Raw genomic sequence first — 57671 nt, 5'->3', positions numbered from 1 at the left:
CTGCTTGCTTCTCTAGGTAGCGCCACTCATTCATTCCGTCTTGTTTGATCATGGTTAGATATTGGAAGACAGCTTGAATGATGTCATCTACGTGGTCTAACCCTTCTGGTGTGAGTGTACAACTGACCGTAAAATCACGATAGTTGCTGCCACTTGCCCCGCCGCCGGCTGATAGGGAAGTGATCCAGCCTTTGCTTTTCAGTTGAAGCATCAAGCTCCCTTCGCCTTCGTAACCTAATAAATGAGCGAAATAAGAGAGAGGCTTCACGCCGTAGTGTTTATCCATTCCCGGCATAGGGAAGGTGAGAATGAGTTTGCGAAACTCTTTGATGGGCTCAATTTGAACCAAAATTCCGGTGCTGTCTTCAGTCCCAATCGGTACGTTAATCGATTTACCACTTAATTGATGATTAGGGATGTCAGCGAACATGGCTTCTACCCAAGCTTGCTGCTCATCAAGAGATTGAGGCCCAAACAACGTCAGCGTCATAAGATCGGCTGAATATTGAGAATGATGAAACTCGACAATTTCATCACGAATAGACTGACCATCTCGGTCGCCAAGCGTATCTAAATTGCCGACAGAGAATTTTGAAAATGGATGTTCTGGATTGATGACTTCTTTGTTGACTTGATACAAGCGACGCGAGTCGTCATTCAATTTCAGCTTGTACTCAGAGTCGACCGCTTGGCGCTCTTTATCTAATGCTTCTTCGTTAAACAGTGGCGCGGTAAAGAATTGGCTAAAGCGATCCAGTGCGTTTTCAAATGCACTTGGAGTGACATCAAAAAAGAAGCAGGTGTGCTCCGTTCCTGTCCACGCGTTATTCGTTCCACCATGTTGGCTAATATAACTTTGAAACTCGCCCACTTTAGGGTATTTTTCCGTACCCAAAAAAAGCATGTGTTCTAGATAGTGAGCCAGACCTTGACGATCAACTGGGTCGTCGAAGTGTCCAACGTTCACAGCTAGGGCGGCTGCCGACTGTTGAGCTGTATCAGAATGAATCAGCAATACGCGCAAGCCATTACTCAAAGTAAGGTAGCGGTATTGGTTTGAATCGTTTGGACTTAGGTGCACGATGCGTCTCCAGATTTCGCATTACATTAATTATGAACCCCAAAGGGGGTAGCGCAAATGTTGCGTTCGACAAATACTGCTTGCCGCATTTTTGTTATTCGTAAGAGTACTGCATTGGGCCCATCGCTTTTGCGTATGGGGTAGAGCTGTTTGAAGGAATGCACTGAGTTCATTACTTCATCGTAGAATGTGATGAACTGAGTATATTCTTTTTAATAGATTGTTAAGAAAGTCGCTATCTTTAGCAAGCGAATTGGTATAATGAACAGATAATTATATCAGTATTTTTGTTTCGTCATTATTAAAATTAGCCCCGATTATCTATAAAGATAGCAGTCAACCTTTTGGTAGCGTTAGCTATCCCTAGGAAATAACATGAAAATATTCATCATGCGTCATGGCGAAGCTGAGCATTTCGCAGATTCAGACGCAGCAAGAGAACTGACCCAAAGAGGCAGAACCGAGTCAGAGGCTGTTGCACGAGCTTGTGCTGAGCAAGGTTTTGCTCAATTTGACAAAGTGTTGGTGAGCCCCTACATCCGTGCTCAGCAAACCTGGCAAGAAATCAGTACGTTTTTCTCGACAAAAAGCATCGAGACCAGTGACGACATCACACCATACGGTCAGTCGGATTGCGTGTTTGATTTTGCGAACGCGCTCATTGAAGTCGAGAAACTAGAATCTCTATTGTTTGTTTCTCATTTACCGTTAGTTGGTTATTTGACGTCTGAGTTTGTGAAAGAGATGACGCCTCCGATGTTCCCAACCTCTGGTTTAGTGTGCATCGAATACGAACCACAAACACAGCGTGGTGAGGTGCTTTGGCATATTACGCCTTGAGCGTCTAAGTCATCGTTATCTAAAGATAAATCGATCTCTTAAATAGACAGACATCTAAAACAAGCATTTAAAAATTAGATATTGATAAACAAAAGGCAGGAATATCCTGCCTTTCTTATTCTTAGAATGTATGTGTTACTTCTCTGGAATAGAGAGCAAAACCAGCAGCGCGCCGTCACCGCCAAATTCTAACGGTGCTTGGTGGAAGGCCATCACATCAGGGTGCTGAGCCAGCCAAAGTGGGGCTTTTTGCTTCAGAATGTGTTTACCAATACCGTGTTGAACACACGCACAGTGAATTTCGTTTTTTACGCAATAGGCGATCATGGCACCAAGTTCGCGTTTAGCTTCTTGCTGTGTCATGCCGTGCATATCGAGGAAAACGTCAGGCACGTAGACACCGCGACGCAGACGTTTTACTTCATAAGTAGAAACATCATCACGAGCATAGCGAGTTGGGCCTTCTTCGTTTAATCGAGGCACAAACTCATCGGAAAAGTAAAACTCAGAATCACTCGCTTCTCGGTTTGAGCGTTTGATTTCTTTTTGCTTAGTATTTTTTTTTGGTTGCTGGATTATGGTATCCTGTCGCAACTTTTTTACGCCCTGTACTGCTTCCTTAAACAAGGCGAAATCGTCATCATGTTCGGTGTCTTTTTTGCTCATTAGGTAAACAATTTCATTAATAAACTTTATTGGCAGTATTGTAGCGCTTTTCGGAGGCAATTTTGGATAAGATTTTTGTAGAAGAGGCGGTATCGGAACTGCATACCCTTCAAGATATGATTCGTTGGACGGTTAGCCGCTTTAATGCAGCGAACCTGTTTTACGGTCATGGTACTGATAACGCGTGGGATGAAGCCGTTCAGCTTATCCTGCCAACCTTATACTTGCCGATCGATGTGCCTCCGCATGTATTGAACTCTCGCCTAACTACAAGTGAGCGTCTACGCATTGTTGAGCGAGTAGTAAAACGCATTAACGAGCGTACGCCAACGGCTTACTTAACAAACAAAGCGTGGTTCTGTGGTCTTGAGTTCTTCGTTGACGAGCGTGTTCTTGTGCCACGTTCTCCAATTGGTGAATTGATTCAAGCGGAATTCCAACCTTGGCTGGTGGAAGAGCCAACTCGAATCATGGATCTATGTACGGGCAGTGGCTGTATTGCGATTGCATGTGCGCACGCATTCCCTGAAGCAGAAGTTGACGCGATTGATATCTCAGCGGACGCGCTTCAAGTTGCAGAACAAAACATTCAAGATCACGGCATGGAACAACAAGTGTTCCCAATCCGTTCGGATCTGTTCCGCGATCTGCCAAAAGAAAAATACAACCTCATCGTGTCTAACCCACCTTATGTGGATGAAGAAGACATGAACAGCCTGCCACAAGAGTTCACACATGAACCTGAGCTAGGTTTGGCTGCGGGTACAGATGGCCTGAAATTGGTTCGCCGTATTCTTGCGAACGCGCCAGACTACCTAACTGATGACGGTATCTTGATCTGTGAAGTGGGCAACTCAATGATCCATATGATGGACCAGTACCCACAAATTCCATTCACTTGGATTGAATTTGAAAACGGTGGCCACGGCGTATTTATGCTGACTCGTGCGCAACTGGTTGATTGTGCAGAAGAGTTCAAACTGTACAAAGACTAATCCGTCTTTCCCAAAAACCTCAAAACACCGAGCCTGATGCTCGGTGTTTTTTTATGCATAACTCATCGATATTAACTCTTTACATCAAAACGTAATAAAGCCACTATGAATCCACGAAGAATTGGAAAGCAGTTGCGTTCAATCAGAGAGCGTGGCGACAATAACTTGAGGAAGTAATGGCAGGAAACAGTATCGGACAACATTTTCGAGTGACAACATTCGGAGAAAGTCACGGTATCGCACTGGGATGTATCGTAGACGGATGTCCTCCGGGATTAGAAATTACAGAAGCAGATCTGCAAACGGATCTCGACCGTCGTCGTCCTGGCACATCACGTTACACCACACAGCGTCGTGAACCGGACGAAGTTAAAATTCTTTCTGGCGTGTTTGAAGGCAAAACCACAGGCACTTCAATCGGCCTGCTGATCGAAAACACCGATCAACGTTCAAAAGATTACTCAGACATCAAAGATAAGTTCCGCCCGGGACATGCTGATTACACTTACCACCAAAAATATGGCATTCGTGACTATCGTGGCGGCGGCCGTTCGTCAGCCCGTGAAACTGCGATGCGTGTGGCTGCAGGTGCAATCGCGAAGAAATATCTGAAAGATGAATTTGGCGTAGAAATCCGTGCTTACTTGTCACAAATGGGCGATGTTTCTATTGATAAAGTCGACTGGGACGAAATTGAAAACAACGCATTCTTCTGCCCAGATGCAGACAAAGTGGAAGCGTTTGATGAACTGATCCGCGACCTAAAAAAAGAAGGCGACTCAATTGGTGCGAAAATTCAGGTTGTTGCAACCAACGTACCTGTTGGCCTTGGTGAACCAGTGTTTGACCGCTTGGATGCAGACATTGCGCACGCGCTAATGAGCATCAACGCGGTGAAGGGTGTCGAAATCGGTGATGGTTTTGATGTCGTAAACCAAAAAGGCAGTCAGCACCGTGACCCACTTTCTCCACAAGGTTTTGGTAGCAACCATGCTGGTGGCATCCTTGGTGGTATCTCGACAGGTCAAGACATCGTTGCGAATATTGCACTTAAGCCAACATCAAGCATTACGGTTCCGGGTGACACGATCACTAAAGAAGGTGAACCTACTCAGCTCATTACGAAAGGTCGTCACGACCCATGTGTCGGCATTCGTGCTGTACCTATTGCTGAAGCCATGCTGGCGATTGTTGTGATGGATCACTTACTGCGTCATCGTGGGCAAAACCACGGCGTAACGACAGAAACACCAAAGATTTAAGTTTGGTGCTCCAAATACAAAAAAGGTTGCTCATGAAGCAACCTTTTCTTTTTTGTTCTTTTTTCTTACTTAGTGGAGCGAGCTTTCTGTTTCTAACTGGAAAGAAGGCAAACGCCACTTAAATCGAACCGCTGCCATACGAAGTACGTAACCCACAACAAGGGTAACAATGGTTGCTGTTACGTCTGGCACGTTGAATTCTAGTAACGCAAGGTAAAGGCCGGATGCAATCAACGCGATAGAAGCGTATAGCTCCTCATGCAGTACCAACGGAGTTTGGCGACAGATCAAATCGCGAAGTAAGCCACCAAATACGCCAGTCACCAATGCAGACACCATACAGATGCCTGGGTGCAAGCCCATGCCCATCGCGATCTTGGTACCGATGATGCTAAATACAATCAAACCCAGTGCATCAAGACGAATGAACAAGCCTTTTAGTTTGATCACCCATTTCGCGAGGCCAGTCGTTAGTACGCCAGCAACACAGGTGATAGCCAGAAATTCAGGATTCTTGACCCAACCAAGAGGGTAGTGGCCCAATAAAATGTCACGCACTGTGCCGCCGCCAATGGCTGTCGCACTCGCTACCAACATAACGCCAAACCAGTCCATTTTTCTTCTACCAGCGCTTAACGCACCTGTCATGGCTTCAGCCGTGATACCAATGATATACAACACACTTAGCAACATAGGGGAACACTCAAAGTAAAAAGTTACCGTTTATCCATTACAAAATGGTTAGGGCAGTAACAACACTTACAAACGGCTTAATCAGTCTTAAAAAGTGATTAAAACCAGCAACATGCTCATAATCAAACTGCTTGAAAAACAGCAATTTGAGTGGCACCAAAATAAGGCGAGAGTGTATTAGTAAATGAGTACGCTGACGAATGAGAAATTGTATTGAGAAAGGTCGGTTCAGATAAATTCAACTAATAACCAAAACTGTGGGATGCCTTTACCTTATTTGCAAAAACAGCGACAATGCGCAGCGCATGTCAATTTGAAGTACAGACTCGACGATGACCCACGAATACCAAGATCTAATCACCATTTTCAATGACACTTTTCTTGAGCAGTTCAACACCACGCTAGAGCTTGGTGGTGATGAGCCTATTTATCTGCCAGCTGATGATGAGCATCCTCACCATCGTATTGTTTTTGCTCGAGGTTTTTACGCTTCTGCTCTGCACGAAATCGCGCACTGGTGTGTCGCTGGTCCTGAACGTCGTTTAATGGAAGATTTTGGCTACTGGTATGAGCCGGATGGACGCACCGAAGCCGTACAAGCTGAGTTCGAAAAAGTAGAAATTCGCCCTCAAGCTTACGAATGGATTCTTGCCACGAGTGCTGGCTTCCCTTTTACGGTCAGTTGTGACAATCTACACGGCGATTTTGAACCAGATAGGCTTGGCTTTATGCAAAAAGTGCATAAAGAAGTATTAGGTATTTTGGAAGCAGGTTTGCCACCGCGAGTGAAAATGCTTTCGGACGCCTTACGTGCGTTCTACCAAACTAAGCCGCTGGAAGCGTCTGATTTTAGCGTTAAGTAACCCAAATAACCTCAGAGAAACTCCATGATTATTGAATTTGAAGAAAAACTACTAGAACTGATTGATGCTCGTATTGAAAACGCATCTGATGATGAACTGTTTGCTGGTGGTTATCTACGTGGTCACATCTCTCTGTCTGCCGCATCTTGTGAAGATGACAGCATCAACGATGTTGAAGAGCTAAAATCTCGTATCGCGAACAGCCTAGAAGAAGCACGTGCAGAACTGACGCCTGCGGATCGCGTGATTGTTAGTGATCTATGGCAAGAGCTGCAATCACAAGCATAATATCTACGAATTGCTGTAAATGAGTGCTCAGTGTAACTGAATGAAAGCCTGTTAACCTTGTTGTGACTATTTTTTTCAACGGGTTATATCAAACGTCACCTTATTCTAGGCGTGCTTCTTGGCTATTTCTGAGCATATCTTTTCTATCGTTATCTCGCCTTTTAATTGAAATCAACTCCTTCGAAATATTCGAATCTCTCCATAAGATTTTTGTGGTTGTTGCCAGCCTGTTTAACTTTTATTCTGCAAAGCATAAAACGTGAACAAAGGAATATAACCATGAAAATTGTCGCATTCGGTGCTTCTACCAGCTCAACCTCAATCAACAAAACGCTTGCTACTTACGCCGCTCAACAAGTAGAAGGCGCGCAAGTGAACGTGTTGGATTTAAACAACTACAACGTTCCAATGTTTAGTGAAGACAAAGAGAAAGAAATCGGTCAAGCGGAAGGCGCAATCGCTTTTTTACGCGAGCTAGAGCAAGCTGATGCCATCGTTGTATCATTTGCAGAGCACAACGGTTCTTACGCTGCGGCTTACAAAAACTTGTTCGATTGGGCAACGCGTATCGAGCGCAATGTGTTCCAAAATAAACCGGTAGTTTACCTTGCGACGTCACCGGGCCCTGGTGGCGCGCAAAGCGTGCTAGCGGCGGCAACGGGTTCAGCGCCATTTTTTGCAGCGGACGTTAAAGCGTCGGTTTCGGTACCAAGTTTTTACGAGAACTTTGACTTGGAGTCGGGTGAGATTGTAAATCAAGAAATTGCAGAGCAAGTGAAACAAGCCGTCGCGTTGCTCAAGTAATACGCCATTAAAAAAGAGATTCCCGACGCGTGATTTCGCGGGCTTGGGAATCTCTTATTCGTTATCTACTTAATATCCATGTAGTTGTCTGCTTGGTGCCAATTTAAAGCTCGGTAATCGCTTTGCCTTTGCGTAATTTGCGTACCCACATACGGCTTGGGTGAAGTTCTGTCAGCACATCGACAGGGAGTGGCAGTGGATCGCCACAAATTTGAGATGCTAGCACTTCTGCCAACAGAGGCGCAGAGCTTAGACCTCGAGAGCCTAAACCTAAGAAGCAGAAAAGGTTAGGGAATTGGTGAATCGCTTCAACCTCTTCTTCTGCTTGATTTTGCAAATCTGCATATTGCGTTTTGATTGTGTCGAAATCACCCACGTTCCCAACAAACGGCAGATGGTCTCGACTCACGCAACGAATACCTTGGCGTGATAAATTGCCCGATGTATCCACTTCTTTGGTCCATTCCTGATTTGGAATGCATTTGACCAACTTTTCTACGTTATCTCGTTGTGCGTTTTCATCAAACTCATAGTCTAAATGACTGCGATCGTAACTGGCACCAATGCAAAGGTGTTGGTTATTTGGGTTAACAGGTGTCATGTAACCGTCGTAACAAAGAACACTTTTGAGTTTAGATAGGGTTTTCGTTGCTGGCGCGTGGCTCACTTGTCCTTTTACTTGTCCCATCGGCAAGGCTTCAGTTTGGCTTAGTGTTTGGAACTCGTTGCCGTTAGCAACTACAACGGTTGAATGTTCAAAGTTCTGGCCGTTCGCCTTTAATGTCCAAAGCTCACGCGCTTCGTCCCAAGTTAGTGACTCGACTTGATGCTCGAACTTCGCTTCAAAAAGTTCGGTTTTTTCTAGTTGAGTAATCAGCCCGCGAGTTAATTCCGCAGGGCACAACCAACCTCCCATTGGGTAATGAACCGATGCCATATCGATGGGTAAGCCGATTGTTTCCGCCGTTTCTTCCGCAGACAATTTACGAATGAGCTCTGGAGTGAAGTTTCCCTCCAGCATTTTCTCTAGTTTGTCTGTGGATTTGTCATCCCACATCAGCTGAGTTACACCACACCAATCATGGTCAAAATCGATTTCTTGCGCTGCTTGCTCGACAAATTGACGTGCGAACAAAAATGCTGGCGCAAACACACGAGATACACCTGTATGCGGGCCATTAAGCAGAGGATAGACGGCACCTTGACGGTTGCCAGATGCCCCTTCGGCTGGTTGAGTGTCTTTGCAGTAAAGCGTGACGTTTTGGCCACGACGAACCAACGTTTTCGCTAACGCCGCGCTGGCAATACCGCCTCCGATTATGGCAATCGAATCAAGATTGCTGGACGCCGTGCGATTGAACCACGCAAGATGGTTCGATTGCTTTTCGCGTTGTTCCATCGAACCTGCGATCATTTCACGCTTGGTGCCAAAGCCTTTGACTTTTTTCATTGCAAAGCCAGCTTCGTTCAATCCTCGACGCACAAAGCCCGCTGCGGTAAAAGTGGCAACTGTACAGTCTTGCTTGGCCAACTTAGCCATGTTGTTGAACAGATTTTGGTTCCACATTTCTGGGTTTTTACTTGGCGCGAATCCATCTAAAAACCAAGCGTCAATCAAACCTTGTTCGTTGTATGGGACTTGCGGCATGCAGTCTTTGATGTCGCCAAACCAAAGGTCGAGTGTAATTGCGCCATCTTCAAGCACAATTCGGTGACACTCAGGTACGGCAGCAGGGTAGTGCTTTTGCAGCTTTTCTGCATACTCAGCCAACTCCGGCCACGCTTCATGTGCTTTTTTCAAATCCGCTAGGCTTAGCGGGTATTTTTCAAAACTAATGAAGTGCAGCTCTTTTACCGCTGCATCTGGGTGGTTGCGACGAAATTCATTAAACCATTGCCATACAGCAAGAAAGTTTAGTCCCGTGCCAAATCCGGTTTCACCAATAACAAAGCGTCTTTGGTCAAATTCCTGCCATCTTTCTGGGAGATGATTTTGTTTAAGGAAAACGTAGCGTGTCTCTTCAAGACCGTTTACGTTAGAAAAGTAAACATCATCAAATTGGTCAGAAACCGGCGTGCCAGCTTCGTTCCAACCAAGTTCAGCGTTTTTAATTGAAGTCATAATGGTGCAAATTTGTGATTTGGCGCGGTAAGAATGGGGCGATTGTACGAATTTATGGGAAAGCTGACCACTTTTGTTGACTATCTTAGTTATCATCTAGCGGATTTTTGAATTATAGGAATGTCATAATGAAACGAGTCGTAATCACCGGTATGGGTATTGTTTCAAGTATCGGTAACAACGTCGAAGAAGTTCTAGCGTCTCTTAAAGCGGGCAAATCTGGCATCACTGCGTCTGAGCAGTTCAAAGAACACGGTCTTCGTTCGCAAGTTTGGGGTGATCTAAAGATCAACCCTGCGGAGCATATTGACCGTAAACAGATGCGCTTTATGGGTGATGCGGCTGCTTATGCATACCTATCAATGCAGCAGGCGATTGAAGACGCTGGTCTAACTGAAGAACAAGTTTCAAACGATCGTACAGGTATCGTTGCTGGTTCTGGTGGTGCTTCTGCATTAAACCAAACAGTAGCAACCGATATTATGCGCGAGAAAGGCGTAAAACGCGTAGGCCCTTACATGGTTCCTCGTACCATGTCTTCTACCGTATCAGCATGTCTTGCGACACCATTTAAAATTCGTGGTGTGAACTACTCAATGAGTTCAGCTTGTGCGACATCTGCACACTGTATCGGCCACGCAATGGAGCTTATCCAACTTGGCAAACAAGACATCGTGTTTGCAGGTGGTGGTGAAGAGCTAGATTGGTCTCAAACGATGATGTTTGATGCGATGGGCGCACTATCAACTAAATACAACGATACGCCAGAAAAAGCGTCTCGTACTTACGATGCAGACCGTGACGGTTTTGTTATCTCTGGCGGCGGCGGCATGCTGGTTATCGAAGAACTTGAGCACGCTCTAGCACGTGGCGCGAAAATCTACGGCGAAATCGTAGGCTACGGTGCGACTTCTGATGGCTACGACATGGTAGCACCTTCAGGTGAAGGCGCAGTGCGTTGTATGAAGATGGCAATGCAAGACGTTGACAGCATTGATTACGTTAACACTCACGGTACGTCTACTCCAGTTGGCGACGTGAAAGAGCTAGGCGCAATCCAAGAGTTATTTGGCGACAACAGCCCAGCAATCTCTGCAACAAAAGCGATGACAGGTCATGCTCTAGGTGCGGCTGGTGTTCACGAAGCGATTTACTCGACTCTAATGCTAGACAACAACTTCATCGCGCCAAGCATCAATATTGAAAACTTGGATGAAGCGGCAAAAGGTCTGGATATCGTGACAGAAGCTCGCGACGCAGAGCTAACGACTGTCATGTCAAATAGCTTTGGCTTCGGTGGTACCAACGCAACATTGGTTATCAAAAAATACCAAGCGTAATCAACACCAAAGCTAACTGAATTTGTTGGTGTTGTTCATTGTGATTTGAACGCCAATAAACCAGTTTCCAGAGCTTGATCAGTCAAACTGATCGAACAGACGCAGACTCTATCCCAAGGAGAGCGGGATAGGATCCTTTTGTTCTGGAACTTTGCCCGGCTAATTTAGCCGGGCTTTTTATTTTCTCATCATTCCGTTTTTTCGTGTTACTCATGTATTTTCCCTGTTGGGAAGTCCGGGATGCCGATTGTTGCTATCTCGACAAACCAAGCGATTCTCCGCCTTGAGGTTTATTGGGTTTATATCTTGAGATTTTTCCCGAAAAGGGCACAATCGCCATAGCTTCGCTTTTTGCGAATAAACAAACTCATAAAATGGATCTTAAAAACGCTGGCGCTATGAAAATTATTGTTGATGAAAACATGCCGTACGCTGAAGAGCTATTCAGCCAACTTGGTGAAGTGATTCTAAAACCGGGTCGTACCCTGACTGCTGATGACCTTATTGATATCGATGCTCTGATGATTCGATCGGTAACCAAAGTAAACGCTGAACTGATCAGCAAAGCGAACAAGCTCAAGTTTGTTGGTACGGCGACAGCGGGTATGGATCACGTTGACCAAGCTCTTTTGAAAGAAAAGGGTATTTTCTTTACTGCAGCACCGGGTTGTAACAAAGTTGGCGTTGCAGAGTACGCATTTAGCGTCATGATGGTACTCGCGCAGCAACAAGGTTTTTCGGTCTTTGATAAAACCGTAGGTATTATTGGTGCGGGCCAAGTGGGTAGCTATCTAGAGAAGTGCTTGAAAGGCATGGGCATCAACGTCCTTATCAACGACCCATTCAAGCAAGAGGCGGGTGATCCTCGCAGCTTTACTCCGTTAGCTGAGCTTATCGAACAATCAGACATCATCACACTACACACGCCAATCACTAAAGACGGGCCGTACCCAACCCATCATTTGATTGACGAGAAAGTACTGAACGGTCTTCGTGGTGATCAAATTCTTATCAATGCAGCGCGTGGCCCTGTGGTTGATAACCAAGCATTGAAGCAACGTTTAATGATACAAGATGGTTTCACTGCGGCATTGGATGTCTTCGAATTTGAACCAGAGGTTGATATGGAGCTTCTGCCTCTGCTAGCATTCGCAACCCCTCACGTTGCAGGCTATGGTCTGGAAGGGAAAGCTCGCGGTACGACAATGATTTTCAATAGCTACTGCGAGTTCTTAAATAACGAATTACGTGCGCATGCCAGCGATTTACTGCCAACTGCGCCTGTTCCAACGATGATGTTGGATAGAGCATGGGATGAAGCAACACTGCATAACATCACACAGTTAATCTATGATGTGCGTAAAGATGACGCTCTTTTCCGTCGTGAAATCAGTAAGCCAGGTGCGTTTGACCTGATGCGTAAAAACTACTGGGATCGCCGCGAATACAGCGCTGTCACGCTAGTGGGAAATGAAACATGCAATCTTGCACCACTAGCAGAACTAGGTTTTCAGATTGAGGTAAGTCAATGAGCCAGCAATACAATGTTGCCATTTTGGGTGCGACCGGTGCGGTCGGTGAAACAATTTTAGAAGTGCTTCAAGAGCGCAAGTTCCCAGTCGGTGAACTGTTCCTATTGGCAAGTGAGCGTAGCGAAGGCAAGACTTACCGTTTCAATGGTAAAACCGTACGCGTACAAAACGTAGAAGAGTTTGATTGGTCTCAAGCGCACATCGCTCTGTTCTCGGCTGGTGGTGATCTATCTGCAAAATGGGCACCAATCGCAGCTGATGAAGGTGTGATTGTTATCGACAACACGTCACACTTCCGTTACGAGTACGACATTCCTCTTGTTGTGCCTGAAGTAAACCCTGAAGCGATTGCTGAGTTCCGTAACCGTAACATCATTGCCAACCCAAACTGTTCGACTATCCAAATGTTAGTCGCACTTAAACCAATCCACGATGCTGTCGGTATTGAGCGTATCAACGTTTCAACTTATCAATCGGTATCAGGTGCGGGTAAAGCGGGCATTGATGAGTTGGCTGGTCAAACCGCTAAGTTGCTAAATGGTCTGCCAGCTGACAAGAAGCAGTTCTCACAACAGATCGCGTTTAACTGTATTCCACAAATCGATCAGATGATGGAAAACGGCTACACCAAAGAAGAAATGAAAATGGTGTGGGAAACTCAGAAAATCTTTAACGATCCTTCAATCACCGTAAACCCAACGTGTGTTCGTGTGCCGGTGTTCTACGGCCACGCAGAAGCGGTTCACGTTGAAACTCGTTCGCCAATCGATGCGCAAGAAGTAATTAACCTTCTTGAGCAAACTGAAGGTGTAGAAGTATTCCACGGTGACGATTTCCCTACACAAGTTCGTGATGCGGGCGGTAAAGATCACGTAATGGTTGGCCGCATTCGCAACGATATTAGCCACCACAGTGGTGTAAACCTATGGGTTGTGGCTGACAACGTGCGCAAAGGTGCAGCAACGAACGCTGTACAAATCGCCGAAGTACTGATCCGCGATTACTACTAAGTTAATGGTATAAGAAACGTAAAGCCTCGCACTAAGCGAGGCTTTTTTGTTCGAACGATGTAAATTTGTGTGAGATTAGTACGAATATGGCGAGAGCCACACATTTTTTATCCCCAAAGCTATAGTTTTGCGTGGTATATCCGATATATTTAACCGATCACCATTTCAAATTGTTTCTAGCACAAAACTGAGCCTTCTATGCGTCAAAATTATAAGCGTTTGTTAGCAGCCCTTGTGTTGATGAGCGCGACTCAGACATCGTCAGTGGTTCAAGCCGAAGGAATTCGTCTCGTTGGGCCGTCTGGTGAAGTGCAATCATCTCCGAGCTATGCTGAAGAGATCGAACGAGCATTACCTACTCCACCTGAGAATACTCAGCCTTCGCGCTTTTTCGGCCCTACAGGTGAAAACCAAACACTGTGGTCGATTGCTTCTGAGCTAAGACCGTCACGTAATGTCTCGGTACAACAAACGCTTCTCGCCATTTATCGAATCAACCCTCAAGCGTTTGACAATCAAAACATCCACGAGCTGCTCCCAGGCAGCCGTCTTCGTGTTCCTTCATTAGAGCAAGTTCGCAGTGCGACGACTGAGCAAGCTGTTGCCATTATGAAGGCGCATGAGTTGCGACTAAAACAACCCAAGCCAGAAAAGCCAGCTCCAGTTAAACAGATAGAGGTTAAACCTAAACCTGTTGCAGAGCCTACTGCGCCAAAAACGCCAGTTGTTACTCCACCAAAACCTGAACCAGTTAAACCTGTTGAAACGACAGCAAACGTGCCACCAGTTTCGACGTCACCACAAGGTGAAAAGCAGGTTAGTGATCTAAAAGACAAGCTGCAGGGCTCGCAAAGTGAGCTGGAATCACTAGAAGAGAAAAACCATCGTCTGCGCCTCATGTTGTCTCAAGTGCAGAGCGAAGTTGAAACACTCAAAAGCGAGCTTAACGACGAAGAGCGCATTCGTTCGGAAGTGGAAAAGCTGTTGGCAGAAGAGCGCCAACGTGTTGCTGAGCAGCAACGCATGCAGCCAAGTACGATGGATAAGATTCTATCCAATGGTTGGCTAGTCGGACTTGCAGCTCTGATTCCCGGGGCACTGCTAGCGTTGTTGGTTGTCATGCTACTTGGTCGTCGTTCGAAAGCGAAAGAAGAGGAAGCCGCGCAGCAACAGACACAAGATATCGATCCGCTTGCGGCTCCAATTGGTTTAGCCGCTGTAGACCAACTTGATGATGAGCTCAGCCTAGATGATGACTTGTTTGGTGATGATGACTCTGAACAGCTGTTAGAGCAGGATGAGAAAGCAGAGCTTGAAGAGGATGTCTTTGCGAACCTAGATGACGAAGAACTAGACTTCAACTTAGAAGGCGATGACGGCGAAGATCCATTTGCCGGTATCGGCGATGATGGTGATTTAGACGTTGGATTTGACGAGTTTGATTCTTCAACGAGCGGCATTCAAGTCAATGGCGACGAGAAAGCGCTGGGCCTTGAAGAGATGGAACGTGCGCTTGATGAAGTGACGCCAGAACTTGAAGTGCTCGACGAAGACGAAACAGGCTTCGACTTGTCCGACGACGATAACGCTATTTCTGATGATGAATTTGCCAAACTTCTTGCTGATGATGAACCATCGGAAGACCTTTCAAGTGGCAGCGTTGATCAAGCGATGCTGGACGATTTATTCGCAGAACTTGGCGACGATGATTTAGATCTTGACGTTGAAGATACCAAGCCAGAGCCAAAAGTCTCAGACGAGGACTTCTCGGCAGGAGAGGCGTCGGATGACGATATTGATAAGCTATTAGCTCAATACGATCAACCAGCAGAAGAAACATCAACTGAGCTTGACCCACTTGATGAACTCGAAAGTCTGGCGGGTTTGACTGATGACACCGATATCGATGAAAACAGCACTGAGCTACTCGACGAATTGATCGATTTCGATGAAGACGAAACCGAGGAAGAGTTCGATCCGCTCAACGAATTGGAAGCGCTATCTGATTTTGAGGCTGAAGAAGCAATTGAGGAACTCGACGAAAACAGCGTTGAATTACTCGATGAGTTACTGCAAGACGACGATGAAAAGCCCGTTTTGGAAGACGAGATCACGACCGAGCTCGACCCATTCGATGATTTGATTCGTGAGGATGAGGCAGTCACTGCTGATGAGAGTCAGTTAGACGATGACTTGGTGGCTGATTTTGGTTTTGAAGAGATTGAGCCTCAAACGGAACAAAATGAAACGCTTGAACCAGAAGAAGATAAGCCGCTAACCGCACAGGTTGAAGAAGACGCCTCAGAGTTAGAACTTGCATCTGGCTTAGATATCGACGCTCTGCTGAGTGAGGCGCAGCCACAACCATCGGCTGCATCAGAACCAGAACTAACGAAATCATTACAAGAAGAAAGCGTCCCGTTTAATAGCAATGACTTCTTAGGTGATCTTGAGGAAATGTCACCAGAGCATGATCCTCTGATGACTGAGCTGGATGAACTGTTTGAATCTGACAACACCGTTTTTGAAGAAACTAAGCAAGAAAGTGCAGATTTTGCCGCCGAGCTAGATGCACTTCTGGAAGGCAAAGACGGTTTTGCTGAAGAGTTAGAAAACTCATCTGTCAAAGAGAATTTGATGCCATCGGCTGAAGAGCTGCCCTCTGAAAATGGTGAGTATCAACCTCGCGACGAACAGACTGAACCAGAAATTACCAGTAAAGAGGAAGAACCTGCATTCACGCCAACGCCGAATACCGTTGAGAATGAATTCGGCGTTCCTCAAGAAGAAGACTGGTTACTAGACGACGTTGAGCCTGAAGCTGAAAACAAACTTGAACAAGAACCTGTCGCGGCAACGTCCACTGACGTTGATGAAGACGAGTTCAACTTCGACGAATTGGAACTGCCAGAGTTCGACGAAGAAGATGCATTGGCATCTATGGCCGATGAGCCGAAGTTGCCAGAATCTGAACGTGAAGCGGCAGCGCCAGCGGCCGAAGCGGAAGAAGAATTCAACTTCGACGAACTGGAACTGCCAGAGTTCGACGAAGAAGATGCATTAGCTTCAATGGCCGGTGAGCCTGAGCTACCAGAAGCTGAAGTCCAAACTGCAGAGCCGACCGCTGACGCGGAAGAAGAATTCAACTTCGACGAGCTGGAACTGCCAGAGTTTGATGAAGAAGATGCATTGGCATCCATGACGGCTGAGCCTGAGCTACCAGAAGCTGAAGTTCAAACTGCAGAGCCGACCGTTGACGCGGAAGAAGATTTCAACTTCGACGAACTGGAACTGCCAGAGTTCGACGAAGAAGATGCATTAGCATCTATGGCCGATGAGCCTGAGCTACCAGAAGCTGAAGTTCAAGCAGCAGCGCCAACCGTTGACGCGGAAGAAGAATTCAACTTCGACGAACTGGAACTGGCAGAGTTCGTCGAAGAAGATGCGTTATCTTCAATGGCCGATGAGCCGAAGTTGCCAGAATCTGAAGTTCAAGCCGCAGCACCAACGGCCGAAGCGGAAGAAGAGTTCAACTTTGACGAACTGGAACTGCCAGAGTTTGATGAAGAAGATGCATTGGCATCCATGGCGGCCGAGCCTGAGCTACCAGAAGCTGAAGTTCAAGCCGCAGCACCAACGGCCGAAGCGGAAGAAGAATTCAACTTCGACGAACTGGAACTGGCAGAGTTCGACGAAGAAGATGCATTAGCGTCTATGGCTGATGAACCTGAGCTACCAGAATCTGAACGTGAAGCGGCAGCACCAGCAGCCGAAGCGGAAGAAGAGTTCAACTTCGATGATACTGAACTGCCAGAGTTCAGTGAAGAAGATGCTATAGCGGCTATGGCTGAAGCATCACCTTCATCTGAATCAGAAGTTGCGCCTAAGCCAATTCTCCAGGCAGATAATGACCATGATGCGCTTTTTGAAGTCTTCGCTCAAAATAGTTTTGATCAAGAGGTAGAGCAGCCAACTGTTATTGAATCTCCATCTGAGTTAGACGATTTTGATGAATCAACGATGGCTAACTTGCTTGCAGATGAGCCAAGTGCTGAAGCGTTTGATGGCAAACTCGACAGCGACACCATTGCAAGTGCAGGCATGGATTTCGAAACCATGTTGGATGTCGGTGATGACTGGGATGGTTTTAAGCCAGCATCAGACATGCCTGAACCATCGGTTACGGAAGAAGTCCCTGAAGACCAGCAAGAAGTGTGGAGTTCGAGCGAAGCGCTGACTCAACCTGAAATCGCGCAAGAGAACTGGGCCGAGCAGGAAGATCTTGATGACTTTGACCCTAAGAAAAATCAGTTTATGACTATTGATGAACTGATGGCTCAAGTGGACAAAGAAGGTGGTGAGTTTGAAGAGCAAGAACTGATGCTTGATGTCGGTCTGAATGAGTTCCCTGATGTGATTGGTGATATCGGTGACGTTGATGTAGATACCAATGCAGAAGCAGCAGGTAAGTTGGACCTTGCTAAAATCTACCTTGAAATGAACGATCCTCAAGGTGCGATCAAACTGTTAGAAGAGGCGATAGTTTACGGTGAAGATGACATTCGCCGAGAAGCGAAAAACCTCATCGATACCATAAACGGTCGATAAATCAAAAAGGGTAGCGAGAGCTGCCCTTTTTGTATCTGAAGGGACTTGAGTATATACTTCCCGCCCCATTTTAGAGTTCGAAGGTTAAGATGAGAATCGCATTAGGTATCGAATACAATGGTACAAATTATTTTGGTTGGCAACGCCAAAGAGAAGTGAAAAGTGTTCAAGAAGAACTAGAGAAAGCGTTGTCCATCGTTGCGAACCACCCTGTCGAAGTGCAGTGTGCAGGTCGTACTGATGCGGGTGTACATGGTACGGGACAAGTTGTTCACTTTGATACCAACGTTAATCGAAAAATGGTGGCTTGGACTATGGGCGCAAATGCGAACATGCCAAGTGACATCGCTGTTCGCTGGGCAAAAGAAGTTCCTGATGACTTCCACGCGCGATTCTCAGCAACAGCGCGTCGTTACCGCTACATCATTTTTAATCACGCATTGCGCCCAGGCATTTTGAACTCGGGTGTGAGCCATTATCACGGCGAGCTAGATGAAAAGAAAATGCATGAAGCCGGGCAATATTTGTTAGGTGAAAATGACTTTTCATCATTCCGTGCAGCGCATTGTCAGTCGTTGAGTCCGTGTCGTAATTTGATGCATTTAAACGTCACTCGTCATGGTGATTATGTTGTTATCGACATTAAAGCGAACGCGTTCGTTCACCACATGGTTCGAAACATCACAGGTAGCCTGATTAAAGTTGGTCGTGGTGAAGAAAAACCAGAGTGGATCAAGTGGTTGCTTGAGGCAAAAGATCGCAAACTTGCAGGTGCAACAGCGAAGGCTGAAGGTTTGTACTTAGTCGATGTCGATTATCCAGAAGAATTTGAATTGCCTTGCGTGCCGATCGGTCCGCTGTTTTTGCCAGATAATTTGAACTAAATTCACAAACTTGCTTCAAAATATCGGTAGTGTAGCCGCATAACATCAGTAATTAACGATATCGAAAATAGGTACAACCAGTTTTTTATCTACACTCGTCGCAAGATATGGTTTAATCCGTCGGTATTATTTCGAATTTATATCTTTCGCAATGAAGCGGAAGAGTTGAGAGAAAAGGTCTTCCATGAGTTGGCTTGAAAAGATTTTAGAGAAAAGTAACCTAGTTAGTTCACGTAAAGCTTCTATCCCAGAAGGTGTGTGGACGAAATGTACCTCTTGTGAGCAGGTTCTTTACCATGCTGAACTTGAGCGTAATCTAGAAGTTTGTCCTAAGTGTAACCATCACATGCGTATGAAAGCGCGTCGTCGTTTGGAAACATTCTTGGACGAAGGTAACCGTGTTGAGCTAGGCACTGAGCTTGAGCCTCAAGACAAACTGAAGTTTAAAGATTCTAAGCGATACAAAGAACGTATCTCTGCAGCACAAAAGAGCAGTGGCGAGAAAGATGCGCTGATCGTTATGCAAGGTGAGCTATTAGGCATGCCTCTAGTAGCGTGTGCGTTTGAATTCTCTTTCATGGGCGGTTCAATGGGCTCTGTGGTTGGTGCTCGCTTTGTTAAAGCAGTAGAAGCAGCAATCGAGAACAACTGCGCGCTTGTGTGTTTCTCTGCAAGTGGCGGCGCTCGCATGCAAGAGGCGTTGATGTCTCTAATGCAAATGGCGAAAACCAGTGCGGCACTTGAGCGTCTGTCAGAAAAAGGCCTGCCATTTATTTCGGTTCTTACTGACCCAACCATGGGCGGTGTATCGGCAAGTTTGGCGATGCTGGGCGACATCAACATTGGTGAGCCTAAAGCGTTGATCGGCTTTGCAGGTCGTCGTGTAATCGAGCAAACGGTACGTGAAGATCTTCCTGAAGGTTTCCAACGTAGCGAATTCCTGCTTGAGCACGGTGCAATTGATATGATCGTTGACCGTCGTGAAATGCGTCAACGTGTGGGTGGTCTTATCGCTAAGATGACTAACCACAAGTCTCCATTGGTGGTTTCGGTTAACGAATCTCCAAATGAAGAACCATATTCTATACCAGAAGTGGACGAAAAAGGGTAAAGTAACAACTAACATAAAGCCAAAGAAATTAATGGTTAAAGTTAGATGACCCAAAACCCAATTCCTCAAGCCACATCTCCTCTAGCGATGTGGCTTGATTATTTATCAAATATTCATTCCTCAGCTATCGATTTAGGCTTAGACCGCGTTCAAGCGGTAGCGACAAAAGCCAATCTAACCAAACCTGCTCCTACCGTAATCACTGTTGCCGGAACTAATGGCAAAGGCTCAACGTGTGCGCTAATGGAAGCAATCTTACTCGACGCTGGCTATTCGGTAGGCGTTTACAGTTCTCCTCATCTGATCCGTTATAACGAGCGTGTGCGCATTAATGGTGTAGACGTGGAAGATGCTAAGCACTGTGAAGCGTTTGACTATGTAGAAAAACAACGTGGTGACATCAGTTTAAGTCTGTTCGAGTTTGGCACGCTTGCAGCGCTGCGTATTTTCCAAGTCGAAAACGTCGATGTAGTGCTTCTTGAAGTTGGCTTAGGTGGACGATTAGATGCAACAAACGTCGTTGATCACGATGTGTCAGTGATCACCAGCCTGGCGATTGACCATGTAGATTGGCTTGGTGACGACATCAATGTTATCGGCTTTGAAAAAGCGGGCATCTACCGTGCAGGTAAACCCGCGATTTGTGGTCAACCACTGCCTCCAGCGACGGTTGCAGCCCATGCTGATGATATCTGTGCTGAATTCTTCCAAGTCGGCATCCAGTTTGACTACGCTCTAACTGAGAAAGGTTGGAAGTGGAGTAGTGGTGCTTTTGCGCTTGAGGATCTTCCTCTGCCTTCTCTACCTCTTCCAAATGCTGCCACTGCTTTAATGGCTCTAGGCGCGTCGGAATTGCAAATCACTGACATAAACATCGTTAATGGCTTGAATAATGCTCGACTCGCGGGTCGAATGCAGGTGCTTCAACACGAGCCAGAAATTGTGTTGGACGTGGCGCACAACCCTCATTCTGCTGAGTATTTAGTTGAAAAGGTGAAAACTCAGTACGCGGGGAAAACTATCCACGTTGTGATTGCAATGCTGCATGATAAAGACATTAAAGCGACATTGGCCGCGCTTAAGCCTATCGCGACGCATTGGTATCCAGCATCGTTGACTGGGCCACGAGCTGCAACGGCGGATGAATTGTGCCAATACCTACCGCAAGGGCAAGTTCAGTTCCAAACACCGGTTGAAGCGTTTGAGAGTGCATTAAGCAGCGCTGCTTCAAACGATGTGGTGTTGGTCGCGGGCTCATTCCATACCGTAGGTGAGGTATTGGAGCATTGGCAATCAAAGAATAAGTAATCAAAGGTAACTTGATGGCAAGTAAATTCCAAAGTCGTTTAGTCGGCACCATCATTCTAGTCGCAGTGGGAGTCATTGTTCTCCCTGATGTTCTAGATGGTAAAAAACTGCACTACAAAGAAGAATTTGCCAGCATTCCTATCAAACCTGAACTTGATAGTGATGTGGAAAACTTCGAGATCTTAGAGCCAGTAGAAGATGACATTGCGCTACCAGAATCACCAGTAGAGGCGGTCGTGCAAGAGTCAGAAGAGCGTCAGGTTAACGCCTCTCAGCCGGAGCAGAAACCTGAACCTACGCCACAACCCGTCGAAGTAAAGCAACAAAAACAGCCAGAGCAGGTTGAAATTGCTGTTCGTCCAGTTGAAGAAAAGAATCAATATGAAGATTCTGCGTGGATCATTCAGTTGATGGCGCTGAAGAATCACGAAAATGCAGAGGCGCTCGTTGCGGATTTGCAGAAGCGTGGTTACCAAGCTCATACGAAAAAAGAGAACGACTTTACTCGAGTAATTGTTGGCCCTGATGTGTCAAAAAGTAAACTTGAACGACAAGTTCAAGAATTACAAAAAATTACCGGCTCAAAAGGTCAATTGCTTAAATTTAAGCCATTAAATCCATAAGAAAACGTTTGCGTCAGCATTTTTTCTGTTAAAATGCGCGCCAACTTAAGATGAAGAAAACATGAATTGGATAGATTTTATCATTTTAGGTGTGATCGGATTTTCAGCTCTGATCAGTTTAGTTCGCGGTTTTGCTAAAGAAGCTTTGTCTTTGGTTATTTGGTTCGGAGCGTTTTTTATCTCCAGTAACTACTACGCCAAATTGGCGGTGTACTTCACCAATATCAAAGATGATATGTTTCGCAACGGAGCCGCAATTGCGGCGTTATTCGTCGCAACCTTGGTAGTTGGTGCAGTGGTGAATTACGTCATTGGTCAACTGGTACAAAAAACAGGGCTATCAGGTACCGATCGAATTCTCGGTATGGTGTTTGGTGGCTTACGTGGAGTACTGATTGTTTCTGCGGTGCTGTTTTTTATGGATGCGTTTACTGCATTCCCAAGCTCGGATTGGTGGAAAGAGTCACAGTTGGTCCCTGAGTTCAAACTTGTGATTGAGCCATTCTTCGAGCATTTACAAGCAACATCAAGTTTTCTGTCTGGCACTATCTAGTAGTGCCAGCTACTGTCGCAAATCGAGGATTAGGACATGTGTGGTATTGTTGGAATCGTGGGCACAACGCCTGTAAACCAGTCTATTTATGACGCGTTAACGGTGTTACAGCATCGTGGCCAAGATGCCGCTGGTATTTGTACCATAGAAAGCAATCGTTTTCGTCTGCGTAAGGCGAACGGTTTAGTCAAGGATGTATTCGAAGCAAGACACATGCAGCGCTTGCAAGGTGAGGTCGGTATCGGCCACGTTCGTTACCCAACTGCGGGTAGTTCAAGCGCCTCAGAAGCCCAGCCTTTCTACGTAAACTCTCCTTTCGGTATTACACTTGCCCACAACGGTAACTTGACCAACGCTCACGAAGTTCGTCAGAAACTGTTTGAAAAAGATCGCCGCCACATCAACACCACTTCTGATTCAGAAGTGCTTCTCAACGTACTTGCACACGAAATTGACACAGTAAAAGGCAATGTGACTGCTGAAGATGTATTTCGCGCTGTTACCAATGTGCACCGTACTATTCGCGGCGCTTATGCGGTAACTGCGATGATCATCGGCCACGGTATGATTGCGTTTCGTGACCCGCATGGTATTCGCCCTCTTTGTTTAGGCAAGCGTGAAGTCGCTGGTCGCACGGAATACATGGTTGCATCAGAGTCTGTTGCGTTGGATGCGGTCGGTTTTGACTTTGTACGTGACGTAGCGCCGGGTGAAGCGGTGTATGCGACATTTGAAGGTGAGCTGTTCACTAAGCAATGTGCAGACAACCCAAAGCTAAATCCTTGTATTTTTGAATTTGTTTACTTTGCGCGTCCTGATTCTTTCATCGATAAAATCTCTGTGTACAGTGCTCGCGTTGAAATGGGCAAAAAGCTGGGTGAGCGAATTCGTGAAGATTACGCCGATCTTGATATCGACGTCGTAATCCCGATTCCTGAAACCTCTTGCGATATCGCACTACAAATTGCTCAAGCGATCGATATTCCTTACCGCCAAGGCTTTGTTAAAAACCGTTACGTTGGCCGCACGTTTATCATGCCTGGTCAGCAACAACGTAAGAAATCAGTGCGTCGCAAGCTAAACGCTATCCGCTCTGAGTTCAAAGATAAGAACGTGTTGCTGGTGGATGATTCTATCGTTCGCGGTACGACATCAGAACAGATCATTGAGATGGCTCGCGACTCCGGCGCGAAGAAAGTGTACATGGTGTCTGCTGCACCAGAAGTTCGCTTCCCTAACGTTTACGGTATCGATATGCCGAGCGCGACAGAGCTGATTGCTCATGGTCGTGACAACGAAACCATTTGTAAACAGATTGGTGCGGATGCGCTTATTTACCAACGTCTAGATGACTTAGTTGAAGCGGTAGGCTTAGGTAATCAAGATATCACGCAGTTCGATACATCAGTATTTAATGGTGAATACGTAACTGGTGATATCGATCAACAATACCTCGACTTCCTAGATGGTTTGCGTAATGACGATGCAAAAACGCAACGTGAAATTCAGCAAGATCTAGCGAACCTAGAGCTGCACAACGAAGGCGCGTAAACCAGCGCCATCATTATCGGGATAAAAAAACCAGAGCCTAGGCTCTGGTTTTTATTTTTGTATCATTTTTAGTGAATGTTATAGGCAATCACAAAGTCGATGAACAGACGTACTTTCTCTGGCAAGTGATCTTTGTGGTTGTACAGCATGTAGATGTCGCGCGGGTTTGCGCTCCAATCTGGCAATACTCGCAACAATTCACCACTTTCGATGTATTCTTTAATCATCACATCAGGCATTAATGTAATACCTAGACCTTCTGAACAAGCACTGCGAACAACATTGAGTGCGTTGGCTTGGAAACGACCACGCTCTACGTTCACCACAGACTCACCTTTGCTGTTGATCAGTGTCCACTTGATAAGTGGGTAGCCTTTTAGCAAAGAGTGGTTTGAGAGCTCTTCTGCGTGGTTTGGCGCAGGGTTGGCTGCTAGATAGTCTTGGCTGGCAACCAAAATATCTTTTACTTCGCCAATTTTACGAGCAATTAGGCTGGAATCTCGTTGCGGACCAACACGGAAAATAACATCCCATTCCGTTGGGTCTAATTGATCAGCGTTGTTCTCTGTCGTCAGCTCGATATTGATATCCGGATACTTCTTCATGAAGTCATTAAACATCGGCATCATCATGCGCTTGGTCAGATTGTAAGGCGCAGAAATTTTAATTTTGCCTGATGCACCGCGGCAGTCATCAGTGATTTCTTCCGCGGTTGATGTCAGCCTTTGAAGTAGGGGAGAGCATTCATGGTAAAAGCGTTCTCCGGCTTCAGTCAGAGAAAGCTTACGTGCGTGACGGTTCAATAGTCGAAGATTGACAGAGTCTTCTAGCGCTTGAATGCGTCGGGTGATGGTTGCCACCGGGATCATGGTTTTTCGCGAAGTTGCGGTATAGCTCCCATTTTCGACAACCAGTCGAAACAGGTTCAAATCATCTAATTTCATATTTCCAGACACATTAAATTACCAATTGTGGCTAATTTATAATTAACTTTGTGATTAAAGTTTGCTTTAAGTCAACATGTTGCATCATTTGAACACAGCAAGAGCCTTGGAGTAAATACTGACAATTTGTATAAATGACTTTTTCAAGCTACGTTTTATAACAAGGCGAAACCGCTTCAAGTCTTGCTGCGCAACGTTTTGCCTATGCAAACACAACAAAAATAATAACTTAAATAATTTTGTTTTTTGACTAAGCTTTGTGAGGTGTAAAGGTATGTTCAAGACTCACAGTCAAACGGCAATGGTCTCGGCACAGGAAGTGGTTAATCGGAAACTGATCATGTTAGTGGACGATGATCCGATATTTCGTAACGTAACCAATGCTTATTTAGAAAGTCAGGGTTTCAAAGTAGTAGAAGCTGAAAATGGCCTAGAGGCTCTTCATCAACTCAGGGAATGCCAACCCGATCTCGTCTTGTGTGATTTATCTATGCCCGTATTAGATGGCATAGAATTCGTAGAAGAAGTCAGTCTTGAGTATCCATCGTTACCGCTTATTGTGGTGTCTGGCACAGATGAAATGTCTGATGTCGCGAAAGCGTTGCGTTTTGGTATTAAAGACTTTCTTCCAAAACCGATAGGGAATTATGAGCATTTGTCGCAAGCGATCGACAATACGCTTGAGGACTCAGACTGTCATTTTGCAGAACAGCGTGACTTTTCAAGCCAGTGGTTTCGCGTAGATGACGGTGGAGAAATACCAGATGAGCAAGAGCTGCACTGGCATTTAGAGTACTTGCAACAAAACCCAAATGCAGCGAGAGATCTGCTGCATGCGTTGTTGCCAGACAAAGACGCCTCTCAAGGTGACTGGCGTTGTTCTTATCGGTTACTACAGTCGGCAGATTTGATGCCTTTGGTGTTTGATTATCGCTGGTTGATGAATGGACAGTTTGCTTTCTACTTAGTGGACTCTGCTTCCCAAGAAAATGGAGGTGTAGCGACAACGCTACTGGTGAGAGCTTTGTTTGATGATTACCTAAGAAACTTAAAAAGTTTCAGTGCGGATCTGAAAGACATGGTAAACATCATGGAGAAGGGCATTGAGTGCTCAGATTGTGCTGGTGCGGTGAAGGCGGTATTTGGTGTGGCGGATTTAGCTTCTTCAACCGTGTCACTTTTACCTGCTGGTTTGGACAGCCAATGGTCGGATGGACATGAAAATCAACATATTGCGGCAGGCAATCGACTGGGTGATGGCAGCATGAAAAACTTCATCACCCGAGATTTACCGCTGAAGACAACAGGTCAGTTGTCGATAGGTTGTTTAGGTGCATCCAGTTTCAGCCTGAATATTACTCGAGTTAATAGACTCGTTTAGAAAGCCAAACTCGGATCTTATCTTTAATTAATATGGCGAAAGCAGCATGTAATGTGCTGCTTTCTTCTTTCCTGAATCTGTCGTTCTATAACTGATGATTTTATAACCTTACTTTTTGTTGGTGTTTAGATGGAATTGTTTAAGGTATAGTCAGCGCCTAAAACAATAATGACCCATTTATGCAACGTTAATTTAACGCTGCGTGTTGGGAGAAGCAAAGTCAACTAGTGAGAAGAAACATCATGGCAGACAAAGATTTTAAAGAGCCTTATAATATTTTTTACTTTTTAGGTTTCATTGCAGTACTTTTGATCCCAACTCTACCTGCAACGCTAACCTGGCTTCGTGTAATGAACGGTTACGCAGGCTTTTAATCTAGCTATTGTGTATTGGAGTTCACCATTCGTATTAAGCGTTACTTCTTCAATATTGTTGGTGGACTCTGTATAGCGCTTGGCATTGCCGGCATCGCCCTTCCTCTCTTACCGACCACTCCTTTTATCTTGCTAGCAAGCGCTTGTTTTATGCGCGGCAGCCCTGCATTTCATCATTGGTTACACAATCACAAAACCTTCGGCCCTATTTTAGACAATTGGCATCGTCACCGAGCGGTGAGCCCTAAAGTCAAACAACGTGGTGCGGTTTTTATCATTCTTAGTTTCACCGTTTCTATCATCGTAGCCCCCATCATCTGGGTAAAAATTGCTCTTTTAGTGATGCTAATCGTTTTACTCAGTTGGTTTATGCGCCTACCTGTGATTGAGTTGGTTGCTGACAGAGAAGAAAATCACTAAGATTGTAGAGAATAGTGTGCCCGCTCTTCGAGTGGGCGTTTGTATTTTCAGCGCCTGTGACTTTTAAGAAAATAGGCACATAGCGGTGAAAACCTATTGTTCGTTGCCCTCGTGATACTGTGATTAGAATAGAGGGTGATGAGCCAATCTAAGTAAATCGGTATTATGACTACAGAAACAATTTCGCTGATCAAATCTAGCATCAAAAGCATCCAAGATTACCCAAAACCAGGCATTCTTTTCCGCGACGTAACAAGCCTATTAGAAGACGCAAAAGCGTATCAAGCAACCATTGGTCTGTTGGTTGAACGTTACAAAGACATGGGCTTCACAAAGGTTGTGGGCACAGAAGCGCGTGGTTTCCTATTTGGTGCGCCGCTAGCGCTTGAGCTAGGTGTTGGTTTTGTTCCAGTGCGTAAGCCAGGCAAACTGCCTCGCCCGACCATTGCTCAATCTTATGAACTAGAATACGGCATTGATACGCTAGAAATTCACACAGACGCTATCGTAGAAGGCGATAAAGTATTGGTTGTGGATGACTTGCTGGCGACAGGTGGCACGATTGAGGCAACGACTAAGTTAATTCGCCAACTTGGTGGTGAAGTTGAACACGCAGCGTTCGTTATCAACCTACCAGAAATCGGTGGTGATAAGCGTTTAGAAGCATTAGGCCTAAACGTATTCAGCATTTGCGATTTTGAAGGACATTAATACATTCAATGAGTTATTTAGCTTTAGCGCGAAAATGGCGTCCCAATAAGTTTGACCAAGTCGTAGGGCAAAAACATGTCCTAACGGCACTGGAAAACGCATTGGCGCAAAACCGTTTACACCATGCTTACCTATTCAGTGGGACGCGTGGTGTGGGTAAAACCAGTATCGGCCGTTTGTTTGCCAAAGGGTTGAACTGTGAGACTGGTATCACCGCCACCCCATGTGGTGAATGTGCTACCTGCCGAGAGATTGATGAAGGTCGCTTTGTTGACTTGCTTGAGATTGACGCGGCATCACGTACTAAAGTTGAAGATACTCGCGAACTGCTAGACAACGTTCAATACAAACCCGCTCGTGGACGTTTTAAAGTGTACCTCATCGATGAGGTGCACATGCTGTCGCGTCACTCTTTCAATGCGTTATTAAAAACCTTGGAAGAGCCGCCAGAGTATGTGAAGTTTTTGCTCGCAACAACCGATCCACAGAAGCTGCCAGTTACCATTTTATCTCGTTGTCTGCAGTTCCATCTCAAGCCAATCAGTGTTGATGATATTCATCAGCAACTTGACTACATTTTGGGTCAAGAGCAGGTTTCAGCAGAGCCCAAAGCGCTTGGCATGATCTCTCATGCCGCTGATGGCAGTATGCGTGATGCGCTGAGTTTGACCGACCAAGCGATTGCTTTAGGCAATGGTGCGGTGCAAACCGACATCGTTAGCCACATGCTGGGAACCATCGATACGGATCAAGCGATTCACTTGCTTGAGTCGATCAGCAGTAAACAACCTCAACAAGCCATGGATAAAATCCACCAATTGGCGGCGAATGGTGTTGAGTGGGACGGTTTATTGCAACAAATCGCGACGCAGTTACACCGCATCGCTATGTATCAAGCACTGCCTGCGTCACTAGACCGAGCTCAACCTGATGCAGAAAAAATCGAATTATTAAGTAAAGCGCTCAGTCCACAAGATGTGCAGCTTTACTATCAAATTGCGCTAAAAGGTCGTGAAGATCTGACGCTGTCTCCAAATGGTCGTGTTGGTATGGAGATGATCGTCTTGCGTATGTTGGCTTTTCGTCCATCAGCGAATAACGGTGCAAATATCGTTGCGGCAGGTTCTCAACCTCAGTTGAGTCAGACGCCAAATGCGAGTCTAACGAATTCAGCGCCAGCACATCAGGCTCCGGTAGCACAACAGCAGTCGCGCCCAAATCCAGTGCAAGCACAACAATCTGTTTCGCAGCCCGTTCGTCCGTCAGTGAATCAGCCTGCGTCAATGAATGAAGAGCCACAATATCAGCCAGACTATCAGACTGGTGGTTATGATGTGTCGCCTCCTCAGTACGACATGGCTCCGCCAATGAGCGAAAACCCAGCGCCAGAGGCTCAACCTCAGCAAGAAAGCGCGCCTGCGCCATCAAGAATGGGAGCAGCAGGCTTACGTCATCAGTTACGTTCACAGCGTAAGCAGGGTTTACAGCAAAACACAACGCAAAATGGTGGCACAAAAAAGCCTAAAGCGGCATCTGCAAAACCAGAATCGGTCATCGACCGAGTAGCGCAATTGCATGGCAATTCCGCGCAGGTGTCGCCAAACTCAACGCCAAAGCCTACTGAACCAGAAGTTGAAGAAGCGTATCGCTGGCGTCCAAGTAAGCCTGTTGAGACGAAAGTTAATACTAAGCTGACACCTACGCAGCTCAAGCAAGCGCTTGAGCATGAAAAAACACCAGAAATGGCACAAAAGCTGATTGATGAGTCACTTGAACAAAACGAGTGGGCGAAAATGATCAGTTTGATGAACCTGCCTAAGCTGGTGGAACAACTTGCGCTAAACTCTCACTATAGTAAAGAAGGCTCGACCGTTTCTTTACAGTTGAGAAGCAGCCAAGCACACTTAAATACAGATAGAGCTCAAAGTGAGCTGCTTAACGCACTAAACACGGTTTTAGGTGAAAAGTGTCACTTGAGTATCGAAGTAGGAGAGAGTGGCGAAACACCACTTGAACTGAGAGACAGACTCTATCAAGAGAAATTACAACAAGCGCTGAACAGCTTGGAGAACGACCCGAATGTCGACTTTATCGAGCGTCGTTTTGCTGCAGAGCTTGATAAAGATAGTGTGCGCCCTATCTAACTAACAAACGGAATGGGGTTGAAAACGTCAAGTGATAACCCCATTAACTGATGCAACACCCAATTAAACCAGAGAGATAAACATGTTTGGTAAAGGCGGTATGGGCAACCTAATGAAGCAAGCCCAGCAAATGCAAGAGCGCATGCAAAAGCTTCAAGAAGAAATCGCGAATATGGAAGTAACTGGCGAGTCTGGTGCTGGTCTAGTTAAAGTAACAATCACTGGTAGCCACAGTGTGCGTCGTGTTGACATCGATGAAAGCTTGATGGAAGACGACAAAGAAATGCTTGAAGATCTTATCGCTGCGGCATTCAACGATGCAGCACGTCGCGTTGAAGAAACTCAAAAAGAGAAAATGGCTTCTGTAACTGGCGGTATGCAACTACCACCAGGTATGAAAATGCCATTCTAATCTGCTGACATCTAATTAAGCGGATTTTCATGCGTACCAGTCATATGCTGGAACAATTGATGGAGGCCTTACGTTGTCTACCTGGGGTAGGTCCCAAGTCGGCGCAACGTATGGCCTTTCATTTGTTACAGCGTGATAGAAAAGGCGGTCTGCAGCTGGCAGATGCGCTGAGTCAGTCAATGACCGAAATTGGTCACTGTGCTGAATGTCGAACTTTTACTGAAGAAGAAGTTTGCCACATTTGTACTAACCCAAAACGCCAAGAAAACGGCCAAATTTGTGTAGTAGAAAGCCCGGCAGATATCGCAGCAGTTGAAGCGACGGGTCAATACTCCGGTCGATACTTTGTGCTTATGGGGCATTTGTCTCCGCTTGATGGCATCGGTCCAAGTGATATTGGTTTAGACGTGCTTGATTATCGTCTACGTCGAGGTGATATTTCTGAAGTGATCCTTGCAACCAACCCAACGGTTGAGGGAGAAGCTACTGCTCACTATATTGCGGAGTTGTGCAGAGAGCACCAAGTCGAAGCTAGCCGTATCGCGCACGGTGTGCCTGTAGGTGGGGAGCTTGAGCTTGTAGATGGCACGACCTTGTCACACTCATTATTGGGTCGACATAAGATTTAATAAAAGCCGCTGAATTCAGCGGCTTTTTTGATCTTGGGAGTTGGGAACGATTAATCGTTCGATTCTTTACCAAGCAGGTTTTTGTAGATAACCGCACCAAGTACGCCACCGACAATAGGCGCAACCCAGAACAGCCATAACTGAGAAACTGCCCAGTCACCTACATACATTGCGACTGCTGTACTACGAGCTGGGTTTACTGAGGTATTAGTCACAGGAATGCTGATCAGGTGAATAAGAGTCAGACACAAACCAATTGCAATAGGCGCAAAACCTTGAGGTGCACGTTTGTCTGTCGCCCCCATGATAACGATAAGGAACATCATCGTCATCACGATTTCAGAAACTAACGCAGCAAGCATTGAGTACTGACCTGGTGAGTGTTCACCATAACCGTTGGCGGCAAAGCCAGAACCAACAACATCAAATCCAGCTTGTCCTGTCGCGATGACATAAAGAATACCACCAGCGATCAGCCCGCCGATCACTTGTGCGATGATGTAAGGCGCAACGTCTTTTGTATCAAAACGACCGCCAGCCCAAAGGCCAACCGTCACTGCAGGGTTCAAATGGCAACCTGAAATATGACCGATTGCAAATGCCATGGTTAAAACGGTTAAACCAAAGGCCAGAGCGACACCCAGCAGACCAATACCAACATCTGGAAAACCTGCAGCTAACACTGCGCTGCCGCAGCCGCCCAATACTAGCCAGAACGTACCAAAAGCCTCAGCCAAATACTTGTTCATGTTATTTCCTAATTTCTAATTAAATGACCCGCTGAACATAGTCGAGAATTGTCAATAAAGTGTGAGGGAGTTCGCGTAAAAACTGCAAATAGGACGGTATGTGGCAAGAGTTCTCAAGGATGAGATAAAAGCAGGGAGAAGAGAGGCTGAATCTTCAGTTTGCCTTGGCCATCACTAACTGAGTAACAGCCAAGGCAACGTAGGTTTTAACTAAATGCGACGAAAGGCGATACGCACAGCAAAATACCAGTAGCAATAATCAAGTAAAGCGACGCGCCTTTGTATTTGTGTAAAGAAGGCACTTGATAGACAAGGTAAGCTGGAATCAAACAGCCAATCAAACCAAATATAGGGCTACATACTGATGTGAAGCTCAGAACTGGTAGATTCAATACAATTGCACCCCACGCCATGAGAATCGCAAAGAGAATGATTCCTTTGGTGACCAAGTCTTTATTGATCTTCTCTTCAGGCATGACCTTTTTTAGAGCCAGCATCGCTAGACCTTGGCAAGAATCGCGGAAACCCAAGTACACACCAAAAAACGCAGTCATTACTGAGAAAATATTCAGCATTAAACTCATTAGTTTTAGCGTCGTGCCGTCCATACCTTGCGCAACCATCGCAAGAGCAGAGATGTTTTCTTCTGCTGCTTTAACCGCTTGTTCATGTGACATCGCAAGCGTAAAGGAAATCGCATAGAAGAAGACCGTCACAAACAAGATACCGAAAGCAATTTTCATTGCGCGCATGGCTTTAAAGCGAGCTACCTCAATCGATTTTTCTTTTGATCGGTATGAGATCACCATTGGGCTCAAGCTTTGAATAAAGAGAATAGACGTTAGAGTAAACGGCAGTAGCTCAATTGCATCTTTCAAACCAGCGCCTGTTTCTGGAATCGCACCGACATTCGCTACATCCCATTTTTCGATCATCATGACGCCAAGTAATGCGACGGTACAAAGTTTAATCAGTACAAGACCAGTACTGACCTTAAACAAAATCTTTTCACCACGAGATGCAATAGCGACCAGCGCGCACACTAAAGCCAGACCATATAGCGGGTTTTCAGACAGTAAACCTTCCGTGATGCCAAAACTATGTAGGAAAGATGCCGAGTCATTGTTGATGGCTGTTGAGTAAACAAAGACCCAAATCACCAACATGATGAAGTACAGCACACCTAATAACGCCCCCCATTTGTTACCAAGGTAACCGGAAATGACGCCAGCGTAATCTTGGCACTTTGGTGAACTTGAGAGAGTGTTGATGAAAAGGCGTTGGAACAAGTACATCGCTGGGTAGCCGATCACGGCAGAGGCCAAGAATACCCAAAGGCCCAATACGCCTACTTTTACTGGTAAAAAGACAATACCGGCACCGATCGCCATGCCGATACTCATGATCACCCATCCCCAGTCTGTGCTATCAAACTTGGTCGCGGCTTTCCACTCGTCTAGGGCCATGCCTGCTTTTACGTGCGGTGGCTCTTTACCGATAGGTAAGGTTTGTGTAGGTGCTGTCACGCTCATTTTATTGTTTCTCTTGTTAGTATGAATTTTTCTCAAATTTAATTGAGAAAACATATATCACCAATTTTTTTGTGGAAAATTCAGATAAATTTGAGATCTTGGCGAAAAAGTTCAAATAAATTGGATTTTTTGACGAATTTTGTGATCTGTTCTAGTTGTTTGATTCATATTTAATTGAAAAAATAACGCTAATACGGAAGTTAAATTAGAAGCTTCTTAATAAAAAATAAAATTTATGTGAGGATTTAAAAATGAAAGAATTGATTTCATCTGAACACGCGCCTGCTGCTATCGGACCTTATTCACATGGCACTAGCTATGGCGATTTGATTTTTACATCTGGTCAATTACCCGTTGATAAGGCAACAGGAAAAGTAGTTGAAGGCGGCATCAGTGCACAAAGTCATCAATCTCTTACTAACTTGAAGCACGTTTTAGAGGCTGGTGGTGGCAGTGTCGATACTGTTTTAAAAACAACGTGTTACCTATCGAATATTAATGACTTTGCCGAGTTTAACAAGGTCTACGCAGAGTTTTTCCAACAAGATTGTCCGGCACGCAGTTGCTTCGCAGTGAAAGATTTGCCTCTTGGCGTGTTAATTGAAGTCGAAGCGATTGCTCATAAAAAGTAATACGGAGAACAGAGCATGAACCAGCAATGGACACAATATATCCAAATCATTAAGCAAGTTGTGAAACCTGCATTAGGATGTACAGAACCCATTGCTGCTGCGTACGCGGCAGCAGTTGCTAGAAAAGAGTTAGGCACATCCGATATTGATGCGATAGAGGTGCGTGTTTCAGACAACTTATTTAAAAACTCGATGGGTGTTTTCGTACCTGGAACGGGCAAGATAGGCCTCAAAATTGCCGCCTCAGTTGGTGCATTAGCCGGTGACCCAACAGCAGAACTGGAAGTGTTGGCTCGGATTAATAAGCAGGATGTTGCTGCTGCGCAACAATTGATAGATGAAGAGCGGGTAACTGTAGCGCGCATGGATACGCAAGAATTCATTTATTGCAGCGTAACGCTCACCTCTGGTGACGATGTTGTTTCGGTCACGATCAGTGGCGGTCACACCAACATTATCCAGATCACGCGCAATGGCGACGTGATTTTTGATGCTCCACCACAGCAACGCGTTGCAACCGCTTCCGTTTGTGAAGGTGTGGATATTTCGATCAAACAAATCTATGAGTTTGCCACTCAAGCGCCTTTTGAAGAGATCAAATTCATTCTCCAAGCTGCAGAGCTCAATACCTTGCTGGCTCAAGAAGGTATCGACCGAGGTTACGGCCTAGAAATTGGACGCACGCTAAAAGGCAACATTGAGCAAGGCTTATTGGGCAACGACTTAATGAGTCGTATACAGATGATGACATCCGCGGCGTCTGATGCTCGCATGGGAGGGGCGACGTTGCCAGCCATGAGCAATTTCGGCAGTGGGAACCAAGGTATCGCCGCCACAATGCCAGTCGTAGTTGCGGCTGAAGCATTCCAAAACGACGAAGAGCAGCTGGCTCGCGCGTTGATCATGAGCCATTTAGGGGCTATTTACATCAAATCTTATTACCCACCGTTATCCGCATTTTGTGGCAACACTGTAACCAGTGCGGCGGCATCTATGGCGCTGGTATATTTAGCTGGTGGTACATTCGAGCAATCATGCTACGCCATTCAAAACGTCATCAGCGACAGTTCAGGTATGGTGTGCGATGGTGCGAAGTCCTCTTGTGCGATGAAAGTGTGTACTTCGTCAACAACGGCGGTGCGCTCATATTTGATGGCGATGGGTAACCACAGTGTTAAGAATCAAGGTATAGTAGGCGAAGAAGTTGAGCAAACGATAAGAAATGTTGGCTCAATGGTTCGTTTCGGTATGCCGTATACTGACAAATCTATTATCGATATTATGTCGGCCTAACCTCCAGTTTTTGCTAAGGGAAGTAACATTGCTACTAAAGAAACTCACCAAGAGTGATCTCGATATTTTGAACTCTATGAAAAACGTCGTGGATGGCATTGCACGTATGTATGGTGAACACACTGAAGTGGTTCTCCACAGCTTAGATGCCGAAGCGCCGGAAATCATCAAAATCGCAAATGGGCACGTGACGGAACGCAGTGAAGGTGCCCCAATTACTAACTTAGCGAGAATGAAGTTAAGAGAGGGCAAGGACGTTTCTGATTCGTACCTGACGAAAACATCGAACGGAAAGACCTTGCACTCCATTACGACAATTGTCAGAAATCCAAAAAACAAACCGATTGGTTTGCTGTGTATCAACGTGGATATGGATGCACCGATGCAGGCGTTTTTAAAGGCAATGCTGCCTCAGCAACACACTGAGTGTTGTGTTGGTGGAGCTCGCTCACCAGAAACGTTTGCGCGTAATATTGATGAAACCATCATCAGTACGATAGAAACCGTGCAAACAGAAGTGTGGGAAAATGAAGCCATTGCGCCTTCTAAACGCAACCGTGAACTGGTGACGCGCCTGCATGGCCTAGGCATTTTTAAATACAAAGACGCTGTTTTAATGGTTGCAAACCATCTTGGCATTTCGCGCGATACCATCTACTTGTATTTGCGAGAGCTTGGGAACGACTAAACGGGTGCTCTGAATAGATTAAGTAAGTTGCTCTAGCTCAGTGATGTTGTCGAGTGCTTCTTGGTTGGTTTTGCCACACACAACCGGACACGGCTTAAAATCGTGACAAACTTTAGGGCGCTCAGGCTTACCAAACAGCTTACACAAATTGTCATCGTTGAGTTGCACGCAACGAACACCTGCTGGTTTGCCCATGGGCATTCCAGGTATCGGTGAAGAGATACTTGGCGCAATACAGCAAGCTCCGCATCCTAATCGACAATCCATAATGTAAACCTCTTAAAAATTGAGGGGGCAATTATGGTCATTTTGACGTGGATTGGAAGAGTCGCTTAAGAAAAAATAAAAAGGAGCACTCAATAGAGTGCTCCTTTTTGCTTTTAAACCGTTGTGATCATCTCAAGAAGCGATTGTAAACAAACAGTAGAATAAACGCGCCCAGCGTTGCGGTAATGATGCTGCCGATGTTTACACCTGTCGCGCCACCAAATCCAAGAATGCCGCCAAGGAAACCACCAACAAAGGCTCCGGCAATCCCGAGCAACATGGTGGCGATCCAGCCTCCACCATCTTTTCCTGGCATCAACCATTTCGCTAGGGCCCCGGCGATCAAGCCCAAAATAATCCAAGAAATGATACCCATGAAAACTCCTTAATTCCTTCGTGATCAATGAAATAATGCGAACTCGTATAAGGATAGAACAGTTAATTGAAAATGGTTGAATATCGTATTAGATACTTGATGCCGATTGGAGATCGTCTCAAAACTTGAACTTTTGCGGCGAGAAGAGTATAAATCGGCCCCTAATTCCCTTGGTGAGACCTGAAGTATGAGCACTCCATTTTGGCAAAGTAAATCGTTAGAACACATGAGCGAAGAGGAATGGGAATCTCTTTGTGATGGGTGTGGCAAGTGTTGTCTGCACAAGCTAATGGATGAAGATACCGATGAAATCTACTACACCAATGTGGCGTGTAGCTGGCTGAACAGCAAAACATGTTCATGTAAGGACTACCCAAATCGCTTTACCTCTGGCGAAGAGTGCACCAAGCTGACACGCGAAGACATCGACGATTTCACTTGGTTGCCGCACACGTGTGCTTACCGTCTGTTAGCCGAAAATCAGCCATTACCAGAATGGCACCCGTTGATTACGGGCTCGAAATCCGCAATGCACGCGGCGGGCGAAAGTGTCCGCAACAAAGTGGTGTACGAAATTGATGTGGTGGATTGGGAAGACCACATTTTGAATCACCCAAATCGCCCATAGCCAAATTGAAACAAGCCTTTTACCAACAGTGAAAGGCTTGTTTGCTTTTAGGGTCAATAAAAGACCGGATTCTCATAAGTGATGACAAAACGACGGTCATTGTTGAACTCTGACGCTTAATTAACTAAATGCTGCTCGGTTTGCAATTTAGTGATGTAAACTTAGGGCATATCATTTCAAGGCTTTACATTCCGATTCTTGATCGCTCCGATCGGGATTCGTTTCCTACGAGGTAAAAATGACGTTTCATTTCCCCCTGAAAAATCGCCAGACACCTTGGGTAGCGATATTCGCTTTATTCATCACGATGATGACCCCTATTTTTGTGCAAGCCACAGAAAGCACAGAGCCTCCTATTATCTCTGAAGCAGAAGCTTCTATAGATAGCTTGAACATCGACATTGTCGATTTATCGCAAAGCCTATCTCAAACGGCAGGTGACGAGCGTGATGCGCTTCAGCTACAACTTTTCCAAAAAAATGAAGAGTTGAGAAATCAATTAGCGTCCGCGATTGAGCGTGAGTCCATCCCTCGTGACAAGCTGATTAAGCTCGTCAAAACGCAGGAAAAGTATTCAAAAGACGCGACCGATTATCTGACGACCAAAACCAAAGAAGTCATTGAAGAGTTAAACAAAGCGAAAGACGAAGAAAAGCTCGCGCTTATTAACGACTACCGCGAGCTTCAACATTACTTGGATGTGAGCTTTGATTCGAGCTGGCAGAATTTGGCATGGCTCAAGCAATTAGGCGTTCAAAATGAGCGTGCGGAAGCGGAATTGCAAGACAAGCTAGATAAGCGCATGCGTTTGTTATCGGCATCGATGGCGTATCTGCGTCAACAAGCAGAAATCATCGGTACGCAGCTTTCATCCAGCCCTGAATCAGAAAAAGCGTCTTTGCAACTTAGCCAGCTGATCGTGAAGCAGAGACTGAATATCGCAACGGAAAGTTTGCGTAACCTGATGTCGATCGGCGACAAAATGGGCATTGAGACGTCGGAGTACAAGCGTCAGATCTTTGAAATCACAGGCAGCATCACGCACGACTTGCTAGATACCAAAGTGGTGTGGTCCATCATCAGTCACTGGTCAAACTCCGCGGTGGATTGGTTTGCGGAAAACGCACCACAGCATATCTTCCAGCTATTCGTGTTCGCGCTGATCTTATTGATTGCTCGTGCACTGGCTAAACTCACGCGCAAAGTGGTGAGCAAAGCGGTGTCTTCTAAGAACTTGAAACTTTCCCACCTAATGCAGGACTTCTTTATCTCCATGTCCGGTAAAGTGGTGTGGGTGATTGGTATTATGGTTGGCCTGTCGCAGATTGGCTTGAACTTGGCGCCAATTCTGACTGGTTTCGGTATTGCCGGTGTGATCATTGGTTTCGCGTTGCAAGATACGTTGTCGAACTTCGCAGCGGGTATGATGCTTTTGATTTACCGTCCGTTTGATGTGGGTGATTTTGTCTACGCTGGTGGTGTGGATGGCAAGGTAAGTCACATGAGCTTAGTGAACACCACGATTCGCACCTTCGATAACCAGATCATCATTGTGCCGAACAGTAAGATTTGGGGAGATGTGATCAAGAACGTAACCCATGAGCGTATTCGCCGTGTGGATATGGTGTTTGGTATTGGCTACGCAGACGATTTATTGAAAGCGGAATCGGTACTAACGGATATCGTGACTTCACACCCTGCGGTACTTCGCGCGCCTGAGCCAATGATTAAAGTGCACACTTTGAATACTTCGTCGGTAGATTTCATCGTTCGCCCTTGGGTAAAAACGGATGACTACTGGGAGGTATATTGGGATGTAACGAAAGAAGTGAAGTTACGCTTTGATCGCGAAGGCATTTCGATTCCTTTCCCACAACAAGATGTGCATTTGCACATGGTGGAGAAAAAAGACGCGTAATCGCGTGTTATCCAAATACGAAAAGGCACTCGATAAAGAGTGCCTTTTTATTTGCGGTAAGTTTTGTGTCTTACAGTTCGTTAAAGAACGCTAACTTCGGTTCGCATTCAAGCAAGTTTTCAATCTGGTTGATCAAACGTGCAAAGTGCTCAGTTTTACCGTGAAAATCGAACGCTTCTTGGTCTTTAAATTGCTCTTGAAAAACGAAGTGGCTCGCGTTGTCTTTATCTTGGAACAACTGATAACGAACACAACCGTCTTCATTGCGAGTTGGCTCAAGCGCTTGAGTTAGCACTTCTTTCAGTTGTTGTTCTTTCCCCGGTTGTGCGTGAAAGGTAGCAGTCAAGTGAATCATAATTTTTACTCTTTTTTAATTATCGGTTTTAGTTATAGGTAGCGTCCCTGTCGTTGCAGGAACTCAATTTTGTAACCGTCAGGATCGGTGACAAAAAAGAAGGTCGCTAGGTGTTTTTGCTGGTGGTCAAACGCTTTGATGTCACCTGCTTCAATACCTAGAGATTTAATTCGTTTGTGAGCTTGTTCGATGTCGTCCACGCTAACGGCAAGGTGGCCGTAACCAGAACCGTGAGTATAAGGTTCGCTTTGGTCGTGGTTGTGGGTAAGTTCTAATTCAAAGCCTGTTTCTTCATTTGCTAGATAGGTTAGGGAGAAACCATCAAAAACGTATTGGTCTTTGATCTCTAGCTCAAGTGCGTCGCGGTAAAATTGTAGGGAACGGTCCAGATCGCGTACTCGGATCATGGTGTGTATCATTTTTGTCATGAGTACTCCTTAATTGTCCGCATAGGTTAGCGAGTACAAAAGGAGTGTGGGTAGTACTAGAGTACGACAAATAAGAATACGCTCAATAGCTTACGATTGAGGCGTAAAGCCTCATCGATTCCATTGAATATTTTGGTAAGAATAGTTAGGTGTTAAGCGTTAAGTTGGGCAAGAGCTTGATGGAGTGTGTTTTCCGGTTGGCGAGCATACGTGAGACATGCGCAGCGCAGTAAGGATGCAAAGTTGTTCACTTCACCATTGTATTCCAGTGCTTCTTGATACACCGTGCTGATAAACTTTGGAACCGTCATGTCTTGCGCACTGGCAATTTCTTCAAGAATCGTCCAAAAACTCGACTCTAATTTTACGCTGGTGGCATGGCCGTCAATGCGGATGGAACGAGTGATAAACTGATAATTATCCTGTGGTTGTTTAGCAAATATTTCGCACATGGTATTCGTAGATATGATTTAAGACGTGCAAATATTGAGTATTGTTGCTTAAAACGTCAACTGTTTTTGCGGATAAAAAAACGCTCTCGTGAGAGAGCGTTGGAACATCACAAGGCGTGAAGTAAGTGCAAGATGATTATTTGATTTGTTGCTTTAGGAACTCACCAAGCTCGGAGTGGTGCATGATTTTTGAAACTGGAAGAATGGTTTCTGCAGGCCCCCAAGCGAATACGTTCACTGGTGTATGAGTGTGCGTGCCTGTTCCCCATACCGTGTTTTGTTTGGTCGCTTGTTCGCGAGCGAGCAAGTTACCGCGGTCGTTGTATGGGAAGAACGCATCAAAGTCGTTAATTGTTGGTACCGTTTCTACTTCTAGGTACGAGTGGCCAGCAACTCGGTATGGGTTTGGTTTGCTTGCTAGTACATGAGCGGCTTGCTCAGGTGTGATAGAAAAATCGCTGTTGGCATTCACCACTTCAGCTAGCTTTTCTGGTGTTTGCTGTGCTTTATCTAGCGCTTCAAACTCGCTGATCATGCCGTAGTAGCTTTTCTTCTGGTTGTATAAACCATCTAGGATTTCAAACTTACCGAAGTTGAAGTTTGGCGCGTAATCGCGTTTTTCAAAGGCTTCACCTTTGCGTTTTTCTGGTTTAGGTAGATTTGCTGATGAGTAGCTAAAGCCAAAAGAACCTGTTTCGTGGTCTGCGGTAACAATGATCAGTGTGTCGTCACGACCTTTCGCCCACTCGTAAACAGAGTTCACCGCTTCGTCGAACTTAATCAACTCATGTAGCATGGTACCAGCATCGTTACTGTGGCCAGCCCAGTCGATTTGACCACCTTCAACCATCAAGAAGAAGCCGTCTTTGTCTTTAGAAAGAACATCAAGTGCTTTGACCGTCATCTCTTTCAACGATGGTTGTGTGCGTTTTGGATCGTTTTTGCTGTTACTGTAAGCAATACCATCATCCATACCTGAGTAAGCGAATAGGCCAAGTAGTTTGTCGCCTTTTGCTTGTGCCAACATGTCTCGGCTGAAAGCTAGGCTGTAGCCTTGGTCTTGCGCTTCGGTAAGCAGATTGCGTTCGTCTTTACGCTTAGATTTTAGGTAAACACTGCCTTGCGTAAGTTTTTCTAGCGCTTGGTAAGTTTCACCTTTGTCGTTAGTCGATTTTGGAATCCAGTGACGAAGACCACCAGATAACAACACGTCGACACCGCTTTCTAGCATATCGGAAGCGATGTTGTTTTCTAGCGAGCGATGAGGCTGATGCGCAGAAAACGCGGCTGGTGTTGCGTGCGTCATGCGCGTATCTGAAACAAGACCCGTTGCTTTGCCTTTGCTTTTGGCTTTTTCCAAAATGGTCTCAACGTGATTGCCTTGGCTGTCAATACCAATCACTTCTGATGCGGTTGGGATACCTGTTGCGAGCATTGTTGCCGAACATGCAGAGTCGACAACGATCGCATCTTCTGGGTTCGTTAAAGATGAGCCAATCACTCCTTCTTGCGCTAACTTGTAGAGCGCGGTGGTTTGGCCTTTGTAAATCGAGTTTGGTGCGTGGTTCGCGTAGGTTTCTAGCAAGCCGACTTGCTGAGGACCCATACCATCACCAATCATCAGAATAACGTTTTTGATTTCAGCGGATAGCGCATTGAATGAAAGTGTAGATGCAGCCACTGCAGTAATAATCGGAGAAACTAAACGCTTCATTATATTTTCCTTGTTTATTGAAAGCGCAGAAATTAAAGCAGCGGTTTATGACGCTTTTGTGGCGGTAATAAAAGATTCACGGCATTGTCATTTTGGGTTGCTAGCCAACTCGGTCGCAGATGTTGGGGTATAAAAAAGCCCACAGAAGTGGGCTTGGATTACGCTTAGGAGTTGAAAGCATGGACTAAAGTCATCCATTTAGTGCCTTCATAAGAAACCTGATTGAGGGAGCAATAAACGAGTGAATGCAGTAAGAACCATGCCTTATAGATGAAAGATTCATCCATGTTGTATGATGGCTTGTTCTTAAGCGAAAGGAATTATGGTCTGCTTTTCAGTACGGATTCAAACACGGTTTGTTATCGTGTCGAGTAGGAATTTTGCGGCTAGACGAGAGCTAAAATGATACCACCAACAGTGAGCGCCGCGGAAAGATACTGCCCTGCAGAATATGAGCCGTCTTCCTCTTCTTCAATCTTGTCGGGATGATCCATGCCAAGTGCACCGTGAGTGAAAGATTCTACTTTTTCACCCATTGTTTTGTTTTCTGCTTCTACCTTTTTACTCTCATGGTCAATTTGCTGCAACGCCGCTAGCAGTGCCTTACCTTCCGTAGAAAGTGTCACTTTGTTTTGCTCAACTTTGAGTGGCGCGGCAACCGTATCAACGTGATTGTCTTGATTTTGTACCACTACTGCTGGTTGCTTAGCATAAGAGTTTACTGGGTTGCTTCCTACTGGATTCATCGAATACTCCTTGGAACATCGACACTCTTTCACTGAGTGCGGGTAAAAAGCAGTTATCTCTATATCGACGGCATAGGGTATTTCTTGAATCAATTTGTACCAATTTGACGCAGATATTCTGAATCAAAAGTTGGAACTCATGATAGGAGAAAACGGGCCTGTTTTTGCCGCCAAGATTGTTTCTTAAATAGCAAAGCAAAAAACAGACCGTATAACTAGATTAAAATGTAGGATAGGCCGCGTTATTTACATTGAAGATCGTCATTACGTGTAGATAGGTGCTTATACGCCGCCATTCTGTTCGCGTCCTGAACGAAGCGAACCGGCGGTTCGAGTACTTCTAACTGATAATCTGGGCTGTTTGTACTGATTTCAGACGTTGGATTAACCACCACCACTTTAAGTTCAGGGTTGCGTTGTAAAATGGATGCTGCGGTACCTAAACCTGCTTCTGTATGAAATTTCCCCGCGACATGAACAACTTGAGCATTTGGGTTTTGAGCGAGGTATTTCACAATCGACTCCGCCATGGTTTCGTCCCACGTTACTTGTGCGGCGTATTGCTTTTCAGTTTGCTCTGGCTTGCCATGATGCATGGATGCCATGAACTTTTCTTTATATGGACTGTTCGCGGTATTGACGTTTTCAGCCACAAAACTGCGTTCTTCATCATCTAATTTATTCAGGTAATCAACACCTTGACGACCAATGCATCGGACGATGTATTTGGGTGCATTTGCGGCGATAACAGGTAAGTTGGCTTGCTTGGCGAACTCAACGAGTGGGCGGTAATCGCTTTCATAGTTTGGCCACGCATTGCTTTGTGACATGAAGTATTGTTCACCGATTTCGCCTTTTAGATAAGCGTCTAGCACCGATTGCTTGTCACGCGTGACTTGCTCCATAGATAGGGCAATACGGCGTTCGCCAGAAGAAAGCTGCCTCAGTAGATCGGTTTGGAAGCGATGAATACCAGCATGAGTGTGCCACTCTCCAACCAAGATCACGTCGGCGTTTTTTAACTCATCTGGTAGGTTCTGCAAAGCAAGGGCGTTGCCAGAAGGAGAATGCAGTTGGTAATCGTAAAAGGTGGTGACGTCTGTTGAAGAAAGGGCCGATGTGGTTGGCGTGGTAGAAACACACCCTGAAAGTACGCTTGCAAATGCAAGGCCTAAAATAGAAAAGCGCATTGAAAAGCCTCCAAAAATGTCCGAGTGATATTAATGGAGGCTGAGCAATGAATCAATATAAATGAGAATGATTTTCGTTATTCTCTATTGATTCTCTTGTTGAACTGGCTTCTTGCGGTAAACGCGTAGCATGAAGTCGGCCTCACACAGGAAAAGTGTAGCGGACTTTAGCTCTTCACGAAGTTCATCCGTCGCCTTCCAAGCAAATGGAGTCATTTGCAACAAATCAAATGCAACACCATTTTCTAAGTCCATGGTGTAGTTCAGCTTTTGTTGGTGCTCTAGCTCAAAGCCTTCAATGTTCTCTGGTTCTTCATTGTGTAAGCGAACTTCTTGATAGATGCGTTCGCGGAACTGGTAAAGGTGACGACCTGCGGGCGTTACCGTGATCACTACGCCGTTGTCTTTGATGACGCGTTGCAACTCTTCTGCTTTGCATGGTGCGTAAATACGCAAAATCGCATCCAGTGATTGGTCTGCAAACGGCAAGCGATGGCTAGACGCGACACTAAATTGGCAGTTTGGGTAGCGCTTAGAAGCGTAACGAATGGCCACTTTAGAAATATCCAAACCAAAAACAGTGGCTTGTGGATCTTGTTCGAAGAGAGATTGCTGCACTTGATCGGTGTAATAACCTTCACCACAACCGATATCCAGTAATTGGTGTGTCGTACTTTCTGTGTATTTCGCACATAGTCGAGCCACTTCTTGACGCATTGGATCGTAGTGGTTTCCTTCGAGAAAACGGCGGCGAGCTTGCATCATTTCTTTGTTGTCACCTGGATCTTTCGAACGTTTGTGGTGTGCTGGCATCAGATTCACATAACCTTCTTTTGCTAGGTCGAACTGATGATTGTTTTCACACTTAAACGTCTTTTCAGTCAGCGAAAGTGGTTGGTGACATAGAGGGCATTGATAGTTCATGACGATCTCGAACAGAAAGTAGGGCGGCAAATTCTATCAAAAAGCGTGGCTTTAAGTGAAACAAAAAGAGCCGAGATCTTCGGCTCTTTAGGTTCTTGAGTGCCTCTTACACGTTTTGAACAATGATAAGCGGAGAAGGGCTGGGGATTAATGGAAGAAGTCCACTTGCTCTTTTAAATTTCTCGCTTGTTGCTGTAACTCGATCGCACTTTGTGATGTTTTCGCGCTGGTGTTACGGCTCTCTCGGTTTAGCTCACTGATTGAATGCGCGTTGGCTGCAATTTCTTGTGAAACTTGAGCTTGTTCTTCCGAGGTCGCGGCAATGGCATCAGCTTGAGAGGCGATAGATTGTACCTGTACGGCAATCGCTTCGAGCGCGGTGCCTGCGTCTTGCGCTTTGTCTAGCACCTGATTCGCACTGCGTTGGCTGTCAGTCATCATAGTTACGGCATTTTGTGTTGAGCCTTTTAGTTTCTCGATAATCCCAACTACGTCTTGCACTGAGCTTTGCGTACGGTGCGCTAATGTGCGAACTTCATCCGCGACCACAGCAAACCCACGGCCTTGCTCACCGGCACGTGCCGCTTCAATTGCTGCGTTGAGAGCGAGTAGGTTGGTCTGCTCGGCAATTTCGTCGATCATTCTTGTGACGGTTTGGATACTTTCACTGTCACGGTTGACTTGTTCGATGGCTTCGGCTGATTGATCCAATTGATCATTCAACTGCGCCACGTCGACACATACGCCTTCAACAATCGTCAAACCAGATTGGCTATCTAAGTTAGCAGAGCGGACATTTTCAGCAATGCTTTCTACTTGCTGAGCCACCGATTGAGCGGAAGAGGCCATCTCTTCGATCGCTGTTACGACTTGCTCAACTTCTTCTTGCTGACGATCCGCTTGGGTTAAGTTGCTATGAGCATCGCTTGCTACACTGGTCGAGTTACTTTCGACTAAATCGCTGGTAGAACGAATCTGGCCAACTAACTCATTCAGTTGATTTGCCATGCTTGCAACGCCGTTATTCAAATTCACAATCTCATTTTTAGAACGTTTACGAGACGACGGAATTTGTAAGCTGACTTCACCATTAGCTAGGCGCGTCATGTAAGAGTTCAACACCGTTAGAGGCTGTAAGCTGCGATTTAAGAACAGAGTGAGCACAACAAAAGTGATGCTCGCTGCTACCGAAGAAATGATGGCTATCAGTTTAAGTAGCGTGTCGCTGCCTTTGGTCACTTCTTTGATGAATGTACCGCCCAGTAGTTTCCAGTTCCAGCCGGGTACTTCGGTGAACACTAAGTATTTTTCACCGACGGTTGAGCCGTATTGGAATGGGTAGCGGATCAGACCACTCTTTTGTTCGAAAATCTTATGGAAAGGCTTGTTACCATCGTAATCACGAACTTCTACGATTGAAGGATCGGTAGCGCTCTTAGTCGGGTGGAGTAAGTACTTACCAAGATTGTTTTTGTCGTTATCGACAATGATGGTGTAGCCTGTGTCGCCCCACTTAATCTCTTCTAGTGCATCAAACAGAGTTTGTGTGGCTTGGTCTACTGGCAAACCGATAAATGACAAGCCAGATACGTTACCGTTAGCGTCTTTGATTGGCGCGTAATAGGTAATGTAGCGTTCACCATATAGTTTGATTTGCGCGTAGTAAGGTTTTCCGCTCTTTAAGAGTTGGTAACCAGGATGGTTGCGTCCAAGAGTCGTGCCTACTGCACGCTTACCTTGCGGGTCTTTTAATGATGTTGAAACGCGAATGAAGTCATCACCAAGTGGTGCAAATAACGTTGCGATTGCTCCGGTATCACGTGTGAAGCTGTCGACCAGCTTTGTGTCGTTAATCAAACTTTCGCTGTATTGCGTGATATTTGGTACTTCATGGCCCATGAAGTCTACCGTGTAGTTTTCTACATAAACGCCTGCAAGGTAACCATTGCGAAAAGTTGATTCGAGTACTTGAGCAGTATGAAGGTAAGCATCGAACTGACCGGCAATGGTTTTTGCCATCGACTCGACTTTGGATTGATGTTCTCTCAACGTACTTTCTAGCAGCACGCCAGATGCGTTTCGATAAACGAGCGCAGCAATGCTGGAAAAGGCAATAACTAGGCACAAAGTGATGACTAACTTTAGTTGAAAGCCAACACTTTGATTTCTGTACTTTTCTAACATGGAATGTCTTCCTGATATATTTATAACTTATGAGTTTTGTATCGGCATGCTATCGGTTTATATGAATGATTTTTTTGATATCTATTAATTAAATTGTCAAAAAACTCAGATAACCAATGAGTTAGTTAGAAAGTGACCGAGGAAGAACGGAAATGATTTCAAAAAAAAGGCCGGATGAGCCGGCCTAGGAAGATTATTGTGCAGCAATCACTGTCACGAGCTCGTAGCTCTCGCCTGGCTCAAGAGTTTTGCCTTCTTCAATACTTGGTGCATGAAGGGCAGATTCCACACACAGCATGTTTTCATAGCCATTGTCAGCCATATCTCCCATCCCTTGTGCACCTTCCGCCCACGGGTTCCATAGTACTGCGGAGTTATGGCCGCGGTTCGCTACGCTCAACGTGCGGTTAAGAACAGGGTCTTTCACTAAAATTTGAGCTTCTGGTTGCGTGTATACGCGATCGATGGTGTCAGTCAGTTGAAGAACCTCACCACCCTGACACACTTCGCTATTTTTCAAGCTGTCGATGTACTCATTGCCCATACCTGTTGTTTGCGCTTGTTTGATATCGCCCACGTTTAGGTAAGTATGTAATGCGCCTGAGAACGTCCAAGCTTCATCATCGATATTAAGAACTTTCAGCGTTACTTTGAGTTCGTCACCCACTTCGACAAGAAGACGCGCATCAAACATGTGTGGCCAAATTTGATGTGTTTCTTCGGTTGGGAACAGTGCCAACTCGACGATGACACCATTTTCATTTTCGCGGTGCTCAACTAATTCCCATTCGGATGTACGCGCAAAGCCATGAGCTGGTGCAGCAATACGGCCAAACCAAGGCCAACAAACAGGAATGCCACCACGTAATGCTGCTTTGCCATCAAAAATGGCTTTTTCGCTCATCCAGATCAAGTCTTCTTGACCTTGTGGTGCGTACGAGACTACATGACCGCCGTGTAAAGCAATACCTGCTGTCGCTTTGTCATGAATAATACGAACGATCTTTACGTTATCGATTTCGACAACAGTTACGTTGTCTGAAAGAACAGTTAGAGGAGGAAGAGTTTTTAAATCCATGTGCTTGTTTCCTACACTGGGGAAGAGGTAGATTTCGGCGCACTTCTCAGTATTTATGAAAGTACGTCTGATATTTTTCTCAAATTCCAGATACAAAAAAGGCGACTATCAAGCCGCCTCTTTTTCAACTCAGTTAAGAGCTAATCACGATTTCTAATTACTTAGAGATGTGTGCGATTAGGTCTAGAACTTTGTTTGAGTAACCGATTTCGTTGTCGTACCAAGATACAACTTTAACGAAGTTATCAGTTAGAGCGATACCAGCTTTAGCATCGAATACTGAAGTTTGAACTTCACCGATGAAGTCTTGAGAAACAACTTGGTCTTCAGTGTAGCCTAGAACGCCTTTTAGTTCGCCTTCAGAAGCTTCTTTCATTGCTGCACAGATAGCTTCGTAAGATGCGCCTTCTTTTAGGTTAACTGTTAGGTCAACTACAGAAACGTTAGCTGTTGGTACGCGGAAAGCCATACCAGTTAGTTTGCCGTTTAGTTCTGGAAGAACAACGCCTACAGCTTTAGCAGCACCAGTTGAAGATGGGATGATGTTTTGAGAAGCACCACGACCACCGCGCCAGTCTTTAGCAGAAGGACCGTCTACAGTTTTTTGAGTTGCTGTAGTAGCGTGAACTGTAGTCATAAGACCAGATTCGATACCGAACTTGTCGTTAAGAACTTTAGCGATAGGCGCTAGACAGTTAGTAGTACAAGAAGCGTTAGAAACGATGTCTTGACCAGCGTAAGTAGCGTGGTTAACGCCCATTACGAACATTGGAGTAGCGTCTTTTGAAGGACCAGTTAGAACAACTTTCTTCGCACCAGCTTCGATGTGCTTACGTGCAGTCTCGTCAGTTAGGAAAAGACCAGTTGCTTCTGCTACAACGTCAACACCGATTTCGTCCCATTTAAGGTCAGCTGGGTTGCGCTCTGCAGTAACACGTACAGTTTTACCGTTAACGATTAGGTTACCGCCTTCAACTTCAACAGTACCGTTGAAACGGCCGTGAGTTGAGTCGTACTTAAGCATGTATGCCATGTATTCTACGTCGATAAGGTCGTTAATACCTACAACTTCGATGTCTGCGCGCTCTTGCGCTGCACGGAATACGAAACGACCGATACGGCCAAAACCGTTAATACCTACTTTGATAGTCATTATAGTTGCTCCACAACTTAATTTCTGATTAAAGATAACTGGTAGTAAAATTACAGAATCCAGTAAACATCTGCAACAGATAATCGGACTTAACTTGTTTAAAGTCAAAAAAAAGCGACGCTTTTTTTAACAATTCTTCGCAAATGTTCGTTTTTTAAACTTTTACTGAATCTTCTGTAGTCCAGTTGGCGTAATATAACTTGCGAGATAAGTACTCGTATCAAATTCATTACACATGGTGTCCTGGTGAGAAAGTATGTGCTACAACTGTTACGAGAAGCAAGTTTTTTGCTAAAAAAGTCAATGCCCAAAATAGTAAAGAAGGAACCGAAATTCGTGGAACAAAGCGGAAAAAAAGTAACGAAGTCTGATGAACAGTGGCGTGAGCAGTTATCTGACGAAGAGTTCCGTGTCTGTCGAGAGCAAGGTACAGAGCCGCCGTTCAGTGGTAAGTTACTGCATAATAAAGAGACTGGCGTTTACGCTTGTACGTGCTGTAATGCCCCTCTATTTATCTCGGATAACAAGTACGACTCTGGTTGTGGATGGCCGAGTTTTGATGCACCTCTTAATAATGAAGCAATACGCTATTTGGAAGATCTAAGTCACGGAATGGTTCGTACGGAGATTCGTTGTGCGAGCTGTGATAGCCATTTGGGTCACGTTTTTGAAGACGGTCCGAAGACCACTGGCGAGCGTTATTGTGTAAATTCGGTGTCGTTAATTTTCAACAAATCTGACGAATAATGACATTTTTGCTGTTAAGAGTGTTTTATCCTTTCATCGTACCGTTAGACCACTCATAATCACCAGTAATAGGAAAAAAACTCCCGGCTAAGCGGGAGTTTTTTGTTTACATGTCTTTAGGGATCATATCGGGCGAGTAACTGCCTTTGCGTATTGCCTTTGCAATCGTATCGGCCAACTTGTCCAACTTTTCGTATTGGCTCGGATCCTCGAAGTGGTACATACGCTGCAACTGCTTTTCATCCGCTAAAGGTACATCAAATCGTTTGGCAACCATCGCCCATAAGTACGCCTGCTTTTTCTCGCCTAAACCTTGGTTAATGCTTGCCAGTGATTTAAGTATCACAGGGTTTAGGTTGTCTTTGTTTGACAGAGCCAAAGCATTATTGAGCAAGACTAGCGTTTTTTTTGCGTCTCTATTGGTATAGAAAGTGGCTAAGGCATACTGCATTTCTGCAGTATTTAACTGGGGTGTGCCTTCCATTTGTAAAAATTGACGACGTGCTTGTGTATCGCCCGTTTGTGACCAAAGAAAATAGAGCGTCTCTGGTTGTTGAGAACCTTTCAGTTCTTCGACGATACGCTTGAGTTCATCTATGCTGTGTACCAAGGCATTAAAGCGTTGTCTTTTTAGCTCACTTTGATCGATAGGGGTGATCTGAGACGCGAGCTCCAAACATTTGCGATAATCAGCAACGATGCTGTATTCGGTAATTTGGTTTGCTTCTGATGGGTTTTTCAGTAGCTCAAAACGGTGCCAAATTAATTTGGTTCTAGGAATTCGACATTGACCGTCATCCATATTGAGGTTTTCACAACGGAGCTCTGGCGTTTTTTGACACAACTCTTCTGTTGTAACGTTGCCTTCAAAACAGCCCGTCAAAGTAAGGGTAGTGAGGCTGGCGAGTAACCAGTATGTTTTTTTCATGGTTTTGCTTGTGATCCGTTACACCAATTCATTTTCGTGTTCTTGACTCAGTTTCTTAACCCGTTATGTTCTGTAAATAGAATGTAATAAGAAGGTACATTATGGACGCAGAACAACTATTAAAAGCGATAACTCCAGAAGTTTATGATCGTTTGGTTTATGCAGTAGAAACGGGAAGATGGCCTGAGGGTACAACACTTTCTAAAGAGCAGCGAGATTCGTGTATGCAAGCTGTGATGTTGTATCAATCAAAACACAATACCGAGGCGCAACATATGACGGTTGCGGCTGGTGGTGAAATCAGTTTTAAGTCTAAACAGGAACTGAAAAAACAGTTCAATACCGATGAAAGTGACATTGTTCGTGTAAACCCGAATCTCGATTGATTCTGTCACTTCATGCCAAAGTAAAAAGCCCAATCAATATTGGGCTTTTTTTATATTCGAAGAAGCGATTACAGGCTCATTTCGCCACGCAGTACTTCCTGCATTTTCTCTTTTACTTCTTCGTAAGACAGGTTTTGGCTCAATAAGAAGTGCAGTTTTGCGAGCGCCGCTTCTGGCGTCATATCGTAACCGCTAATTACGCCTGCATCTGCCAACGCACAGCCTGTCGCATAACCGCCCATGTTGACTTTACCAGCCAAACATTGAGTAAGGTTGACCACAATAACACCACGCTCAGAGGCTTCTTTAAGATGGCCTAGTAGTTCTGGGTTTTGCGGAGCGTTACCCACACCAAAGGTTAGCAAAATCATTGCATTCACTGGCTGAAGCAAGGTATTGCGGATAACTTCATGCGAAATACCCGGATACATTGTGATCACTCCGATTGGTTGAGGAGTAATGTTGTGAACTTTGAACTCACCTTCAGGTTGCGCGTTCACCTTGATGCTGTTGCTAATCTGAATGTTGATGCCCGCTTCCAACAATGGCGGCAAGTTTGGTGACGTAAATGCATTAAAGCCGTCAGCATGAGATTTTGTGCTGCGGTTGCCACGCATCAACTGATTGTTGAAGAATAAGGTGACTTCGTTGATTGGGTAGTTTGCTGCGATGTGCAGAGCATTTAGTAAGTTTGCTTGACCATCAGAGCGCAGTTCAGCCAAAGGAATTTGAGAACCAGTAACGATAACTGGCTTACCCAGGTTTTCTAGCATGAAAGACAAAGCCGACGCGGTGTAAGCCATCGTGTCAGTGCCGTGCAGAATAACGAAACCATCGTACTTGTCGTAGTTGTCACGAATGTCATCAGCGATTTGTTGCCAGTCTGCTGGTGTCATATCTGATGAATCGATAAGAGGATCATATTCGTGGATAGTGTATTCCGGCATCTCTGGACGGTGAAATTCCGGCATGCTGGCAAGCTGTTTTTCCATAAAGCCAGCGATTGGAACGTAACCGTGGTCCGATTTTAGCATACCGATGGTGCCACCGGTGTAAGCGATGTAGATGTGTTTTCTAGTCATCGTTTTTTCTTTCATGTAGGGGAACAGAGGCGGGATTATATACCTAAATAACCTTGAGATGCGAGGCTCGGCGCACAGCATATGAAAGTCATCTGAGGAGATGTTGAGCTCAATAAAAAAAGGGCATCTCACGTAGAGATGCCCTTTGTATTTCTTACTGAAAATCTACTGTACTTGGCAGTTCAAACAGAAAGCGTATTGTCCTTTCGGATCGTTAAAGCTTTGAAGCAGACTTGCATCTTGTTCGAACTGTTGAGCCACAGGTTGAAGGCTCTTTGGCAGAAGGCTTGTTGCGTCAACACCAAGGGATACTTTCACCTGATTCATGAATTCTTGTAGGAATAGTTCTGTTGGTGACAATGGCTCTTCAACCCAGTAAATCCCGTAATCTGTCACGTTCGCCAGCTTCGCAGCTAACTCAACGGCATCATCGAAGTCACCCATTTGGTCAACAAGACCGAATGATAAGGCATCTTGACCTGTCCAAACTCGGCCTTGCGCGACTTTGTCTACCTCTTCTACCGTCATACCTCGGTTTGAACCAACCAAAGAGATAAAGCGTTTGTAGCCATGCTCAATGCCTAATTGGAACGCTTGAGACGCGCCTTCAGACAAGCCAGTCGTAATGCCGTCGCCAGAAAACGGTGAGGTGCCAACGCCGTCGGTGTTGATACCAAGTTTGCTGAAGCCTTTTTCGAACGTCGTAATAACGCTGAAGATACCAATAGAACCTGTCAGTGTTGTTGGTTGTGCGACGATTTTATCTGCGCTCATTGAAATCCAGTAACCGCCAGAGGCCGCTAAGCTCGACATCGAAACTACAACAGGTTTGCCTGCTTTTTTTAGCGCTTCCACTTCGTTGCGAATCACTTCTGACGCAAACGCACTGCCACCAGGGCTGTCTACGCGAAGCACGACTGCTTTTACCTTCTCATCGTTACGCGCTTGACGCAGTAGACTTGCAACCGTGTCACCGCCTACTGTTCCACGAGGTTGTTGACCATCCATGATGGCGCCACTTGCAACAACAACAGCAATATCATGGTTCGCGAGTGTGTAGTCTGGGCGAATCGTCGCTAGGTAGTCGTAATAACTAATGGCGTTGTAACTGTCTTTACCATCGCTACCAAATTCTTTGGCGAATAGGGTACGAATATCTTGGCGTGTCGCCAATTCATCAACTAACCCCATTTTGACTGCCAATTGCGCCAAATCACCATCCACAGATTTCATCTCGGTAAGCAGTTCTTCCATCGTTGGGTTTAGCACTTTGGCGTTGATGTTGCGGTTAGTCGTCACGTCATCGACAAACGCGCTCCACAACTGAGTGACCCAGCGAGTGGCAGACTCTTTTGCCGCATCCGACATGTTGTCACGAATAAACGGTTCGATAGCCGATTTGTAAGTACCGACTCGGAAAACGTGAGTGGATACGTCTAGCTTCTCTAGCAGAGTTTTGTAGTACATAGAGTAAGCGCTGTAGCCCTTAATCAGTACGCCACCATCAGGCGCCATGTACACTTTATCGGCGTAGCTTGCTAAGTAATATTGGCTCTGATTGTAAAAGTCACCCACCGCGTAAACTGGCTTACCTGATGCCTTAAACTCGTTTAACGCTTTAGCAATGTAACGAAGTTTCGTTAAGTTCGTTTCTGGGAGATCGCGCAGTGCCAATACCAAGCCAGAGACTTTGGCATCGTCTTTTGCGTAGCGAATGGTGTCCACGATATCGAACAAAACGTTCTCTTTTGGCATCTCGTTACCTAAAAGAGAACCTGCAACTGAGTCCATTGGATTGACATAACGACGCTGTTCCACGATGGGACCAGAAAGGTTCATAACCAAAGCAGATTCTTTCTCGATAACAGGTCGTCCTTCGCCAGTGTAGGTAAACGCAAAGTAAAACACGGCGATCATCAAAAGGAAGATCAGGTTTGCCAACGCGAGTCTGATAAAGGTGATGCTTTTCCATATCCCCTTAAATATCAAACCAATAAATTTGAAGAGTTTTTTCATCTTGTCTCCATAACGAGATAGTCTTTCCCTAATCTTACAAAGTATGGGTTCTTATCTCTAAGATCTCAAAAGATAACATTTTTTTAGCTTATCACGCTCACTCAACAATTGGCATATTTTCGCGCGAGATTGATCGGTGTTACAAAAATGTAAACGCCTGTTTGATTTTTTGGTTTTCCGGACGTAGTCTGGTCAGACCATGATAATAAAAATGGATGTTTAGTGATGTCTGCCATGTACCCTAATTTATTAAAACCACTGGACTTAGGTTTTACACAATTACGAAACCGAGTCCTGATGGGATCAATGCACACAGGCCTAGAAGAGCACAAGGAAGGATTGCAAAAGCTCGCCGCGTTTTATGAAGAGCGCGCGAAAGGTGGCGTCGGGCTTATCGTGACCGGCGGTTTTTCACCGAATTTACGCGGTCGTCTGCACCCGTTAAGTGCGGAGTTTAGTAAGCCAAAACACGCAAAGGCGCACCGAGTAGTCACCGATGCTGTGCACAAGCATGGTGGCAAAATTGCGCTACAGATTTTACATGCTGGGCGTTATGCGATGCACCCGTTTGCGCAGAGCGCCTCTGGCATTAAAGCGCCGATCGCGAAGTTTGCGCCGAGTGAAATGAGCGAGCGTCAGATCAAAAAGACCATCGATGCATTTGCCAATAGCGCTGAACTCGCTCAACTTGCCGGTTATGACGGCGTGGAATTAATGGGCTCAGAAGGTTATTTGATCAATCAGTTCCTTTGTAAGCGCACCAATATGCGATATGACGATTGGGGCGGCAGTTACAAAAAACGCATGCGCTTCCCGTTGGAGATAGTGAAAGCTGTACGTAAAGCGGTGGGTGAGAAGTTCATCATCATTTTCCGCCTTTCGATGCTGGATCTCGTCGAGCAGGGCAGCACGTTTGAAGATGTAATTGAATTAGCCAAAGGATTGGAAGACGCGGGCGTCACCATTATCAACACTGGTATTGGTTGGCATGAAGCACGTATTCCGACCATTGCAACGCAAGTACCTCGCGGTGCATTTACATGGGTAACCGAGAAGGTGAAACCGCACGTTTCTGTGCCAATTGTCACCTGTAACCGAATTAACACTCCTGATGAAGCAGAGCGAATCCTTGCTTCTGGTCAGGCGGATATGGTGTCAATGGCTCGCCCGTTCTTGGCGGATCCATACTTTGTCGCGAAGGCAGAACAAGAGAAAGCGCAGTTTATTAATACGTGTATCGGCTGCAACCAAGCGTGTCTGGACAACGTATTTAAAGGTAAGCGCGCTAGTTGTCTCGTCAATCCACTTGCCTGTTACGAAACAGAAATTGTGGTTGAACCAACGTTCAAGAAGAAAAATATTGCCGTTGTAGGCGCAGGCCCTGCTGGTTTAGCTTGTGCGACGACTTTAGCTGAACGTGGTCATAAAGTTGATCTGTTTGAAAAGAACGACCGAATTGGTGGGCAATTCCGCTTAGCGATGCAAATCCCGGGCAAAGAGGAATTCAGAGAAACGATTCGATACTTTGCTAACCGAATTGATGAAACGGGTGTAAATCTGCATTTGTCTACGGAAGCGAACTACGACTTGCTGACAGAGTACGATGAGGTTGTGATGGCTTCTGGTGTTGAACCTCGTAAGGTCAATATCGAAGGTATTGATAATGCAGGAAAAGTGGTGGATTACCAAACGCTGATTCGTGACAAAACGCCTGTCGGTGAAAAAGTCGCCATTGTTGGTGCTGGTGGTATTGGTGTTGATGTTGCGACAATGATTACCGAGCCAGCTGGGCAAACGTTGGATGATTGGCTGCATGAATGGGGCATTGATAAAGAAATGTCGCAACCAGGTGGACTGTACCCATACCCAGACGCGGTGAGTGACAAAGAAGTGTGGGTGCTTCAACGTCGCAAAGGTCGTGTTGGTAAAGGACCGGGTAAAACGACAGGGTGGATCCATAAACGCACATTAGAAAAACGCGGAGTGCATCTGCTTGGTGGCGTGTCTTATGACAAAATTGATGACAACGGTTTACACATTCATGTAGATGGTAAGGCGCAGCTTTTAGAGGCTGATAAAGTCGTTATTTGTGCGGGACAGGAATCAGTACGTCCGTTTGAAGACAAGTGGTCTGAACTTGGTGAAAAACTGCATATCATCGGTGGCGCTGATCATGCCGGTGAGTTGGATGCAGTACGCGCAATTCGCCAAGGCGTAAAACTTGCTGTGAAGCTATAACATCAAGCTTTATATGACTCAAAAGCTGCGTGTGATGCGCAGCTTTTTTGTTTCTGTTGCTCTCGGTTTGTGTGAATCATCACGATAATCCCTAAAAAACAGATTGTTATTCGAGTGAGAGGATTATGCTAAAGTGAGCAGCAAAGAAAATAACAGTTAGATTCAATAAGGACTCGCTCATGGAAGCTCTCGATCTTTTGCTTAACCGTCGCTCTATCGCCAAATTATCTGCGCCAGCACCAGAGGGCAAAGCGTTGGAGAATATTATTCGTGCAGGTCTTCGTGCTCCTGACCATGCGGGCTTAACCCCTTGGCGTTTTGTGATTGCTCAAGGTGATGGTTTGAAGAAGCTATCAGATATTTTGGTGAAAGCCGCGATTGCAGACCATAGTGATGAAGCCGTGATCGAAAAAGTGAAAAATGCGCCGTTTCGTGCCCCAATGGTCATTACCGTGATCGCGAAAGTAACCGAGCATGAAAAAGTCCCTGCATTGGAACAATATCTTTCTGCGGGCTGCGCTGTTCAAGCAATGCAAATGGCGGCGGTTGCGCAAGGTTTCCAAGGTTTTTGGCGTTCAGGTAAATGGATGTTCCACCCTGAGGTACATCAAGCATTTGGCCTAGAAGGTGAAGATGAAATTGTTGGATTTCTATACCTTGGTACACCAGGTTGTACTCCAATGAAAGTGCCAGAGCGCGATTTGTCTAAGTTTGTTGAATTTCAATAAATACATACCTAGATAACGCTTACTGTTCATTTATACAGTTTTTCCTTGATTTCTTAGGGCTACATTCGATAATGTGGCCCTAATTATTTT

Annotated in this window: 54 protein-coding genes (1 of these 54 running past the window's edge); 32 read left to right on the top strand and 22 right to left on the bottom strand. The window is 45.4% G+C overall.

The window, feature by feature from the left end:
* Positions 1 to 1081, bottom strand: the start of a protein-coding gene (locus tag ACF8CV_RS23930) for an insulinase family protein (protein ID WP_025500551.1). The gene continues 1697 nt to the left of window position 1, outside the view; the window shows 1081 of its 2778 coding nt (coding positions 1-1081); the start codon lies at positions 1079 to 1081; its stop codon lies beyond the left edge, outside the window.
* 375 nt (positions 1082 to 1456) lie between these two features.
* On the opposite strand from ACF8CV_RS23930, the gene sixA reads away from it, so the two are divergent.
* Positions 1457 to 1921, top strand: coding sequence for a phosphohistidine phosphatase SixA (sixA, locus tag ACF8CV_RS23925; protein WP_005457775.1), 465 nt, complete (start codon positions 1457 to 1459; stop codon positions 1919 to 1921).
* 135 nt (positions 1922 to 2056) lie between these two features.
* Here the strand turns inward: sixA and smrB are convergent, their stop codons facing one another.
* A complete protein-coding gene (gene smrB / locus ACF8CV_RS23920; RefSeq protein WP_005457721.1) occupies positions 2057 to 2587 on the bottom strand; it encodes an endonuclease SmrB in 531 nt (176 codons plus the stop codon).
* Positions 2588 to 2649: 62 nt separating this feature from the next.
* Between smrB and prmB the strand changes: the two genes are divergently transcribed.
* The gene (gene prmB / locus ACF8CV_RS23915) at positions 2650 to 3582 is read left to right on the top strand and encodes a 50S ribosomal protein L3 N(5)-glutamine methyltransferase (protein WP_005457652.1); all 933 of its coding nucleotides are present in this window, start codon (positions 2650 to 2652) and stop codon (positions 3580 to 3582) included.
* Positions 3583 to 3758: 176 nt separating this feature from the next.
* The gene (aroC, locus tag ACF8CV_RS23910; RefSeq protein WP_069515594.1) at positions 3759 to 4844 is read left to right on the top strand and encodes a chorismate synthase; all 1086 of its coding nucleotides are present in this window, start codon (positions 3759 to 3761) and stop codon (positions 4842 to 4844) included.
* Between the two features lie 69 nt (positions 4845 to 4913).
* Here aroC and ACF8CV_RS23905 read toward each other — a convergent pair whose 3' ends face one another.
* Complete coding sequence (locus ACF8CV_RS23905) at positions 4914 to 5537, bottom strand: trimeric intracellular cation channel family protein (RefSeq protein WP_005494413.1); 624 nt, start codon at positions 5535 to 5537, stop codon at positions 4914 to 4916.
* Positions 5538 to 5869: 332 nt separating this feature from the next.
* On the opposite strand from ACF8CV_RS23905, the gene ACF8CV_RS23900 reads away from it, so the two are divergent.
* The 3 genes from ACF8CV_RS23900 to ACF8CV_RS23890 all read left to right on the top strand — a co-directional run bounded on the left by ACF8CV_RS23900 (position 5870) and on the right by ACF8CV_RS23890 (position 7492).
* A complete protein-coding gene (locus ACF8CV_RS23900; protein ID WP_138937882.1) occupies positions 5870 to 6400 on the top strand; it encodes an elongation factor P hydroxylase in 531 nt (176 codons plus the stop codon).
* Between the two features lie 24 nt (positions 6401 to 6424).
* Positions 6425 to 6688: a YfcL family protein gene (locus ACF8CV_RS23895; protein ID WP_138937881.1), complete on the top strand. Its 264-nt coding sequence runs from the start codon at positions 6425 to 6427 to the stop codon at positions 6686 to 6688.
* Between the two features lie 279 nt (positions 6689 to 6967).
* On the top strand, positions 6968 to 7492 hold the full coding sequence (locus tag ACF8CV_RS23890; protein ID WP_031819292.1) for an NADPH-dependent FMN reductase: 525 nt from the start codon (positions 6968 to 6970) through the stop codon (positions 7490 to 7492).
* Between the two features lie 103 nt (positions 7493 to 7595).
* On the opposite strand, the gene mnmC is transcribed toward ACF8CV_RS23890, so the two are convergent.
* On the bottom strand, positions 7596 to 9614 hold the full coding sequence (gene mnmC / locus ACF8CV_RS23885) for a bifunctional tRNA (5-methylaminomethyl-2-thiouridine)(34)-methyltransferase MnmD/FAD-dependent 5-carboxymethylaminomethyl-2-thiouridine(34) oxidoreductase MnmC (protein ID WP_138937880.1): 2019 nt from the start codon (positions 9612 to 9614) through the stop codon (positions 7596 to 7598).
* Positions 9615 to 9742: 128 nt separating this feature from the next.
* On the opposite strand from mnmC, the gene fabB reads away from it, so the two are divergent.
* The 10 genes from fabB (at position 9743) to purF (ending at position 24134) form a co-directional block, all read left to right on the top strand.
* Positions 9743 to 10954, top strand: coding sequence for a beta-ketoacyl-ACP synthase I (gene fabB / locus ACF8CV_RS23880; protein ID WP_005460738.1), 1212 nt, complete (start codon positions 9743 to 9745; stop codon positions 10952 to 10954).
* Positions 10955 to 11352: 398 nt separating this feature from the next.
* Entirely contained in the window at positions 11353 to 12486 is a 1134-nt protein-coding gene (locus tag ACF8CV_RS23875; RefSeq protein WP_138937879.1) for a 4-phosphoerythronate dehydrogenase, read from the top strand.
* Positions 12483 to 13496, top strand: coding sequence for an aspartate-semialdehyde dehydrogenase (locus ACF8CV_RS23870; protein WP_005460137.1), 1014 nt, complete (start codon positions 12483 to 12485; stop codon positions 13494 to 13496). The genes ACF8CV_RS23875 and ACF8CV_RS23870 overlap by 4 nt, the downstream gene beginning before the upstream one ends.
* Before the next feature lie 198 nt (positions 13497 to 13694).
* Positions 13695 to 18104, top strand: a complete 4410-nt coding sequence (locus tag ACF8CV_RS23865; RefSeq protein ID WP_138937878.1) for a FimV/HubP family polar landmark protein — start codon at positions 13695 to 13697, stop codon at positions 18102 to 18104.
* Between the two features lie 89 nt (positions 18105 to 18193).
* Positions 18194 to 18988, top strand: coding sequence for a tRNA pseudouridine(38-40) synthase TruA (gene truA, locus ACF8CV_RS23860; RefSeq protein ID WP_005479529.1), 795 nt, complete (start codon positions 18194 to 18196; stop codon positions 18986 to 18988).
* A gap of 184 nt (positions 18989 to 19172) precedes the next feature.
* On the top strand, positions 19173 to 20099 hold the full coding sequence (accD, locus tag ACF8CV_RS23855; protein WP_138937877.1) for an acetyl-CoA carboxylase, carboxyltransferase subunit beta: 927 nt from the start codon (positions 19173 to 19175) through the stop codon (positions 20097 to 20099).
* Positions 20100 to 20144: 45 nt separating this feature from the next.
* Positions 20145 to 21407, top strand: a complete 1263-nt coding sequence (folC, locus tag ACF8CV_RS23850; protein ID WP_025500304.1) for a bifunctional tetrahydrofolate synthase/dihydrofolate synthase — start codon at positions 20145 to 20147, stop codon at positions 21405 to 21407.
* Positions 21408 to 21421: 14 nt separating this feature from the next.
* Positions 21422 to 22030: an SPOR domain-containing protein gene (locus ACF8CV_RS23845; RefSeq protein WP_047725810.1), complete on the top strand. Its 609-nt coding sequence runs from the start codon at positions 21422 to 21424 to the stop codon at positions 22028 to 22030.
* A gap of 61 nt (positions 22031 to 22091) precedes the next feature.
* Positions 22092 to 22583: a CvpA family protein gene (locus ACF8CV_RS23840; RefSeq protein ID WP_005479544.1), complete on the top strand. Its 492-nt coding sequence runs from the start codon at positions 22092 to 22094 to the stop codon at positions 22581 to 22583.
* 36 nt (positions 22584 to 22619) lie between these two features.
* Positions 22620 to 24134 (top strand): amidophosphoribosyltransferase, encoded by a 1515-nt coding sequence (gene purF, locus ACF8CV_RS23835; protein ID WP_005484378.1) that lies wholly within the window; start codon positions 22620 to 22622, stop codon positions 24132 to 24134.
* Positions 24135 to 24202: 68 nt separating this feature from the next.
* Here purF and ACF8CV_RS23830 read toward each other — a convergent pair whose 3' ends face one another.
* A complete protein-coding gene (locus ACF8CV_RS23830; protein WP_005460107.1) occupies positions 24203 to 25078 on the bottom strand; it encodes a LysR family transcriptional regulator in 876 nt (291 codons plus the stop codon).
* Between the two features lie 274 nt (positions 25079 to 25352).
* On the opposite strand from ACF8CV_RS23830, the gene ACF8CV_RS23825 reads away from it, so the two are divergent.
* From ACF8CV_RS23825 to recR, 7 genes are all read left to right on the top strand, one after another.
* Positions 25353 to 26459: a response regulator gene (locus tag ACF8CV_RS23825; protein ID WP_005494426.1), complete on the top strand. Its 1107-nt coding sequence runs from the start codon at positions 25353 to 25355 to the stop codon at positions 26457 to 26459.
* Positions 26460 to 26701: 242 nt separating this feature from the next.
* Complete coding sequence (locus ACF8CV_RS23820; protein WP_005380608.1) at positions 26702 to 26833, top strand: hypothetical protein; 132 nt, start codon at positions 26702 to 26704, stop codon at positions 26831 to 26833.
* Between the two features lie 15 nt (positions 26834 to 26848).
* The gene (locus tag ACF8CV_RS23815; protein ID WP_005494429.1) at positions 26849 to 27253 is read left to right on the top strand and encodes a YbaN family protein; all 405 of its coding nucleotides are present in this window, start codon (positions 26849 to 26851) and stop codon (positions 27251 to 27253) included.
* Between the two features lie 165 nt (positions 27254 to 27418).
* A complete protein-coding gene (gene apt / locus ACF8CV_RS23810; RefSeq protein ID WP_005460112.1) occupies positions 27419 to 27964 on the top strand; it encodes an adenine phosphoribosyltransferase in 546 nt (181 codons plus the stop codon).
* A gap of 8 nt (positions 27965 to 27972) precedes the next feature.
* On the top strand, positions 27973 to 30108 hold the full coding sequence (dnaX, locus tag ACF8CV_RS23805; RefSeq protein WP_047725809.1) for a DNA polymerase III subunit gamma/tau: 2136 nt from the start codon (positions 27973 to 27975) through the stop codon (positions 30106 to 30108).
* An 82-nt stretch (positions 30109 to 30190) separates the two neighbouring features.
* Positions 30191 to 30520, top strand: coding sequence for a YbaB/EbfC family nucleoid-associated protein (locus ACF8CV_RS23800; protein WP_005460082.1), 330 nt, complete (start codon positions 30191 to 30193; stop codon positions 30518 to 30520).
* Between the two features lie 29 nt (positions 30521 to 30549).
* The gene (gene recR / locus ACF8CV_RS23795; protein ID WP_005460088.1) at positions 30550 to 31149 is read left to right on the top strand and encodes a recombination mediator RecR; all 600 of its coding nucleotides are present in this window, start codon (positions 30550 to 30552) and stop codon (positions 31147 to 31149) included.
* A 50-nt stretch (positions 31150 to 31199) separates the two neighbouring features.
* Here the strand turns inward: recR and aqpZ are convergent, their stop codons facing one another.
* Both aqpZ and ACF8CV_RS23785 read right to left on the bottom strand, forming a co-directional pair.
* The gene (aqpZ, locus tag ACF8CV_RS23790; RefSeq protein ID WP_005460095.1) at positions 31200 to 31898 is read right to left on the bottom strand and encodes an aquaporin Z; all 699 of its coding nucleotides are present in this window, start codon (positions 31896 to 31898) and stop codon (positions 31200 to 31202) included.
* 206 nt (positions 31899 to 32104) lie between these two features.
* The gene (locus ACF8CV_RS23785) at positions 32105 to 33364 is read right to left on the bottom strand and encodes an amino acid permease (protein WP_005494432.1); all 1260 of its coding nucleotides are present in this window, start codon (positions 33362 to 33364) and stop codon (positions 32105 to 32107) included.
* A gap of 317 nt (positions 33365 to 33681) precedes the next feature.
* On the opposite strand from ACF8CV_RS23785, the gene ACF8CV_RS23780 reads away from it, so the two are divergent.
* Genes ACF8CV_RS23780 through ACF8CV_RS23770 form a run of 3 tightly spaced genes read left to right on the top strand, consistent with a single transcriptional unit; the run spans position 33682 to position 36043 of the window.
* A complete protein-coding gene (locus tag ACF8CV_RS23780; protein ID WP_005479566.1) occupies positions 33682 to 34062 on the top strand; it encodes a RidA family protein in 381 nt (126 codons plus the stop codon).
* Between the two features lie 15 nt (positions 34063 to 34077).
* Positions 34078 to 35355, top strand: coding sequence for a serine dehydratase subunit alpha family protein (locus tag ACF8CV_RS23775; protein WP_128413780.1), 1278 nt, complete (start codon positions 34078 to 34080; stop codon positions 35353 to 35355).
* A 28-nt stretch (positions 35356 to 35383) separates the two neighbouring features.
* Entirely contained in the window at positions 35384 to 36043 is a 660-nt protein-coding gene (locus tag ACF8CV_RS23770) for a transcriptional regulator (RefSeq protein WP_005397228.1), read from the top strand.
* A gap of 18 nt (positions 36044 to 36061) precedes the next feature.
* On the opposite strand, the gene ACF8CV_RS23765 is transcribed toward ACF8CV_RS23770, so the two are convergent.
* Both ACF8CV_RS23765 and ACF8CV_RS23760 read right to left on the bottom strand, forming a co-directional pair.
* Positions 36062 to 36310 (bottom strand): YkgJ family cysteine cluster protein, encoded by a 249-nt coding sequence (locus ACF8CV_RS23765; protein ID WP_017447809.1) that lies wholly within the window; start codon positions 36308 to 36310, stop codon positions 36062 to 36064.
* Positions 36311 to 36437: 127 nt separating this feature from the next.
* Positions 36438 to 36686 carry a GlsB/YeaQ/YmgE family stress response membrane protein gene (locus tag ACF8CV_RS23760; RefSeq protein WP_005397239.1) on the bottom strand — a complete coding sequence of 83 codons (249 nt, stop codon included), beginning with the start codon at positions 36684 to 36686 and terminating at the stop codon, positions 36438 to 36440.
* Positions 36687 to 36873: 187 nt separating this feature from the next.
* Here ACF8CV_RS23760 and ACF8CV_RS23755 point away from each other — a divergent pair, with 187 nt between their 5' ends.
* Positions 36874 to 37314, top strand: coding sequence for a YcgN family cysteine cluster protein (locus ACF8CV_RS23755; RefSeq protein ID WP_005460092.1), 441 nt, complete (start codon positions 36874 to 36876; stop codon positions 37312 to 37314).
* Between the two features lie 238 nt (positions 37315 to 37552).
* Positions 37553 to 39232: a mechanosensitive ion channel family protein gene (locus ACF8CV_RS23750; protein WP_005479510.1), complete on the top strand. Its 1680-nt coding sequence runs from the start codon at positions 37553 to 37555 to the stop codon at positions 39230 to 39232.
* Between the two features lie 70 nt (positions 39233 to 39302).
* On the opposite strand, the gene ACF8CV_RS23745 is transcribed toward ACF8CV_RS23750, so the two are convergent.
* The 10 genes from ACF8CV_RS23745 to gap all read right to left on the bottom strand — a co-directional run bounded on the left by ACF8CV_RS23745 (position 39303) and on the right by gap (position 49456).
* Positions 39303 to 39587, bottom strand: coding sequence for a putative quinol monooxygenase (locus ACF8CV_RS23745; protein ID WP_024699741.1), 285 nt, complete (start codon positions 39585 to 39587; stop codon positions 39303 to 39305).
* 32 nt (positions 39588 to 39619) lie between these two features.
* Positions 39620 to 40015: a VOC family protein gene (locus ACF8CV_RS23740; protein ID WP_005460098.1), complete on the bottom strand. Its 396-nt coding sequence runs from the start codon at positions 40013 to 40015 to the stop codon at positions 39620 to 39622.
* A 152-nt stretch (positions 40016 to 40167) separates the two neighbouring features.
* Positions 40168 to 40467: a ribbon-helix-helix domain-containing protein gene (locus ACF8CV_RS23735; RefSeq protein ID WP_005460130.1), complete on the bottom strand. Its 300-nt coding sequence runs from the start codon at positions 40465 to 40467 to the stop codon at positions 40168 to 40170.
* A gap of 136 nt (positions 40468 to 40603) precedes the next feature.
* On the bottom strand, positions 40604 to 42181 hold the full coding sequence (locus ACF8CV_RS23730; RefSeq protein ID WP_138937874.1) for an alkaline phosphatase: 1578 nt from the start codon (positions 42179 to 42181) through the stop codon (positions 40604 to 40606).
* A 386-nt stretch (positions 42182 to 42567) separates the two neighbouring features.
* Positions 42568 to 42927 carry a hypothetical protein gene (locus tag ACF8CV_RS23725; RefSeq protein WP_021449877.1) on the bottom strand — a complete coding sequence of 120 codons (360 nt, stop codon included), beginning with the start codon at positions 42925 to 42927 and terminating at the stop codon, positions 42568 to 42570.
* 242 nt (positions 42928 to 43169) lie between these two features.
* A complete protein-coding gene (locus ACF8CV_RS23720; protein ID WP_005460090.1) occupies positions 43170 to 44117 on the bottom strand; it encodes a ChaN family lipoprotein in 948 nt (315 codons plus the stop codon).
* An 84-nt stretch (positions 44118 to 44201) separates the two neighbouring features.
* The gene (gene rlmA, locus ACF8CV_RS23715) at positions 44202 to 45041 is read right to left on the bottom strand and encodes a 23S rRNA (guanine(745)-N(1))-methyltransferase (RefSeq protein WP_138937873.1); all 840 of its coding nucleotides are present in this window, start codon (positions 45039 to 45041) and stop codon (positions 44202 to 44204) included.
* A 147-nt stretch (positions 45042 to 45188) separates the two neighbouring features.
* Entirely contained in the window at positions 45189 to 47225 is a 2037-nt protein-coding gene (locus tag ACF8CV_RS23710) for a methyl-accepting chemotaxis protein (protein ID WP_020838684.1), read from the bottom strand.
* Positions 47226 to 47418: 193 nt separating this feature from the next.
* Positions 47419 to 48303 carry a D-hexose-6-phosphate mutarotase gene (locus ACF8CV_RS23705; protein ID WP_053319830.1) on the bottom strand — a complete coding sequence of 295 codons (885 nt, stop codon included), beginning with the start codon at positions 48301 to 48303 and terminating at the stop codon, positions 47419 to 47421.
* A gap of 157 nt (positions 48304 to 48460) precedes the next feature.
* Positions 48461 to 49456 carry a type I glyceraldehyde-3-phosphate dehydrogenase gene (gene gap, locus ACF8CV_RS23700; protein WP_005479552.1) on the bottom strand — a complete coding sequence of 332 codons (996 nt, stop codon included), beginning with the start codon at positions 49454 to 49456 and terminating at the stop codon, positions 48461 to 48463.
* Positions 49457 to 49759: 303 nt separating this feature from the next.
* Between gap and msrB the strand changes: the two genes are divergently transcribed.
* Entirely contained in the window at positions 49760 to 50203 is a 444-nt protein-coding gene (msrB, locus tag ACF8CV_RS23695) for a peptide-methionine (R)-S-oxide reductase MsrB (protein WP_011106032.1), read from the top strand.
* A gap of 106 nt (positions 50204 to 50309) precedes the next feature.
* On the opposite strand, the gene ACF8CV_RS23690 is transcribed toward msrB, so the two are convergent.
* Positions 50310 to 51131 (bottom strand): DUF2989 domain-containing protein, encoded by an 822-nt coding sequence (locus tag ACF8CV_RS23690; protein WP_020841082.1) that lies wholly within the window; start codon positions 51129 to 51131, stop codon positions 50310 to 50312.
* A gap of 101 nt (positions 51132 to 51232) precedes the next feature.
* Between ACF8CV_RS23690 and ACF8CV_RS23685 the strand changes: the two genes are divergently transcribed.
* Positions 51233 to 51517, top strand: coding sequence for a YeaC family protein (locus ACF8CV_RS23685; RefSeq protein ID WP_017447818.1), 285 nt, complete (start codon positions 51233 to 51235; stop codon positions 51515 to 51517).
* A 68-nt stretch (positions 51518 to 51585) separates the two neighbouring features.
* Here the strand turns inward: ACF8CV_RS23685 and ansA are convergent, their stop codons facing one another.
* Together ansA and sppA are read right to left on the bottom strand one after the other, a co-directional pair.
* Entirely contained in the window at positions 51586 to 52599 is a 1014-nt protein-coding gene (gene ansA, locus ACF8CV_RS23680; protein ID WP_005479567.1) for an asparaginase, read from the bottom strand.
* 165 nt (positions 52600 to 52764) lie between these two features.
* Positions 52765 to 54615, bottom strand: a complete 1851-nt coding sequence (sppA, locus tag ACF8CV_RS23675; RefSeq protein WP_025526832.1) for a signal peptide peptidase SppA — start codon at positions 54613 to 54615, stop codon at positions 52765 to 52767.
* Between the two features lie 225 nt (positions 54616 to 54840).
* On the opposite strand from sppA, the gene ACF8CV_RS23670 reads away from it, so the two are divergent.
* Together ACF8CV_RS23670 and ACF8CV_RS23665 are read left to right on the top strand one after the other, a co-directional pair.
* Positions 54841 to 56853 (top strand): NADPH-dependent 2,4-dienoyl-CoA reductase, encoded by a 2013-nt coding sequence (locus ACF8CV_RS23670; protein WP_031849985.1) that lies wholly within the window; start codon positions 54841 to 54843, stop codon positions 56851 to 56853.
* Positions 56854 to 57032: 179 nt separating this feature from the next.
* Positions 57033 to 57581, top strand: coding sequence for an NAD(P)H nitroreductase (locus ACF8CV_RS23665; protein ID WP_005461733.1), 549 nt, complete (start codon positions 57033 to 57035; stop codon positions 57579 to 57581).
* The last annotated feature ends 90 nt before the right edge of the window (positions 57582 to 57671 follow it).

It is taken from the genome of Vibrio sp. zbq_1 (assembly GCF_043102935.1).
Classification (GTDB): Bacteria; Pseudomonadota; Gammaproteobacteria; order Enterobacterales; family Vibrionaceae; genus Vibrio; species Vibrio parahaemolyticus.
This window is presented reverse-complemented; position numbering and strand designations above follow the sequence as displayed.

What these genes read in the sequence shown, in the direction of transcription:
- sixA (WP_005457775.1), top strand. Translation starts at nt 1,457, where the DNA reads ATGAAAATATTCATCATGCGTCATGGCGAAGCTGAGCATTTCGCAGAT.
- smrB (WP_005457721.1), bottom strand. Translation starts at nt 2,587, where the DNA reads ATGAGCAAAAAAGACACCGAACATGATGACGATTTCGCCTTGTTTAAG.
- aroC (WP_069515594.1), top strand. Translation starts at nt 3,759, where the DNA reads ATGGCAGGAAACAGTATCGGACAACATTTTCGAGTGACAACATTCGGA.
- ACF8CV_RS23905 (WP_005494413.1), bottom strand. Translation starts at nt 5,537, where the DNA reads ATGTTGCTAAGTGTGTTGTATATCATTGGTATCACGGCTGAAGCCATG.
- ACF8CV_RS23900 (WP_138937882.1), top strand. Translation starts at nt 5,870, where the DNA reads ATGACCCACGAATACCAAGATCTAATCACCATTTTCAATGACACTTTT.
- ACF8CV_RS23895 (WP_138937881.1), top strand. Translation starts at nt 6,425, where the DNA reads ATGATTATTGAATTTGAAGAAAAACTACTAGAACTGATTGATGCTCGT.
- ACF8CV_RS23890 (WP_031819292.1), top strand. Translation starts at nt 6,968, where the DNA reads ATGAAAATTGTCGCATTCGGTGCTTCTACCAGCTCAACCTCAATCAAC.
- mnmC (WP_138937880.1), bottom strand. Translation starts at nt 9,614, where the DNA reads ATGACTTCAATTAAAAACGCTGAACTTGGTTGGAACGAAGCTGGCACG.
- fabB (WP_005460738.1), top strand. Translation starts at nt 9,743, where the DNA reads ATGAAACGAGTCGTAATCACCGGTATGGGTATTGTTTCAAGTATCGGT.
- ACF8CV_RS23875 (WP_138937879.1), top strand. Translation starts at nt 11,353, where the DNA reads ATGAAAATTATTGTTGATGAAAACATGCCGTACGCTGAAGAGCTATTC.
- ACF8CV_RS23870 (WP_005460137.1), top strand. Translation starts at nt 12,483, where the DNA reads ATGAGCCAGCAATACAATGTTGCCATTTTGGGTGCGACCGGTGCGGTC.
- ACF8CV_RS23865 (WP_138937878.1), top strand. Translation starts at nt 13,695, where the DNA reads ATGCGTCAAAATTATAAGCGTTTGTTAGCAGCCCTTGTGTTGATGAGC.
- truA (WP_005479529.1), top strand. Translation starts at nt 18,194, where the DNA reads ATGAGAATCGCATTAGGTATCGAATACAATGGTACAAATTATTTTGGT.
- accD (WP_138937877.1), top strand. Translation starts at nt 19,173, where the DNA reads ATGAGTTGGCTTGAAAAGATTTTAGAGAAAAGTAACCTAGTTAGTTCA.
- folC (WP_025500304.1), top strand. Translation starts at nt 20,145, where the DNA reads ATGACCCAAAACCCAATTCCTCAAGCCACATCTCCTCTAGCGATGTGG.
- ACF8CV_RS23845 (WP_047725810.1), top strand. Translation starts at nt 21,422, where the DNA reads ATGGCAAGTAAATTCCAAAGTCGTTTAGTCGGCACCATCATTCTAGTC.
- ACF8CV_RS23840 (WP_005479544.1), top strand. Translation starts at nt 22,092, where the DNA reads ATGAATTGGATAGATTTTATCATTTTAGGTGTGATCGGATTTTCAGCT.
- purF (WP_005484378.1), top strand. Translation starts at nt 22,620, where the DNA reads ATGTGTGGTATTGTTGGAATCGTGGGCACAACGCCTGTAAACCAGTCT.
- ACF8CV_RS23830 (WP_005460107.1), bottom strand. Translation starts at nt 25,078, where the DNA reads ATGAAATTAGATGATTTGAACCTGTTTCGACTGGTTGTCGAAAATGGG.
- ACF8CV_RS23825 (WP_005494426.1), top strand. Translation starts at nt 25,353, where the DNA reads ATGTTCAAGACTCACAGTCAAACGGCAATGGTCTCGGCACAGGAAGTG.
- ACF8CV_RS23820 (WP_005380608.1), top strand. Translation starts at nt 26,702, where the DNA reads ATGGCAGACAAAGATTTTAAAGAGCCTTATAATATTTTTTACTTTTTA.
- apt (WP_005460112.1), top strand. Translation starts at nt 27,419, where the DNA reads ATGACTACAGAAACAATTTCGCTGATCAAATCTAGCATCAAAAGCATC.
- dnaX (WP_047725809.1), top strand. Translation starts at nt 27,973, where the DNA reads ATGAGTTATTTAGCTTTAGCGCGAAAATGGCGTCCCAATAAGTTTGAC.
- ACF8CV_RS23800 (WP_005460082.1), top strand. Translation starts at nt 30,191, where the DNA reads ATGTTTGGTAAAGGCGGTATGGGCAACCTAATGAAGCAAGCCCAGCAA.
- recR (WP_005460088.1), top strand. Translation starts at nt 30,550, where the DNA reads ATGCGTACCAGTCATATGCTGGAACAATTGATGGAGGCCTTACGTTGT.
- aqpZ (WP_005460095.1), bottom strand. Translation starts at nt 31,898, where the DNA reads ATGAACAAGTATTTGGCTGAGGCTTTTGGTACGTTCTGGCTAGTATTG.
- ACF8CV_RS23785 (WP_005494432.1), bottom strand. Translation starts at nt 33,364, where the DNA reads ATGGCCCTAGACGAGTGGAAAGCCGCGACCAAGTTTGATAGCACAGAC.
- ACF8CV_RS23780 (WP_005479566.1), top strand. Translation starts at nt 33,682, where the DNA reads ATGAAAGAATTGATTTCATCTGAACACGCGCCTGCTGCTATCGGACCT.
- ACF8CV_RS23775 (WP_128413780.1), top strand. Translation starts at nt 34,078, where the DNA reads ATGAACCAGCAATGGACACAATATATCCAAATCATTAAGCAAGTTGTG.
- ACF8CV_RS23765 (WP_017447809.1), bottom strand. Translation starts at nt 36,310, where the DNA reads ATGGATTGTCGATTAGGATGCGGAGCTTGCTGTATTGCGCCAAGTATC.
- ACF8CV_RS23760 (WP_005397239.1), bottom strand. Translation starts at nt 36,686, where the DNA reads ATGGGTATCATTTCTTGGATTATTTTGGGCTTGATCGCCGGGGCCCTA.
- ACF8CV_RS23755 (WP_005460092.1), top strand. Translation starts at nt 36,874, where the DNA reads ATGAGCACTCCATTTTGGCAAAGTAAATCGTTAGAACACATGAGCGAA.
- ACF8CV_RS23750 (WP_005479510.1), top strand. Translation starts at nt 37,553, where the DNA reads ATGACGTTTCATTTCCCCCTGAAAAATCGCCAGACACCTTGGGTAGCG.
- ACF8CV_RS23745 (WP_024699741.1), bottom strand. Translation starts at nt 39,587, where the DNA reads ATGATTCACTTGACTGCTACCTTTCACGCACAACCGGGGAAAGAACAA.
- ACF8CV_RS23740 (WP_005460098.1), bottom strand. Translation starts at nt 40,015, where the DNA reads ATGACAAAAATGATACACACCATGATCCGAGTACGCGATCTGGACCGT.
- ACF8CV_RS23735 (WP_005460130.1), bottom strand. Translation starts at nt 40,467, where the DNA reads ATGTGCGAAATATTTGCTAAACAACCACAGGATAATTATCAGTTTATC.
- ACF8CV_RS23730 (WP_138937874.1), bottom strand. Translation starts at nt 42,181, where the DNA reads ATGAAGCGTTTAGTTTCTCCGATTATTACTGCAGTGGCTGCATCTACA.
- ACF8CV_RS23725 (WP_021449877.1), bottom strand. Translation starts at nt 42,927, where the DNA reads ATGAATCCAGTAGGAAGCAACCCAGTAAACTCTTATGCTAAGCAACCA.
- ACF8CV_RS23720 (WP_005460090.1), bottom strand. Translation starts at nt 44,117, where the DNA reads ATGCGCTTTTCTATTTTAGGCCTTGCATTTGCAAGCGTACTTTCAGGG.
- rlmA (WP_138937873.1), bottom strand. Translation starts at nt 45,041, where the DNA reads ATGAACTATCAATGCCCTCTATGTCACCAACCACTTTCGCTGACTGAA.
- ACF8CV_RS23710 (WP_020838684.1), bottom strand. Translation starts at nt 47,225, where the DNA reads ATGTTAGAAAAGTACAGAAATCAAAGTGTTGGCTTTCAACTAAAGTTA.
- ACF8CV_RS23705 (WP_053319830.1), bottom strand. Translation starts at nt 48,303, where the DNA reads ATGGATTTAAAAACTCTTCCTCCTCTAACTGTTCTTTCAGACAACGTA.
- gap (WP_005479552.1), bottom strand. Translation starts at nt 49,456, where the DNA reads ATGACTATCAAAGTAGGTATTAACGGTTTTGGCCGTATCGGTCGTTTC.
- msrB (WP_011106032.1), top strand. Translation starts at nt 49,760, where the DNA reads ATGCCCAAAATAGTAAAGAAGGAACCGAAATTCGTGGAACAAAGCGGA.
- ACF8CV_RS23690 (WP_020841082.1), bottom strand. Translation starts at nt 51,131, where the DNA reads ATGAAAAAAACATACTGGTTACTCGCCAGCCTCACTACCCTTACTTTG.
- ACF8CV_RS23685 (WP_017447818.1), top strand. Translation starts at nt 51,233, where the DNA reads ATGGACGCAGAACAACTATTAAAAGCGATAACTCCAGAAGTTTATGAT.
- ansA (WP_005479567.1), bottom strand. Translation starts at nt 52,599, where the DNA reads ATGACTAGAAAACACATCTACATCGCTTACACCGGTGGCACCATCGGT.
- sppA (WP_025526832.1), bottom strand. Translation starts at nt 54,615, where the DNA reads ATGAAAAAACTCTTCAAATTTATTGGTTTGATATTTAAGGGGATATGG.
- ACF8CV_RS23670 (WP_031849985.1), top strand. Translation starts at nt 54,841, where the DNA reads ATGTCTGCCATGTACCCTAATTTATTAAAACCACTGGACTTAGGTTTT.
- ACF8CV_RS23665 (WP_005461733.1), top strand. Translation starts at nt 57,033, where the DNA reads ATGGAAGCTCTCGATCTTTTGCTTAACCGTCGCTCTATCGCCAAATTA.